Annotated in this window: 51 protein-coding genes, 1 tRNA gene and 1 riboswitch (1 of these 53 only partly in view); of the genes, 37 read left to right on the top strand and 15 right to left on the bottom strand. The window is 44.4% G+C overall.

The window, feature by feature from the left end; genetic code table 11:
• The 3 genes from rsxB to AB4154_RS07995 all read right to left on the bottom strand — a co-directional run.
• Positions 1 to 306 carry the 5' portion of an electron transport complex subunit RsxB gene (gene rsxB / locus AB4154_RS08005; RefSeq protein ID WP_004734040.1) on the bottom strand. It extends 288 nt beyond the left edge of the window, so only the first 306 of its 594 coding nucleotides appear in the window; the start codon lies at positions 304 to 306; its stop codon lies off the left edge, out of view.
• Positions 307 to 308: 2 nt separating this feature from the next.
• Positions 309 to 887, bottom strand: a complete 579-nt coding sequence (rsxA, locus tag AB4154_RS08000; protein WP_004734039.1) for an electron transport complex subunit RsxA — start codon at positions 885 to 887, stop codon at positions 309 to 311.
• Between the two features lie 487 nt (positions 888 to 1,374).
• A tRNA-Asn gene (locus tag AB4154_RS07995) sits at positions 1,375 to 1,450 on the bottom strand.
• 509 nt (positions 1,451 to 1,959) lie between these two features.
• Here AB4154_RS07995 and uvrB point away from each other — a divergent pair.
• The 3 genes from uvrB to luxU all read left to right on the top strand — a co-directional run bounded on the left by uvrB (position 1,960) and on the right by luxU (position 6,050).
• Positions 1,960 to 3,990 (top strand): excinuclease ABC subunit UvrB, encoded by a 2,031-nt coding sequence (uvrB, locus tag AB4154_RS07990; protein ID WP_017066592.1) that lies wholly within the window; start codon positions 1,960 to 1,962, stop codon positions 3,988 to 3,990.
• A 302-nt stretch (positions 3,991 to 4,292) separates the two neighbouring features.
• The gene (gene luxO / locus AB4154_RS07985) at positions 4,293 to 5,681 is read left to right on the top strand and encodes a quorum-sensing sigma-54 dependent transcriptional regulator LuxO (protein ID WP_004734031.1); all 1,389 of its coding nucleotides are present in this window, start codon (positions 4,293 to 4,295) and stop codon (positions 5,679 to 5,681) included.
• A 24-nt stretch (positions 5,682 to 5,705) separates the two neighbouring features.
• A complete protein-coding gene (luxU, locus tag AB4154_RS07980) occupies positions 5,706 to 6,050 on the top strand; it encodes a quorum-sensing phosphorelay protein LuxU (RefSeq protein WP_017062179.1) in 345 nt (114 codons plus the stop codon).
• 74 nt (positions 6,051 to 6,124) lie between these two features.
• On the opposite strand, the gene AB4154_RS07975 is transcribed toward luxU, so the two are convergent.
• Entirely contained in the window at positions 6,125 to 7,012 is an 888-nt protein-coding gene (locus AB4154_RS07975) for a YvcK family protein (RefSeq protein WP_017062178.1), read from the bottom strand.
• Between the two features lie 194 nt (positions 7,013 to 7,206).
• Positions 7,207 to 7,359: riboswitch (molybdenum cofactor riboswitch) on the top strand.
• Between AB4154_RS07975 and moaA the strand changes: the two genes are divergently transcribed.
• From moaA to AB4154_RS07920, 11 genes are all read left to right on the top strand, one after another.
• The gene (gene moaA, locus AB4154_RS07970) at positions 7,348 to 8,337 is read left to right on the top strand and encodes a GTP 3',8-cyclase MoaA (protein WP_009848642.1); all 990 of its coding nucleotides are present in this window, start codon (positions 7,348 to 7,350) and stop codon (positions 8,335 to 8,337) included. It overlaps the preceding riboswitch by 12 nt.
• Before the next feature lie 86 nt (positions 8,338 to 8,423).
• A complete protein-coding gene (gene moaB, locus AB4154_RS07965; protein WP_004734027.1) occupies positions 8,424 to 8,936 on the top strand; it encodes a molybdenum cofactor biosynthesis protein B in 513 nt (170 codons plus the stop codon).
• Between the two features lie 12 nt (positions 8,937 to 8,948).
• Positions 8,949 to 9,428 carry a cyclic pyranopterin monophosphate synthase MoaC gene (gene moaC / locus AB4154_RS07960; protein WP_004734026.1) on the top strand — a complete coding sequence of 160 codons (480 nt, stop codon included), beginning with the start codon at positions 8,949 to 8,951 and terminating at the stop codon, positions 9,426 to 9,428.
• On the top strand, positions 9,425 to 9,670 hold the full coding sequence (moaD, locus tag AB4154_RS07955; RefSeq protein ID WP_017063465.1) for a molybdopterin synthase sulfur carrier subunit: 246 nt from the start codon (positions 9,425 to 9,427) through the stop codon (positions 9,668 to 9,670). Before moaC ends, moaD begins: the two co-directional genes overlap by 4 nt.
• Before the next feature lie 2 nt (positions 9,671 to 9,672).
• Positions 9,673 to 10,128 carry a molybdopterin synthase catalytic subunit MoaE gene (moaE, locus tag AB4154_RS07950; RefSeq protein WP_102332513.1) on the top strand — a complete coding sequence of 152 codons (456 nt, stop codon included), beginning with the start codon at positions 9,673 to 9,675 and terminating at the stop codon, positions 10,126 to 10,128.
• Between the two features lie 632 nt (positions 10,129 to 10,760).
• Entirely contained in the window at positions 10,761 to 12,392 is a 1,632-nt protein-coding gene (locus tag AB4154_RS07945) for an ABC transporter substrate-binding protein (RefSeq protein ID WP_372122665.1), read from the top strand.
• 114 nt (positions 12,393 to 12,506) lie between these two features.
• Positions 12,507 to 13,427: an oligopeptide ABC transporter permease OppB gene (oppB, locus tag AB4154_RS07940; RefSeq protein WP_017062174.1), complete on the top strand. Its 921-nt coding sequence runs from the start codon at positions 12,507 to 12,509 to the stop codon at positions 13,425 to 13,427.
• Between the two features lie 15 nt (positions 13,428 to 13,442).
• The gene (gene oppC / locus AB4154_RS07935; protein WP_017062173.1) at positions 13,443 to 14,345 is read left to right on the top strand and encodes an oligopeptide ABC transporter permease OppC; all 903 of its coding nucleotides are present in this window, start codon (positions 13,443 to 13,445) and stop codon (positions 14,343 to 14,345) included.
• A gap of 42 nt (positions 14,346 to 14,387) precedes the next feature.
• Positions 14,388 to 15,359 (top strand): ABC transporter ATP-binding protein, encoded by a 972-nt coding sequence (locus AB4154_RS07930; protein WP_012603544.1) that lies wholly within the window; start codon positions 14,388 to 14,390, stop codon positions 15,357 to 15,359.
• Complete coding sequence (gene oppF, locus AB4154_RS07925) at positions 15,356 to 16,342, top strand: murein tripeptide/oligopeptide ABC transporter ATP binding protein OppF (protein WP_017062172.1); 987 nt, start codon at positions 15,356 to 15,358, stop codon at positions 16,340 to 16,342. Before AB4154_RS07930 ends, oppF begins: the two co-directional genes overlap by 4 nt.
• 198 nt (positions 16,343 to 16,540) lie before the next feature.
• Positions 16,541 to 17,479: a glutathione S-transferase family protein gene (locus AB4154_RS07920; RefSeq protein WP_372054655.1), complete on the top strand. Its 939-nt coding sequence runs from the start codon at positions 16,541 to 16,543 to the stop codon at positions 17,477 to 17,479.
• 82 nt (positions 17,480 to 17,561) lie between these two features.
• Here AB4154_RS07920 and pta read toward each other — a convergent pair whose 3' ends face one another.
• Positions 17,562 to 19,727 carry a phosphate acetyltransferase gene (gene pta, locus AB4154_RS07915; protein ID WP_017069189.1) on the bottom strand — a complete coding sequence of 722 codons (2,166 nt, stop codon included), beginning with the start codon at positions 19,725 to 19,727 and terminating at the stop codon, positions 17,562 to 17,564.
• A gap of 147 nt (positions 19,728 to 19,874) precedes the next feature.
• Positions 19,875 to 21,071 carry an acetate kinase gene (locus tag AB4154_RS07910; RefSeq protein ID WP_017062169.1) on the bottom strand — a complete coding sequence of 399 codons (1,197 nt, stop codon included), beginning with the start codon at positions 21,069 to 21,071 and terminating at the stop codon, positions 19,875 to 19,877.
• Between the two features lie 341 nt (positions 21,072 to 21,412).
• On the opposite strand from AB4154_RS07910, the gene yfbV reads away from it, so the two are divergent.
• The 3 genes from yfbV to AB4154_RS07895 all read left to right on the top strand — a co-directional run bounded on the left by yfbV (position 21,413) and on the right by AB4154_RS07895 (position 24,851).
• Positions 21,413 to 21,865, top strand: a complete 453-nt coding sequence (gene yfbV, locus AB4154_RS07905) for a terminus macrodomain insulation protein YfbV (protein ID WP_017062168.1) — start codon at positions 21,413 to 21,415, stop codon at positions 21,863 to 21,865.
• A gap of 302 nt (positions 21,866 to 22,167) precedes the next feature.
• Positions 22,168 to 23,133, top strand: coding sequence for an ABC transporter substrate-binding protein (locus AB4154_RS07900; protein WP_017062167.1), 966 nt, complete (start codon positions 22,168 to 22,170; stop codon positions 23,131 to 23,133).
• Between the two features lie 251 nt (positions 23,134 to 23,384).
• Entirely contained in the window at positions 23,385 to 24,851 is a 1,467-nt protein-coding gene (locus AB4154_RS07895) for a sensor domain-containing diguanylate cyclase (protein ID WP_229647109.1), read from the top strand.
• Positions 24,852 to 24,988: 137 nt separating this feature from the next.
• On the opposite strand, the gene dusC is transcribed toward AB4154_RS07895, so the two are convergent.
• The gene (gene dusC, locus AB4154_RS07890) at positions 24,989 to 25,945 is read right to left on the bottom strand and encodes a tRNA dihydrouridine(16) synthase DusC (RefSeq protein WP_017069187.1); all 957 of its coding nucleotides are present in this window, start codon (positions 25,943 to 25,945) and stop codon (positions 24,989 to 24,991) included.
• A 175-nt stretch (positions 25,946 to 26,120) separates the two neighbouring features.
• Between dusC and AB4154_RS07885 the strand changes: the two genes are divergently transcribed.
• Complete coding sequence (locus tag AB4154_RS07885) at positions 26,121 to 26,741, top strand: YecA family protein (protein ID WP_372122663.1); 621 nt, start codon at positions 26,121 to 26,123, stop codon at positions 26,739 to 26,741.
• Positions 26,742 to 26,862: 121 nt separating this feature from the next.
• Here the strand turns inward: AB4154_RS07885 and dsbB are convergent, their stop codons facing one another.
• Together dsbB and nhaB are read right to left on the bottom strand one after the other, a co-directional pair.
• On the bottom strand, positions 26,863 to 27,378 hold the full coding sequence (gene dsbB / locus AB4154_RS07880) for a disulfide bond formation protein DsbB (protein WP_029235613.1): 516 nt from the start codon (positions 27,376 to 27,378) through the stop codon (positions 26,863 to 26,865).
• A gap of 147 nt (positions 27,379 to 27,525) precedes the next feature.
• Entirely contained in the window at positions 27,526 to 29,118 is a 1,593-nt protein-coding gene (nhaB, locus tag AB4154_RS07875; protein ID WP_102332510.1) for a Na(+)/H(+) antiporter NhaB, read from the bottom strand.
• 640 nt (positions 29,119 to 29,758) lie between these two features.
• Between nhaB and fadR the strand changes: the two genes are divergently transcribed.
• Positions 29,759 to 30,598 carry a fatty acid metabolism transcriptional regulator FadR gene (fadR, locus tag AB4154_RS07870; RefSeq protein ID WP_017062161.1) on the top strand — a complete coding sequence of 280 codons (840 nt, stop codon included), beginning with the start codon at positions 29,759 to 29,761 and terminating at the stop codon, positions 30,596 to 30,598.
• A gap of 194 nt (positions 30,599 to 30,792) precedes the next feature.
• Here fadR and AB4154_RS07865 read toward each other — a convergent pair whose 3' ends face one another.
• Both AB4154_RS07865 and metG read right to left on the bottom strand, forming a co-directional pair.
• Positions 30,793 to 31,272: a DUF1456 family protein gene (locus AB4154_RS07865; protein ID WP_016783812.1), complete on the bottom strand. Its 480-nt coding sequence runs from the start codon at positions 31,270 to 31,272 to the stop codon at positions 30,793 to 30,795.
• A 221-nt stretch (positions 31,273 to 31,493) separates the two neighbouring features.
• Positions 31,494 to 33,554: a methionine--tRNA ligase gene (gene metG, locus AB4154_RS07860; protein ID WP_372122661.1), complete on the bottom strand. Its 2,061-nt coding sequence runs from the start codon at positions 33,552 to 33,554 to the stop codon at positions 31,494 to 31,496.
• A 157-nt stretch (positions 33,555 to 33,711) separates the two neighbouring features.
• Here metG and apbC point away from each other — a divergent pair, with 157 nt between their 5' ends.
• The 3 genes from apbC (at position 33,712) to AB4154_RS07845 (ending at position 37,932) form a co-directional block, all read left to right on the top strand.
• Entirely contained in the window at positions 33,712 to 34,788 is a 1,077-nt protein-coding gene (gene apbC / locus AB4154_RS07855) for an iron-sulfur cluster carrier protein ApbC (protein WP_372122659.1), read from the top strand.
• 257 nt (positions 34,789 to 35,045) lie between these two features.
• Complete coding sequence (gene udk, locus AB4154_RS07850; protein WP_004734002.1) at positions 35,046 to 35,687, top strand: uridine kinase; 642 nt, start codon at positions 35,046 to 35,048, stop codon at positions 35,685 to 35,687.
• Between the two features lie 106 nt (positions 35,688 to 35,793).
• Entirely contained in the window at positions 35,794 to 37,932 is a 2,139-nt protein-coding gene (locus tag AB4154_RS07845; RefSeq protein WP_372122657.1) for an AsmA family protein, read from the top strand.
• A 223-nt stretch (positions 37,933 to 38,155) separates the two neighbouring features.
• On the opposite strand, the gene cobO is transcribed toward AB4154_RS07845, so the two are convergent.
• Positions 38,156 to 38,761, bottom strand: coding sequence for a cob(I)yrinic acid a,c-diamide adenosyltransferase (gene cobO, locus AB4154_RS07840; protein ID WP_017062158.1), 606 nt, complete (start codon positions 38,759 to 38,761; stop codon positions 38,156 to 38,158).
• Between the two features lie 84 nt (positions 38,762 to 38,845).
• Here cobO and AB4154_RS07835 point away from each other — a divergent pair, with 84 nt between their 5' ends.
• Positions 38,846 to 39,295 (top strand): low molecular weight protein-tyrosine-phosphatase, encoded by a 450-nt coding sequence (locus AB4154_RS07835; RefSeq protein WP_017067202.1) that lies wholly within the window; start codon positions 38,846 to 38,848, stop codon positions 39,293 to 39,295.
• 114 nt (positions 39,296 to 39,409) lie between these two features.
• Here AB4154_RS07835 and AB4154_RS07830 read toward each other — a convergent pair whose 3' ends face one another.
• Positions 39,410 to 40,957, bottom strand: a complete 1,548-nt coding sequence (locus tag AB4154_RS07830) for a SulP family inorganic anion transporter (protein WP_017062156.1) — start codon at positions 40,955 to 40,957, stop codon at positions 39,410 to 39,412.
• A gap of 258 nt (positions 40,958 to 41,215) precedes the next feature.
• A complete protein-coding gene (gene rne, locus AB4154_RS07825; protein ID WP_372122655.1) occupies positions 41,216 to 44,371 on the bottom strand; it encodes a ribonuclease E in 3,156 nt (1,051 codons plus the stop codon).
• Positions 44,372 to 44,989: 618 nt separating this feature from the next.
• Between rne and rluC the strand changes: the two genes are divergently transcribed.
• A complete protein-coding gene (rluC, locus tag AB4154_RS07820; RefSeq protein ID WP_017054981.1) occupies positions 44,990 to 45,934 on the top strand; it encodes a 23S rRNA pseudouridine(955/2504/2580) synthase RluC in 945 nt (314 codons plus the stop codon).
• 266 nt (positions 45,935 to 46,200) lie between these two features.
• Here rluC and AB4154_RS07815 read toward each other — a convergent pair whose 3' ends face one another.
• Positions 46,201 to 46,782, bottom strand: coding sequence for a nucleoside triphosphate pyrophosphatase (locus AB4154_RS07815; RefSeq protein ID WP_017067204.1), 582 nt, complete (start codon positions 46,780 to 46,782; stop codon positions 46,201 to 46,203).
• Positions 46,783 to 46,931: 149 nt separating this feature from the next.
• Between AB4154_RS07815 and yceD the strand changes: the two genes are divergently transcribed.
• The 13 genes from yceD to AB4154_RS07750 all read left to right on the top strand — a co-directional run bounded on the left by yceD (position 46,932) and on the right by AB4154_RS07750 (position 57,527).
• The gene (gene yceD / locus AB4154_RS07810; protein WP_017062153.1) at positions 46,932 to 47,459 is read left to right on the top strand and encodes a 23S rRNA accumulation protein YceD; all 528 of its coding nucleotides are present in this window, start codon (positions 46,932 to 46,934) and stop codon (positions 47,457 to 47,459) included.
• A 35-nt stretch (positions 47,460 to 47,494) separates the two neighbouring features.
• Positions 47,495 to 47,665, top strand: coding sequence for a 50S ribosomal protein L32 (gene rpmF, locus AB4154_RS07805; RefSeq protein ID WP_004737376.1), 171 nt, complete (start codon positions 47,495 to 47,497; stop codon positions 47,663 to 47,665).
• A 9-nt stretch (positions 47,666 to 47,674) separates the two neighbouring features.
• Positions 47,675 to 48,700 carry a phosphate acyltransferase PlsX gene (plsX, locus tag AB4154_RS07800; RefSeq protein ID WP_017062152.1) on the top strand — a complete coding sequence of 342 codons (1,026 nt, stop codon included), beginning with the start codon at positions 47,675 to 47,677 and terminating at the stop codon, positions 48,698 to 48,700.
• Positions 48,701 to 48,705: 5 nt separating this feature from the next.
• Positions 48,706 to 49,656: a beta-ketoacyl-ACP synthase III gene (locus AB4154_RS07795; protein WP_017054985.1), complete on the top strand. Its 951-nt coding sequence runs from the start codon at positions 48,706 to 48,708 to the stop codon at positions 49,654 to 49,656.
• Between the two features lie 80 nt (positions 49,657 to 49,736).
• Positions 49,737 to 50,660, top strand: coding sequence for an ACP S-malonyltransferase (gene fabD / locus AB4154_RS07790; RefSeq protein WP_017063479.1), 924 nt, complete (start codon positions 49,737 to 49,739; stop codon positions 50,658 to 50,660).
• 25 nt (positions 50,661 to 50,685) lie between these two features.
• Complete coding sequence (fabG, locus tag AB4154_RS07785; protein ID WP_010437280.1) at positions 50,686 to 51,420, top strand: 3-oxoacyl-ACP reductase FabG; 735 nt, start codon at positions 50,686 to 50,688, stop codon at positions 51,418 to 51,420.
• A 166-nt stretch (positions 51,421 to 51,586) separates the two neighbouring features.
• Complete coding sequence (gene acpP, locus AB4154_RS07780; RefSeq protein WP_004737381.1) at positions 51,587 to 51,820, top strand: acyl carrier protein; 234 nt, start codon at positions 51,587 to 51,589, stop codon at positions 51,818 to 51,820.
• Between the two features lie 93 nt (positions 51,821 to 51,913).
• Positions 51,914 to 53,158 (top strand): beta-ketoacyl-ACP synthase II, encoded by a 1,245-nt coding sequence (fabF, locus tag AB4154_RS07775; RefSeq protein ID WP_010437291.1) that lies wholly within the window; start codon positions 51,914 to 51,916, stop codon positions 53,156 to 53,158.
• Positions 53,159 to 53,262: 104 nt separating this feature from the next.
• The gene (gene pabC / locus AB4154_RS07770) at positions 53,263 to 54,141 is read left to right on the top strand and encodes an aminodeoxychorismate lyase (protein ID WP_017070538.1); all 879 of its coding nucleotides are present in this window, start codon (positions 53,263 to 53,265) and stop codon (positions 54,139 to 54,141) included.
• Positions 54,138 to 55,154 (top strand): endolytic transglycosylase MltG, encoded by a 1,017-nt coding sequence (mltG, locus tag AB4154_RS07765; protein WP_372122653.1) that lies wholly within the window; start codon positions 54,138 to 54,140, stop codon positions 55,152 to 55,154. The genes pabC and mltG overlap by 4 nt, the downstream gene beginning before the upstream one ends.
• 10 nt (positions 55,155 to 55,164) lie before the next feature.
• A complete protein-coding gene (gene tmk / locus AB4154_RS07760; RefSeq protein ID WP_372122651.1) occupies positions 55,165 to 55,797 on the top strand; it encodes a dTMP kinase in 633 nt (210 codons plus the stop codon).
• 6 nt (positions 55,798 to 55,803) lie between these two features.
• The gene (locus AB4154_RS07755; protein WP_017062147.1) at positions 55,804 to 56,769 is read left to right on the top strand and encodes a DNA polymerase III subunit delta'; all 966 of its coding nucleotides are present in this window, start codon (positions 55,804 to 55,806) and stop codon (positions 56,767 to 56,769) included.
• A complete protein-coding gene (locus tag AB4154_RS07750; protein ID WP_372122649.1) occupies positions 56,760 to 57,527 on the top strand; it encodes a TatD family hydrolase in 768 nt (255 codons plus the stop codon). The genes AB4154_RS07755 and AB4154_RS07750 overlap by 10 nt, the downstream gene beginning before the upstream one ends.
• Positions 57,528 to 57,671: the final 144 nt, after the last annotated feature.

Below are 57,671 nucleotides of genomic sequence, written 5' to 3'. Positions count from 1 at the left end.
TTTGTTGTCTAAGTCATGAGCGGAGTCTTCAACTTCTACGCCCATTAAATCTGCAAGCTTCTCAATCGTAGCTTGGCCGCCGGGAGGACATTTGTTGATCTTATCTCCGTTAGCGATCGCCTCTGCGTATGGGCGACAACCAGGGTAACCACACTGGCCACATTGAGTTTGCGGTAAAATAGTATCGATTTGATCAACGATCGGATCGGCTTCTACTTTAAAGCGAATAGAAGCAAAGCCTAAGATAGCGCCAAAAACAGCGGCTAAAACGGCGAGTGCAATGATTGCAATTAAGATGGTACTCATTCTTACTTCACCAACCCAGTAAAGCCCATAAATGCCAGAGACATTAGGCCTGCTGTGATCATCGCAATCGATGCGCCTTTGAATGGCATAGGAACATCAGCAACCGCAATACGCTCACGCATCGCAGCAAATAGGATCAATACAAGCGAGAAACCAACCGCAGCGCCGAAACCATAGATGATCGACTGAATGAAGTTGTGGTTTTCATTGATGTTCAAAAGTGCCACACCTAACACCGCGCAGTTGGTGGTGATAAGAGGCAGGAAGATACCCAACAGGCGATATAGAGTTGGGCTGGTTTTGTGAACGACCATTTCCGTAAATTGAACAACCACCGCGATAACCAAGATGAAGCTCATGGTACGCAGGTATTCAATACCCAGAGGGGTAAGGATGTAGGTTTCTACTAGGTATGCAGATACCGACGCTAGCGTCAGAACGAAAGTCGTCGCGAGGCCCATGCCAATCGCAGTCTCCAGTTTCTTGGAGACTCCCATGAAAGGACATAGCCCTAAAAACTTCACTAGTACAAAGTTATTGACCAGCACTGTGCCAACCAACAACAAAAGGTATTCGGTCATAATGGATTAATTCTTGAGATTCCGATCCCGATATTATCCTGCTTTGCTCACCTAATAACAACCAAGGATCACTAGGGATTTAGACACTTGGTGAAAAAAACATCAGGTAATCGATTGATTATTAAAGTTACCGTAAGTATAGACGGCCAATTTTTACTTCGTGAGACAAGTTTGTAGGAGTAGTTGAATTGGATCTTTCATAAGATCATTCTTGAATTGAGCTCGATTTGCTTCCTAAGAATAGGGTCATATTTGTGGATTTTGGTGCTCAGAACTATCAAAAAGAGAAGGAAAGTTGCGAGTCGAATACGTTCCCAAAGCACTAAAACGCAAAAAGCCGCATCGAGTGATGCGGCTTTTTTAAATTTGGCTCCCCTTGTCGAGACTTGAACGCGGGCGGCTAGGTTTGTGACATTAACTTGGAACAAGTTAGTCGCAGTTATATACGAAAAAAGCCCAATCTTTCGATTGAGCTTTTTTCTGAATTTGGCTCCCCTTGCAAGACTTGAACTTGCGACATACGGATTAACAGTCCGCCGTTCTACCAACTGAACTAAAGGGGAATTGCTTGTTAGCGACGCGAATTCTAATAATTGTCCGGATTTCTGTCAATAAAAAATATCAGAAAAAAGTAAGATAAAAAACTTTACTTTCTTGAACGCCTTATAGGATTTAGCTTTGCTTTAGTTATCCACCAAAATTGTGGATAAGTGTGTGTGTGAAACTTTAACAACAATAATCGGGATAAATCGAAAAATGTAAAAACCTTATCTAACGTAATGTATTTAAAAGATTTATAGCAAAATGTCGCAATTGTATAACTTTTGTAGATTATAAAACGAACAGTAAAACAAGCGGTATTTTTAGATTTTTTGGGGAAAAGTAGTGGATGAAAAATTGAGTGATTTAGCTGAAGAGATCTTGCAAGGGCACGGATAATACCAAGTTCTAAAAGTAAAAGCTATCACTGATATCTAATCTTAAGATGCATTTCTCTAGATAATAGTTGCAACTACACTCCTCCTAGAGTGACAATGACCTGATTATAAAAACAGTATGGAAATGGCGACCTATGAGTAAACTCTTTGACTTGGTATCGGACTACAGCCCGTCCGGTGATCAGCCGACAGCGATAACCAAATTACTAGACGGATTAGATTCTGGTTTGGCACATCAAACTCTACTAGGGGTAACGGGCTCAGGTAAAACCTTTACCCTTGCCAACGTCATTTCCCAATCTCAAAGACCTGCGATTCTGTTAGCGCCTAACAAGACATTGGCGGCTCAACTTTACGGTGAGATGAAATCTTTCTTTCCAAACAATGCCGTTGAGTATTTCGTTTCTTACTACGACTACTACCAACCTGAAGCCTACGTTCCAACCACGGACACGTTCATCGAGAAAGATGCGTCTGTGAACGCTCATATCGAACAAATGAGGCTTTCGGCAACCAAAGCCTTATTAGAACGAAAAGACGCCATCATTGTGGCTTCTGTGTCGGCTATCTACGGTCTGGGTGATCCTAAGTCTTATTTGAAGATGATGCTTCATTTGAGTCGTGGCGAGGTGATGGATCAGCGAGACATCCTGCGTCGATTGGCTGAGCTGCAATATTCAAGAAACGATGTCGCCTTTGAACGTGGTCAGTTCCGTGTTCGTGGTGAGGTGATTGATATCTTTCCGGCTGAATCTGACCAAGATGCGGTTCGAATTGAGATGTTCGATGACGAAGTGGACTGCATTAGTATTTTTGATCCTCTGACTGGTGCGGTGAAACAAAGAGACTTGCCGCGCTTTACGGTTTATCCAAAAACTCACTATGTAACGCCAAGAGAAAAAATCCTTGAGGCGATTGAGAACATCAAGGACGAACTGCGCGATCGTGCTCAATACTTAAAAGACAACAATAAGCTTTTGGAAGAGCAGCGTATCTCTCAAAGAACTCAGTTTGATATTGAGATGATGACTGAGCTTGGCTTCTGTTCCGGTATCGAAAACTATTCACGATACTTGAGCGGCCGTGCGGAAGGGGAAGCGCCGCCAACGTTATTTGACTACCTGCCTGATGATGGTTTGCTGATCATCGATGAGTCACACGTGACTGTGCCGCAAATTGGTGCGATGTATAAAGGTGACCGTTCTCGTAAAGAAACCTTGGTCGAGTTTGGTTTTAGACTGCCTTCTGCATTGGATAACCGTCCAATGAAGTTTGAAGAATTTGAGTCTATAGCCCCACAAACGATTTTTGTGTCGGCAACACCAGGTAATTACGAGATTGAAAAATCAGATGGCGAGATTGCTGATCAAGTGGTACGTCCTACTGGTCTGTTAGACCCAATCATCGAAGTAAGACCTGTCGCGACGCAGGTGGATGACTTGCTGTCTGAAATCAGAATCCGTTCAGTGAAAGAAGAGCGTGTTTTGGTTACCACGTTGACCAAGAGAATGGCAGAAGACTTAACCGAATACCTAAGTGAGCACGGCGTTAAAGTGCGTTACTTGCACTCGGATATCGATACCGTTGAGCGTGTAGAGATCATCCGAGACCTACGTTTGGGCAAGTTCGATGTGTTAGTGGGCATTAACTTACTTCGTGAAGGTTTGGATATGCCTGAAGTGTCGCTGGTGGCGATTCTTGATGCAGATAAAGAGGGCTTCTTGCGTTCTGAGCGTTCTCTGATTCAAACCATTGGTCGTGCTGCGCGTAACTTGGAAGGTAGAGCGATCCTTTATGGTGATTCGATTACTAAGTCGATGAGAAAAGCGATTGATGAAACCGATCGTCGTCGCGAGAAACAGCAAGCCTACAACGAAGAGCAAGGTATCACGCCGCAAGCGTTGAAACGCAATATTAAAGACATTATGGAACTGGGTGATCTAACCAAGTCGAAGCAGCAGCGCCAATCGAAGCAAGTTCCTTTATCTAAGGTGGCTGAGCCTTCTGAAAGTTATGCCGTACTTACGCCGCAACAGCTTGATAAAGAGATCAGTAAGCTAGAATCTGCGATGTATCAGCATGCTCAGAATCTGGAATTTGAATTGGCCGCACAGAAGCGTGATGAAATTGATCAGTTAAGAAAGCAGTTTATTACCAACAGCTAATCTCACTTTTCGCTCGAGAATTGATCCCCCTCAACACAAGAATTGAGAGTGTTTCAGACAAAAAAACAGCCAGTAGTAAATGTTCTACTGGCTTACGTTTGTGAACAATCGGTCCACTAACAACGTCAGTTGGCTAGGTGACCCGAAGGTCATTTATACCGTTGCATCGTTCGTGCCAGATAGATAAAACATTGATTGTTTGAAGCAAGTAAAAAAACACACTACAAATACTGTGGCTAATTTGCATAATGCAAAGCGGAATGCGACTATAATAAGAAATGCAAATTATAAATGGCTAGGATATGCAATCAAAAACGCTAGATAACAAATCGAAGTATTTGTTGATGGTAGAGGATACCGCTTCGGTAGCAGCTTTATATCGCTCGTATCTTACACCGCTCGAAATTGATATCAACATTGTCGGCACTGGCCGCGATGCAATCGAGAGTTTGAATCATCGAATCCCAGACCTTATTTTATTAGATCTACGTCTGCCTGATATGACGGGTATGGACGTACTATTTGCTGTAAAACAAAAATACCCTGAAGTTCCAGTTATCTTCATGACGGCTCACGGCTCTATCGATACCGCTGTAGAAGCGATGCGTCATGGCTCTCAAGATTTCCTTATCAAACCGTGTGAAGCCGACCGACTCCGTATTACGGTGAATAATGCGATCCGCAAAGCCACCAAGCTTAAAAATAGCTCGGAACACCCGGGAAACCAGAACTACCAAGGTTTTATCGGCAGCAGCCAAACCATGCAGCAGGTTTACCGAACTATCGATTCTGCTGCATCGAGTAAGGCGAGCATTTTCATTACTGGTGAAAGTGGTACCGGTAAAGAGGTATGTGCAGAAGCCATTCATGCGGCGAGTAAGCGTGGCGATAAGCCGTTCATCGCGATTAACTGTGCCGCTATCCCTAAAGACCTGATTGAAAGTGAGCTGTTTGGCCACGTTAAAGGTGCCTTTACCGGTGCTGCGACCGATCGCCAAGGTGCTGCTGAGCTTGCTGATGGTGGAACACTGTTCCTTGATGAACTGTGCGAAATGGACTTAGAGCTGCAAACCAAGCTGCTGCGCTTTATCCAAACCGGTACTTTCCAAAAAGTCGGCTCTTCGAAGATGAAGAGTGTCGACGTTCGTTTTGTGTGTGCGACCAACCGTGACCCTTGGAAAGAAGTACAAGAAGGTCGCTTTAGAGAAGATTTATACTATCGTTTATACGTGATTCCATTGCACTTGCCGCCATTGCGTGAGCGTGGTGAAGATGTCATCGAGATCGCGTATTCTCTGCTAGGCTATATGTCGGTCGAGGAGGGGAAGGCGTTTGTACGTTTTGCTCAGGAAGTACTTGATCGCTTTAATCAATATGAGTGGCCGGGTAACGTTCGTCAGCTACAAAACGTGTTGCGGAACGTGGTGGTTTTGAATAACGGCAAAGAGATTACTCTCAACATGCTCCCACCACCGTTGAACCAACCGATTGAAAACAGTCTGCGATTGAAAGAGAAGCAGAATGAAGACATCACGGTAAAAGATATTTTCCCATTGTGGATCACTGAGAAAACGGCTATCGAGCAGGCCATTAAAGCGTGTGATGGCAACATCCCTCGTGCGGCAGGTTTCTTAGATGTCAGTCCATCGACGATATACCGTAAGTTGCAAACGTGGAATGCGAAGCAGTAATCAACAAACAATAAGAAAATAATAATGACGAAAGTATTAAATCAGCAAAAAGTTGATGAGCTTGCCGGCGAAATAGGCCAAGAGAATGTCCCGGTTTTACTGGAAATCTTTTTAGGTGAGTTGAAAGGCTACTACGAACACCTAGAGATAAATAAAGAGTCGGATACCTCTAAGTACTTGGCTGATATCAGTCATGCGCTTAAGAGCAGCGCAGCAAGCTTTGGTGCGGATTCTTTGTGTAGTTTTGCGATTAGCTTAGACGCAAAAGTGAAGCAAGCGTTGCCTGTAACCGAGATTGATTTTCAAGATATGCAAGACCTCCTGTTATCGACGTACACTGAATATCAGCAGTTGATGACGGACCTTTAAAACAGCGAGTTATTACTGAGATTAAAAAAGGAGCAGCATGCTCCTTTTTTGTTGTTTGTCGCTTGAACCTATGGCTACGCCAACTGGGCTTCAATGGCTTGTTGAAGCTTCACACGGTCGTGTCGCCAATCTCGGTTTGCCGATGCAAGATCTGTGGTCACACAATTCCATTGCACTTCTAGTTCCGGGTGAGGTTCATTGCCTAACACGATGTCTATTTTCCTTGCCTTACAGGTACGTTCACACCACTCCAATTGCTCTTGAAGCGTCATTTTCCCTGCGGGACCGTGCTCTGGTGAAAGGTTTTCAACGAAGATAACTTTTGCCTTGGTGTTCTCAGAGATTGCTTTGCCAATCTCTGGAAGGAGAAGAGGGGGCATCACACTGGTTAAAAAGCTTCCAGGGCCAAGGACAATGCAGTCTGCTTGCTCAACGGCAGCAACGGCTTCTTTGGTTGCTGGCACTTCTGGAGACAAGTCCATCATGCGCAGCTTTTCCGTCATGTCATCAACGTTGGTTTCGCCGGTAACCCAGCGGCCGTCCATTGATAGAGCCGTGAGGTCTGAAGGATGCTCAGTCATCGGCACGATATTGACATCGACCTTGAGCATATTTCGAATCAGGTTAATTGCTTCCAATGGGCGAACGGAAAGGTTGTCTAACGCCGTCAGCATTAGGTTACCCAAGTTATGACCGTCTAGCTCACCTTGACCACGAAAGCGGTATTCGAACATCATCGAACTGATTGAAGGCTCTGTGATTAATTGGTTGATACAGTTGCGTGTATCTCCCCATGCGATGCCACCTTGGCAATCTCTAATACGTCCGGTGGAACCGCCGTTATCTGTCGTTGCAACAATGCCAGTTGCGTTGTTACCAAAGTCTTTTAATGCAGCTAACATGCGACCTAAGCCATGGCCACCGCCGATTGCTACGACTTTCTTTGAAGAGTAAATATTCATTTATTGTTCTTGTTAGGTTATTACCAACTATAATTTAGGTTAAATGCTTCTCGCTATATACTCAACAAGAGTTATTTTGAGCGTTTGATACGTTTTTTTTGCCGATGTGACCCGTTTTTTACCATCAGAGCTAGATTCACGTACAAATATTAAGTATTTTATTACTCAGCTACTGCGCGTGTGAATATAACGCTCAGTTGCCATAACTCCGAGCTCTCGCATGCTAAGTCGCACAGTGGTATTTGCTGTACCGATACGCATCAAGAGCCAGTGACATGTTGTCACAAGGGCTTAATTGGAAATGATTATGCCTCCCGTGTTTGGAAAGGTGTTCCGTGGCGCAACAATTCGAAGATAGATTCCATCGCAAGTTTTATTACTTGCGCTTGTCGGTTACAGACGTCTGTAACTTTAAATGTACTTACTGCTTGCCAGATGGTTACAAACCGTCAGGGCAAAAAAACTCGTCTTTTTTAAGTGTTCCCGAGATCAAACGCGTTGTTAAAGCGTTTGCAGATTGTGGTACCTCAAAGATCCGCATTACAGGCGGAGAGCCGAGTCTGCGTAAAGACTTTCCTGAAATCATACATACCGTTGCTTCTACTCCAGGCATCGAAAAAGTAGCCACCACAACGAATGGCTACCGCATGGAGAAACAAGTAGGGCAATGGCGTGATGCTGGTTTAACCCATATAAACGTGAGCGTGGATAGTTTAGATTCGCGCATGTTCCATCAGATCACTGGTGAGAATAAGTTTACTGAGGTTATGCGAGGCATTGATAAAGCGTTTGAGGTTGGCTTTGAACAAGTCAAAGTCAACGTCGTATTAATGAAAGACCTCAATAGTCAGGAATTACCAGCCTTCCTTAATTGGATCAAAGACAAACCTATTCAATTACGTTTTATCGAGCTGATGAAAACCGGCGAGATGGACGAGTTGTTCGATAAACATCATGTGTCTGGCGTTGCGATTCGCAACCAGCTTATTGCTAATGGTTGGCTGTTAAAAGTCAAAGCCGTTAACGATGGCCCGGCGCAAGTGTTTGTCCACCCAGACTACAAGGGTGAAATCGGTTTGATCATGCCTTACGAGAAAGACTTTTGTGAGAGTTGTAACCGACTGCGCGTTTCTGCGACCGGTAAACTTCACTTATGTCTGTTTGGCGACCATGGTGTTGAACTGAGAGATCTGATTCAAGAAGATCAACAAGAGCAAGAACTCATTGATCGAATTCAGGCTCAGCTTCAAACCAAGTCCGTTAGCCACTTCTTACACGATGGCAACAGCGGCATGACTCCAAACTTGGCGTCAATCGGCGGTTAACCCGCTACACACTCTAAAGCATTTTATCGCTCAGCTTCTTCAGGCTGGGCGAATCAGTCTAATGAAAAATTTATATAGGTGAACAAATGGGTCACGCAGAAAGCAAATTCCAAGCAGCAAACATCGCAGTACTAACGGTTTCAGATACTCGTACAGAAGAAAACGACACTTCAGGCGGTTACCTAGCAGAGCATGCTAAAGAAGCGGGTCACAACGTGGTTGATAAGCAAATCGTTATTGATGACATGTACAAGATCCGTGCGATCGTATCTAAATGGATCGCTGATGAAAGCGTACAAGCTATCATGATCACGGGTGGTACTGGTTTCACTTCTCGTGACAGCACGCCTGAAGCGCTTAAGCCACTGTTCGACAAAGAAGTAGAAGGCTTTGGTGAGCTATTCCGTCAAGTATCTTACGAAGAGATCGGTACTTCGACAATTCAATCTCGTGCGATTGCGGGTTTTGCTAACCACACGGTTATCTTTGCGATGCCAGGTTCTACAGGCGCTTGCCGCACCGGTTGGACTAAGATCATCAAGCAACAGATGGATGCTAGCCACCGTCCTTGTAACTTCATGCCACACCTTTCTGTATAAGGCGGTTTGAGTATGAGCCAATTTACACACATTAACGCGTCTGGCGAAGCAAACATGGTCGATGTATCGGCTAAAGCGGAAACAGTACGTGAAGCGAGAGCGGAAGCCTTCGTTCAAATGTCGGCAGAAACGCTAGAGCTGATTGTCTCTGGTAGCCACCATAAAGGTGATGTTTTCGCAACGGCACGTATTGCGGGTATTCAAGCGGCGAAGAAGACGTGGGATCTGATTCCCCTGTGTCACCCTCTGCTATTAACTAAAGTAGAAGTGCAGCTTGAAGCTATCGAGTCTGAAAACAAGGTTCGCATCGAATCTGTTTGTAAGCTTGCGGGTAAGACGGGCGTAGAGATGGAAGCGCTAACGGCTGCTTCTGTGGCTGCGTTAACGATTTACGATATGTGTAAAGCTGTTCAGAAAGACATTGTTATCGAAAACGTGCGCCTGCTAGAGAAGACAGGTGGTAAATCTGGTCACTTTAAGGTGGAGTCATGATTACAGTACTTTTCTTTGCTCAAACTCGTGAACTTGTTGGTGTGGACAGCGTTGAAGTTGATGCACAATTTAAGACGATTGAAGCGATTCGTAGTCATCTTGTGACACAAGAAGGCAAATGGGATATCGCATTGGAAGAGGGGAAGCTTCTGGCTGCACTTAACCAATCAATCGTACCTCTGACAGCTGAAGTGAAAGACGGCGACGAAGTGGCTTTCTTCCCACCAGTGACTGGAGGCTAAGCATGGATCCAAGAGTATTAGTGACAGCTGAGGACTTCTCGGTAGGCGACGAATACGACTACTTGGCTCAAGGTACAGCTGCCGGAGCGATTGTGACGTTCGTTGGTAAAGTTCGCGACATGAACCTTGGCGACAATGTGATTGGTTTGTCTCTGGAGCACTATCCGGGTATGACAGAAAAATCACTGAGCGAGATCTGTGATCAAGCTGAGGCACGCTGGCCAATCCAAAAGATGCGAGTTATCCATCGTGTTGGTGACCTAGATATCGGTGACCAGATTGTTTACGTTGGTGTATCCAGTGCACACCGCGGTGCGGCCTTTGAAGCCTGTGAGTTTGTGATGGATTTCCTAAAAACCAAAGCGCCGTTTTGGAAGAAGGAACGCACCACTGAAGCAACTCGTTGGGTTGACTCTCGAGACTCAGACGCGAAAGCTGCAGAGCGTTGGGAAAAATAATCACCCAAGGTTACTCACCTTCAGAACGAATATTAAAAGCCGACTATTAAAGTCGGTTTTTTTGTACGTGCTACAAAGCTATTTATAAATAAGTGGTGTATTAATAAATGGTTAATCATTCAAGTTGCATATAAATTCGGTACGTGATTTTGCCTGTCTTGGTGCATTTCTAAATCTGTTTTGGTGCAGTGCATTATGCTGTTTTGTATAAAGTGATAATCCTCACAAATAGTGGAGTCTATTTAGGGGATATGTGATGTGCAATTAGATTTCATGTGGCATTAATGTTAATTTGCTGACCGTGTTCTAGCATAAGATGCTAAAAAAAAGTATCAATACAGATACATCAACACTAAAGGCTGTTTTTTAATTAATCCCTATGTGTAACTCACTATTCATTAGGTTTTTATTAGAGATTTACACTGTTACCTTGAGTAATTCGGAGAATTATCCGATTTTTTGCGACTTGTTTATGGCAAATTACTTCAATGGTTGATAGTGTGTGCCTCAATCTTTGTAAGGTTTTAGATTTTTATGCTTAAAATTTGAGCTAAATAAATCTAAATCACTGCCGTTCAGTGAACCAAGCAAAGAAGTCATGGATGCAATACGGAAAACTTGGAGTTTATTAAATGTACAAGAATAAAATCACTCAGGCCCTTCTTCTAGGTGCTGGTTTGGCAGTGGCTGCCACTTCTACTCTTTCTATCGCTGCTGAAGTTCCAGCAGGCACAGAACTGGCAAAAGTTCAGGAACTTGTTCGCGGTAACGGTACTGAAGTTGCAACTATCGACCCACACAAATCTCAAGGTGTACCAGAATCTCACGTAATTCGTGATCTTCTAGAAGGTCTAGTGAACCAAGACGGCGACGGCAACACTATCCCTGGTGTTGCGGAAAGCTGGGAAACGACAGACAACAAAACATTCACTTTCCACCTACGCAAAGACGCAAAATGGTCTAACGGCGATCCTGTAACAGCTCAAGATTTTGTATACAGCTGGCAACGTGCAGTTGATCCTGCAACGGCTTCTCCATACGCTTGGTACATGGAATACACCAAGATGGCGAATGCGAAAGATATCGTAGCGGGTAAGAAAGACAAGAGTGAACTAGGCGTTAAAGCAGTGGATGCAAACACTCTAGTTGTTGAATTAGAAACAGCGGTACCATACTTCGTAATGATGATGGGCCACACAACAATGAAGCCAGTACACCAGGCAACTGTTGAAAAATACGGTGACCAGTGGACTAAGCCAGAGCACTTTGTTGGCAACGGTGCATTCTCTGTTGATAAATGGGTTGTTAACGAGCGTCTAGTACTCAAGCGTAACGAACAGTACTGGGACAACGATAAAACAGTTCTTAACAAAGTAACGTTCCTACCAATCGAAAACCAAGTAGCGGAAATGAACCGTTTCCTATCTGGTGAAATCGATTTCACAAACGAACTTCCAACTGAGCACTTCAAGCGTCTTCAAAAAGAGTACGCAGAAGATGTATCTGTAGCGGGTAACCTATGTACTTACTACTACATCTTCAATACGAAGAAAGCACCATTTGATGATGTTCGTGTTCGTCAAGCAATCTCTTACGCGATCGACCGTGATATCGTAACAGGTGCTATCCTAGCGCAAGGTCAAAAACCTGCGTATTTCCTAACGCCTGAAATCACAGCTGGCTTCGATCCTGAGCTACCTGCTTACGGCAAGATGTCTCAGAAAGAGCGTAACGCAGAAGCGGAACGTCTTCTTGAAGAAGCGGGTTACGGTAAAGACAACCCACTTAAATTCAACCTGCTTTACAACACTTCAGAGAACCACAAGAAGATTGCTGTAGCGCTAGGTTCTATGTGGAAGAAAACACTGGGTCTTTCTGTAACACTTGAGAACCAAGAGTGGAAAACGTACCTATCTTCTAAAGATTCTGGTGACTTCGAAGTAGCACGTGCTGGTTGGTGTGGTGACTACAATGAAGCGTCTTCGTTCCTAACGCTAATGAAGAGTAACAACACTACCGGTGGTGTTCACTACGACAGCGCGGCTTACGACCAGATCATCGATAAAGCACTTAACTCAACTTCAGAAGAAGAGCGTAAAGCACTTTACCTAGAAGCTGAGGCGCTAATGGCAAACGACATGCCAATCGCTCCTATCTACCAATACGTTAAATCTCGTCTACTTAACCCGCATGTTGGTGGTTTCCCAATCAACAACGCGGAAGACAAGATCTTCTCGAAAGACCTATACATCAAAGCTCAATAATAAGCTTCGATTCTAAAAAGTTAATATAACTATAACGATACAGGCACTACATGCGCAGGGCGCGCATGTAGCGTCTTTCTAATTTTAATTGTCACAGACTGAAAGAGTGAGTTTATGCTTAAATTCATTATGAAACGGATATTTGAAGCGATTCCAACCATGTTGGTGTTGATCACTATATCTTTCTTTCTCATGCGTTTCGCACCGGGTAACCCGTTTTCAAGCGAACGTCCATTACCGCCAGAAGTTATGGCTAACATCGAAGCTAAATACGGCTTAGATAAACCAGTATTTGAACAATACACCACGTATTTGACAAATATCTTACAAGGTGACTTCGGCCCCTCGTTTAAGTACCAAGATTACACAGTAAATGAGCTGATCGCGGTTGCACTTCCAGTATCTGCGAAGGTAGGTTTCGTTGCCTTTATCTTCACACTATTGATGGGGGTCACTGTCGGGACGATTGCTGCCTTGAAGCACAACACCTGGGTCGACTACACCATAATGTCGACCGCCATGCTCGGGGTGGTAATGCCATCTTTCGTGTTGGCACCGGCGCTTATTTACCTTTTCTCCCTGCACTGGAACATATTCCCAGCAGGTGGTTGGCATGGCGGTACATTCATGTACATCGTGCTGCCTGTTATCGCGATGTCTCTTCTTTACGTAGCAACCTTTGCTCGTATTACTCGCGGTAGCATGATTGAAACGCTAAACAGTAACTTTATCCGAACTGCGCGTGCAAAAGGTCTAAGCTACCGTTATATCATTCTAAAACATGCACTTAAGCCAGCAATGCTACCTGTTGTTTCTTACATGGGACCTGCGTTCGTAGGTATCATCACAGGTTCAGTTGTTGTTGAAACCATCTTCGGCCTACCAGGTATCGGTAAGCTGTTTGTTAACGCCGCGTTTAACCGTGACTACTCGCTAGTAATGGGTGTAACCATCTTGATTGGTTTCCTATTCATCTTGTTCAACGCAATCGTTGATATTTTGCTAGCGCTTATTGACCCGAAAATTCGCTACTAACAGGGACGCATGGTTATGTTGAAGAAAAAAGAAAATTTAGAAGCGATCGAAAAGTTCTCTGAGAGCTTAGAGATTGAAGGTCGTAGTTTGTGGCAGGACGCGCGCATTCGTTTCATGCGAAACAAAGCTGCGATGGTGAGTCTGTTCATTCTTACGCTTATGGTACTGGCAGTTATCTTCTTACCAATGCTGGCTCAGTACACTTATGATGATACTGACTGGTACGCAATGCACGTTGGTCCGAATGCGGATCACTGGTTTGGTACCGATAGCTTAGGTCGTGATTTGTACGTTCGTACTCTTGTCGGTGGCCGCATCTCATTGATGGTTGGTGTGATGGGTGCCTTCGTAGCGGTACTGATTGGTACGCTTTACGGTGCAGCTTCAGGCTTCATCGGCGGTCGTACTGACCGAGTGATGATGCGTATCCTAGAGATCTTGTACGCAGTGCCATTCATGTTCCTAGTAATCGTACTGGTAACGTTCTTTGGTCGTAACATCGTCCTAATCTTCGTTGCTATTGGTGCGATTGCTTGGCTAGATATGGCGCGTATTGTACGTGGTCAAACGTTGAGCCTACGTAGTAAAGAGTTCATTGAAGCTGCACACGTATGTGGTGTAAGCAAATGGAAGATCATTACACGTCACATCGTACCGAACGTACTGGGTATCGTAGCGGTTTACTCTACGTTGCTTATTCCAAGCATGATCCTTACAGAATCATTCTTATCTTTCCTTGGTCTTGGTGTTCAAGAGCCTATGACAAGCTGGGGCGCATTGCTTCAAGAAGGTTCGCAAACAATGGAAGTTGCAATCTGGCAATTGACATTCCCTGCGGCATTCATGGTAGTTACGCTGTTCTGCTTTAACTACGTAGGTGATGGTCTGCGCGACGCGCTTGATCCAAAAGACAGATAACGAAATAGCAATTAAAAGCTATAAAAGATTAAGGAAGCAATAATGAGCTTATTAGATGTCAAAGATCTGCGCGTCGAATTTACCACACAAGATGGTATCGTAACCGCAGTAAACGACTTGAACTTCTCACTTAACCAAGGCGAAACGCTGGGTATTGTTGGTGAGTCGGGTTCAGGTAAATCACAAACGGTATTTGCACTGATGGGGCTGCTGGCTAAGAACGGCATCATCTCAGGCAGTGCAAAGTTTGAAGGCAATGAAATCCTCAACCTGCCTGAAAAAGCACTGAACAAGGTTCGTGCTGAACAAATCGCGATGATCTTCCAAGATCCAATGACCTCACTGAACCCTTACATGAAAGTAAGTGATCAGCTGATGGAAGTACTTATGCTGCATAAAGGCATGGGTAAAGCAGAAGCGTTTGAAGAATCAGTACGCATGCTTGAAGCGGTGAAAATTCCTGAAGCTCGTAAACGTATTACCATGTATCCGCACGAATTTTCGGGCGGTATGCGTCAGCGTGTGATGATCGCAATGGCACTGCTGTGTCGTCCTAAATTGCTTATCGCTGATGAACCAACAACGGCACTGGATGTAACCATTCAAGCGCAAATCATGGAATTGCTGAACGAACTTAAAGATGAGTTCAATACGGCAATCATCATGATCACCCATGACTTGGGTGTTGTTGCTGGCTCATGTGACAAAGTACTTGTGATGTACGCGGGTCGTACAATGGAATACGGCACGGTTGATGAAATCTTCTACGAGCCAAGCCACCCATATGCGGAAGGCCTGCTTAAAGCGATTCCTCGTTTGGATACCGAAGGTGAAATTCTACCGACGATTCCAGGTAACCCACCTAACTTACTTCGCCTACCAACAGGTTGTCCTTACCAAGACCGTTGTCACCGTGTAATGGACCGTTGTAAGCAAGAAGCACCGATTTTGCAGCCATTTGCTAAAGACCGTCAGCGTGCTTGTTTTTCAGATTGGGAGACTTGGACAAAATGAGTAAAGAATTACTATTAGATATTAAAGACCTGAAAGTTCACTTTAGCATTGCAGCTAAGTCTGCTTGGCCTTGGGCAAAACCATCAAACCTTAAAGCGGTTGATGGGGTTGATGTTCACCTTTACGAAGGCGAAACGCTTGGTGTAGTAGGTGAGTCTGGTTGTGGTAAGTCGACTTTTGCCCGTGCGATTATCGGCTTGGTTGAAGCGACTGAAGGGCAAGTGATGTGGTTAGGTCAAGACCTAACTAAGATGCAGGAAGTGAAGCGTCGTGAGACTCGTAAAGAGATTCAGATGATCTTCCAAGACCCGCTAGCGTCGCTTAACCCACGTATGTCAGTAGGCGATATCATTGCTGAGCCTCTAGAGACTTTCTTTCCTGAACTTTCTAAACAAGAAGTGAAGGACAGAGTTAAAGAGATGATGGCAAAGGTTGGTCTACTACCAAACGTAATCAACCGTTACCCACATGAATTCTCTGGTGGTCAGTGTCAGCGTATTGGTATTGCACGTGCGCTTATCTTGAAGCCTAAGATGATCATCTGTGATGAACCGGTTTCTGCACTCGATGTATCTATCCAAGCTCAAGTAGTTAACCTTCTGAAAGAGCTACAAAAAGAGCTAGGTTTGTCTTTGGTATTCATCGCGCACGATTTGTCGGTTGTTAAACACATCTCTGATCGCGTATTGGTGATGTACCTAGGTAATGCGGTAGAACTTGGCGAATCAGATGCATTGTTCTCTGATCCTAAGCACCCATACACCAAAGCGTTGATGTCTGCAGTTCCAATTCCAGACCCACGCTTAGAGCGCAGCAAAACCATTCAGATGTTGGAAGGTGATCTCCCATCGCCAATCAATCCGCCATCAGGTTGTGTGTTCCGTACTCGTTGCCCACAAGCAACAGAGGCGTGTGCGCAAACTAAGCCAACGATTCAAGGCGATGACGTTCACGCAGTATCTTGCTTGCACGTACAAGTCTAGAGCCTATTTAAAACGGTTCAGCCTGTGACAGGCTTAAGCGCGACTAGTTATTAGAGTCGCGCTTTTTTTGTCTTAGGCTTATTGGTTCGCTCAACAAGCTTCATCAAAATATTCGAACAACTAAGCCAACTTCTTCTAGTTTTGAAAAAGTTGGCTTTTTTTATACTAGAGAAAAGCTTGGATGACAGAGGTTTGGATATGGGTAAGTTAGTTGAAGGTGTTTGGCACGATGTGTGGTACGACACCAAAGAAAGCGGTGGTAAGTTCGTTCGTGAAGATGCGGGCTTTCGTCACTGGGTAGAGAATAAACCGGGCGCGCAGTTTGAGCCGGAAAGCGGCCGTTACCATCTATACGTATCGTTAGCTTGCCCTTGGGCGCACAGAACCCTTATCTTCCGCGAGCTGAAAGACCTAACCGATCACATTGACGTGACAGTCGTTTGCCCAGACATGATGAGTGAAGGTTGGCAAATGGGGTTACCTGAACCTCTGTTTGGTCATACCCGAATGCACCAAATCTACACTCAAGCCAAACCGGACTATTCAGGTCGAGTAACGGTGCCTGTGTTGTGGGATAAGAAAACCAACACCATTGTGAGTAACGAGTCGTCTGAAATCATTCGCATGTTTAACTCAGAGTTTAATGAGCTAACGGGTAACACCGATGATTACTACCCGTGGGAGTTGTCCAAGAAGATTGATGAGTGGAATGATTATATCTACCCAAACATCAACAACGGCGTTTATCGTACTGGCTTTGCGACAACACAAGAAGCCTACGAAGAAGCTTATGACGCCTTGTTTGAAGCCCTAGACAAAGTAGACGCTCACCTTAGCGAACATCGCTATTTAGCGGGTAACGAGATTACAGAAGCGGATTGGCGCTTGTTCACTACTCTGGTTCGATTTGACGCGGTTTATGTTGGGCACTTTAAGTGTAATAAGCAGCGAATTGCTGACTACCCACATATTCAAGGTTACTTAAAAGAGTTGTACCAAATAAAGGGTATTAAAGAGACGACCGATTTCTATCATATCAAGCGTCACTACTACTACAGCCACACTGGTATCAATCCGACTCAAGTTGTACCCAAAGGACCAGAGCTAGACTTAGAATCACCACATGGTCGAGGCTAGGCTTACCAAGTAGTTCCTTTACTCCAGACATAAAAAAACCCTAGATAAACATCTAGGGTTTTTGCTTTTTACAAAAGAAAAATTAGTTAATTACTTTTTCTTCAGCTTGTGCAGCTTGGTCTGCTTGGATAGCCGTTAGAGCTACTGTGTAAACGATATCGTCTACTAGAGCGCCACGAGACAAGTCATTTACTGGCTTGCGCATACCTTGAAGCATTGGACCGATAGATACTAGATCTGCTGAACGCTGTACAGCTTTGTAAGTCGTGTTACCCGTGTTTAAGTCTGGGAATACGAATACTGTCGCTTTACCTGCAACTGGAGAGTTAGGCGCTTTAGAAGCGGCTACGTTTTCCATGATTGCTGCATCGTACTGTAGAGGACCGTCGATCACTAGATCAGGACGCTTCTCTTGAGCAAGTTTCGTTGCTTCACGTACTTTATCTACGTCTGCACCCTTACCAGATTCACCAGTAGAGTAAGAGATCATAGCAACGCGTGGGTCGATACCGAATGCCGCAGCAGAATCTGCAGATTGGATAGCGATTTCAGCAAGCTGTTCAGCTGTTGGATCTGGGTTGATCGCACAGTCACCGTATACAAGAACTTGATCAGGCAGAAGCATGAAGAAGATCGAAGATACGATAGAAGCATCAGGAGCAGTCTTGATGATCTGGAACGGAGGAACGATAGTGTTCGCCGTTGTGTGAACAGCACCAGAAACTAGGCCGTCAACTTCGCCAGCTTCAAGCATCATAGTACCTAGGAATACTGAATCTTCTAGCTTCTCACGAGCAACAACTTCAGTCATACCTTTAGCGCCACGAAGTTCTACTAGACGAGCTACGTAGTTTTCGCGAACTGATGCAGAATCGATGATCTCAACGCCAGCGCCAAGCTCAACACCTTGCTGCGCTGCAACGCGACGGATTTCTTCAGGGTTACCTAGAAGTACACACGTTGCGATACCGCGCTCAGCACAGATAGCCGCAGCTTTAACTGTACGTGGCTCATCACCTTCAGGAAGAACGATGCGCTTAGCCGCTTTACGAGCAAATTCAGTTAGCTGGTAACGGAATGCTGGTGGGCTTAGACGACGGATGCCTTGAGTACCTTCAGATAGAGAATCAATCCAAGGGCCATCAATGTGGCTTGCAACGTGATCGTTAACGAACTCGATACGCTCTTTATCGTCTGCAGGAACTTCTAGGTTGAAGCTCTGTAGGTTTAGAGATGTCTGCCAAGTGTTACCTTGAGCCTTGAAGATCGGTAGACCTGAAGCGAATGCTGGTGCACAAAGGTTAGCAATGCTTTCTGGAATGTCGTAACCGCCAGTAAGCAGGATTGCGCCAATCTCAACACCGTTTTTCGCAGCAAGAGCCGCAGCAACGATAACGTCAGGACGGTCTGCAGAAGTTACTAGCAGTGAGCCTGGTTTGAAGTGCTCAATCATGTGCGGTAGAGAACGTGCACAGAAAGTGATGCTCTTAATACGACGAGTTGAGATTTCACCTTCGTTAACGATTTCAGCGTTAAGGTGCTTAGCCATATCAACCGCACGAGTTGCGATTAGATCGATGCTCCATGGCACGCAGCCAAGAACACGGATAGGGCTAGAGTTGAAGATTTGCATTACTTCAAGGTTCGCTTGCTGAGCGCTGTCTGCATCATCAAAGATTTCAGATAGGTCAGGGCGAGTACGGCCAGCCTCATCAACAGGAGCGTTAAGCTTGTTGATGATTACGCCTTTGATGTTTTTGTTCTTAGTACCGCCGAAGTTAGAACATGCTACTTCTATACGCTCTTTAAGCTGCGTAGGGTTGTCAGTACCAGGAGTCGCAACGAATACGATCTCCGCGCCAAGTGTTTTTGCGATTTCCGCGTTCACTTGGTTAGCAAATGGGTGCTTACGAGTAGGTACTAGACCTTCGATTAGCGTAACTTCTGCGTCTTTGTTGATCTTGTTGTATTGCTCAACAACAGACTCAAGAAGCTCGTCCATTTTTTCGCTACCGATCAAAGCTTCAGCTTTAGTCATTGCGATTGGCTCACCAATCTTAATGTCGCTGTTTGCGCTGATGATAGTAGACGTTAGATCTGGTTGGTTACCACCGCTGCGAGGCTGAGCGATTGGCTTGTAGAAAGAAACACTTACGCCCTTACGCTCCATAGCGCGAAGAACACCCATGCTAACACTAGTAAGACCAACACCAGCGCTTGTAGGGATAAGCATAATAGTACGTGACATTGACGAACACCTTTGACTATTGGAAATAAAAAAAGCTCAACTGCTATTCCCACCGATATTTAAATTGGGGTAGGAATAGAAGTTGAGCCCCATTTTCTTGATATGAAAAACTGACTAGCTTCGAATGAAGCTAGTCAGGAAAATCAATTAAAGACCTGCTAGTTTCGCAGTGTCTTCAGCAATTACTAGCTCTTCGTTAGTAGAGATAACCATTGCAGGGATACGGCTGTTAGCTGTAGTGATAGTACCTTCGCCGCCGAAACGAGCTTTAAGGTTAGCTTCACCGTCAACTTCGATACCGAAGATGCCTAGGCGGTTAAGAACCATTTCACGGATTGGGCCTGAGTTCTCGCCGATGCCGCCAGTGAAAGTGATTGCGTCTAGACGACCTTCTAGAGTTGCAGTGTAACCAGCTACGTACTTAGCTAGACGGTGACAGAACACGTCCATTGCACGAGTTGCTTCTTCTTTCTCACCGTAGTTGTCTTCAACGAAACGACAGTCAGAAGTCACTTCAGTTAGACCAGCAAGACCAGACTCTTTAGTTAGCATGTTGTTGATTTCTTCAACAGAGTAACCAAGTGCGTCGTGTAGGTGGAAGATGATTGCAGGGTCTAGGTCACCACAACGAGTACCCATTACAAGACCTTCAAGAGGAGTAAGACCCATAGAAGTGTCTACAGATTTACCGTTCTTGATTGCACATACAGAAGCGCCGTTACCTAGGTGACAGTTGATGATGTTAACTTCTTCAACTGGCTTGTTTAGTAGGCCTGCAACTTCACGAGTGATGAATAGGTGAGAAGTACCGTGCATGCCGTAACGACGGATGCCGTGCTCTTTGTACAGGTTGTACGGTAGAGCGTATAGGTAAGACTCAGAAGGCATTGTTTGGTGGAACGCAGTGTCAAAAACAGCAACGTTTTGTAGACCAGGGAAGTTCTGTTGAGCCGCTTCGATACCGATAAGGTGAGCAGGGTTGTGAAGAGGTGCGAAAGTCGCAGCGTCTTGAATACCCTTAAGAACTTCATCAGTGATAAGTGCAGAAGAAGTGAACTGCTCGCCACCGTGTACGATACGGTGACCGATAGCGCCAAGGTTAGCTTTAAGCTCAGGCTTAGAAGCAAGAATAGTTTCTACCATGAAAGATAGTGCTTCTACGTGAGCTGCGCCCGCGCCTAGTTGTGCTTCATGCTTGCCATCAAGTTTCCACTTCATACGAGCTTCTGGAAGACCTAGACACTCAGCAAGACCAGTTAGGTGCTCTGCACCTGTTTCTGCATCAACAACAGCGAATTTAAGAGAAGAACTACCACAGTTTAAAACTAAAACTAGCTTAGACATTAATGACTACCTGTTTATTTTTCTGATCGAAATCAGTTAAGGATGAAAATTAATCTCAAGAATAGTCGAAGCACATAGGCTTGCGTACTAACCTTGGTCAAAAAAACGTTAATTTCCGTATAAAGTGAAAGCGCTCTTTATCAAAAAGAGGCTTGTGCATTCCTTGCAGAAGTCTTCTCAAAGTTGCTTAAATTGTAAATAAGGGCAACAATGAGATTGAGGTCTGCAAATAATAGCGATATTGTGCAAATATAACAAAAAAATTTGAAAGAATATTATTTTTCGTCAAATTTTTGTGTTTTTAGTTGATGATTTCAACTTTTTTTTAATGGGAGACTCATATGAGCAATAGAGTTGGTTTAGCTAGTAGTTTAAAAGATGGCCAAAAGTACATGGATCTCTGGCCCGTCCGAAAAGAGTTAAACGCGATCTTCCCAGAACAACGCATTATTAAAGCGACCCGTTTTGGCGTGAAAGTGATGCCTGCGATTGCCGCTATCAGTGTTCTTACACAAATGGTCTTTAATAATTACCAAGCGATGCCACAGGCTGTGGTTATGGCTTTGTTTGCGATCAGCTTGCCGCTACAAGGTATGTGGTGGTTGGGCAATCGCTCAAATACACAACTTCCGCCGGCGCTAGTATCGTGGTACCGCGAACTGCATGAAAAGATCACTGAAACGGGTTTTGCGTTAGAGCCTATGAAGCCGCGCCCTCGCTATAAAGAATTGGCAATCATTTTAAATCGTGCCTTTCGTCAGTTAGATAAATCCTCAATGGAGCGTTGGTTCTAAAGAATCCCAGCTCTCCCTCTTGTCTGAGAACAACTATTCATCTTCTATAGCTTGTTCTCAGATTTGCTCCTCTTTTTGTTACCTCGCTTACTTTCCGTTTAGCTTACCTGTCCTTATTCACTTGGTTTCTTACCTTCCTCCGAAGTCAATATAACCTTTCTCACATAACTCGAGCCTTGTTGTATTTTTGTTAAATATCACTTCAAGTTATCAATGGTTACTGGTAATAATGTCAATAGTGATTTTGATGTTGTTCTCTTTGAGCGAGTAATGACGGGTAGAGCTTGATTCAGGGAGCGATAATGAGTTCTGTAAGAAAGGTATTGGCAGCGGTTTTAAGTTGCTTGATGTTGCTATGGACTGGCAATGCAATGGCAAACGTTGCCAAAGTGTCGGTTTCACAAGTTGTTGACCATCCAGATCTGAATGCGACACGTTTAGGGCTTCTTGAAGGATTGAGAGCCAATGGTTATGAACCCGGTAAGAACTTAGAATTCTCCTATGAAATGGCGAATGGTAACCCGGCTCAGGCAGCCAAGATTGCCAGAGAGCTCGTCAGTGAAAATCCACATGTACTTGTTGGTATCGCGACACCGACTTCACAAGCCTTAGTGTCGGCGACTCGCTCGATTCCTATCGTGTTTACCGCGGTTACGGATCCTATCGGCGCTAGGCTCGTTAAACAATTAGAAAAGCCGGGGCGTAATGTCACGGGGCTTTCTGACTTATCTCCGATCACTCAGCATGTGTCATTAATCAAAGAACTGCTCCCTGAAGCTAATTCAATCGGTGTAGTTTACAACCCAGCAGAAGCAAATGCCGTTGCGTTAGTTGGGTTATTGAGAAAGGCAACTCGAGATTTCGGTTATACACTTCACACCGAAAAAGCGCTGACTGTTGACGATGTCGAAGCAAAAGCAGAATCCATTGCTAAGAAGTCCGATGTTATCTATGCCTTGACCGATAATACGGTTGCAAGCGGCATGGAGGGTCTTATCAAAGCGGCTAACCATGCAGATACGCCAGTCGTCGCAGGCGCCACATCTTATGTCGGAAAGGGAGCGATTGCTGGTTTAGGTCTAGATTATTATGATGTTGGGGTTCAGACCGCGGATTATGTCGCAGCCATTCTGGAAGGACAGAAGCCCGGGAAGTTGAGTGTCAAAACTGCGCAGAGCTCTCAGCTGGTGGTCAACCTAGATGCTGCTCGTGAGCTTGGCGTGACAGTGCCTCAATCTGTGATTGAGCGTGCGGTCATTAGCCGGTGAATTGAGTTTGGTGTTAGGTGAGCTAATAGGCCATAAGTCATATTATTAACAGCATTGAAATGGGCTCAGATAACAAACTCACCTGCTCTATATGTTGGCGCTTCTCTATTTTATTCATTTGTAAGCGGTTATTTGACCGTTAGGTGTGTCGTTAATATCAATTTACATTATTTTACGTCGAGCGAATTGCCGATTAATGTAATAATATTAATGGGGAAAATGAAAATAGCTGAACGCTAAGAGCACATTATATGAAAGTAAATAGGCACTTTAGCCTAACCTTTGTTTTCGGGTTTCCCGCTGTGATCGCCGCGATGTTACTTGGCCTAATAGGAAAGAATCATTTTGACGCGGTAGAAAAAGATATCAGTAGTGAGTTTCATCGTATTGAAGATGTGTTCAAAAGAACCACAAAAGTGGCGACAGCCCTAGACTACAGCTTCTCCAACTATTATAAATCAGGAAACCCTCTCTTTCTTGATCACAACAAACATGTTGTGGATGGTCTTTGCCAAATCTGGCCTATTGATGTATTGCTACTTGCCGACGGTAAAACCTCAGACATTCCCTCTGTCGATATCGACTATATGCTAATTGGTCAAGAGTCTCTTTGTTCTGAAAGCAGTGATAGTTATAAGAGCGCGTCAGAAAAAATAGCGTTAGCTCCTATTCTTTCATTTTTATCCCAGCTTGATGAATACCATGCCGGCGTGCACTTTATTGATACGAGCGGCTATGTGATCTCTTCACCTGAAGGTTTTGCCAAAGGGCTGAGCAAAGAGTTACTCTCGACCATAAAGAGTCGTCCTTATTGGCAGAAAACAGCCAACAACCCTGACCAACTTACCCTTTCAGGCCCTGGTTATCGTTTTGATTCCCTTGACCGTATAATCAGTATGACGATCCCTGTATTCCATAAAGGCGTTCACCAAGGGATGCTGTCGGTGGATATTAATGCTGACAAGCTGCTCGCAAACTCGAATGAGCATCTTGCAGGTCGGATCGATATCATTGATACCACTTTAGCGACTCCGGTAGATTCTGCGGCTTTTTATCACGAGATCAAACTGGATGGTGTCTCGTCTCACCATGCGATGTATTACAAATTAGACATCGCGAAAGAGGTTGAGCACTTTTTCGTCTACGAGAAAGACAGCCTTATTGTTGCCATCATTGTGTATCTGTTCTCAGTAACCATCTTCTTCTACGTCAATTCCAATATTGAACGTGGTTACTTCAAAGATCTCGCAGCCAAAGACCCTATGACAGGGTTATTGAATCGTCGTGGCTTAGAAGCGTTCTGGCGCAGTGTAGAGCACGATCAACTGTTTGCATTAACCGTCTTCGATATTGATGATTTTAAGTCAATTAACGACACCTACGGCCACGATAAGGGGGATGATGTGATTCGTTATATGTCGCGTCAGATCAGCAACAGTATTCGAAGCAGTGACGTTGCAGCACGGTTTGGCGGTGAAGAGTTTGTCGTTTATATGAAAGGCGAAGATCGTGAAACTTTGATGAGAACATTAGAGCGAGTGAAGAATGCGATTTGTTCCACTTCAGCCGACATTATTCCAAATGGATTTACGGTGTCTGGCGGTGTCTGCATTGTTGAAACTGAGCAAAGTAAACTTAACTTCGATGAGATATTTAAGTACGCCGATGAAAAGCTGTACGTGGCTAAGACGACGGGTAAAGACCGTCTTGAATTTTAACCACGTTATTGAATCGATGCTTTGTATGAAAATGAAAATGAAAATGAAAGAGGGAAGAGCTTGGTGTCTACCAAGCAAAGCTTATTTGCACCGGTAAACACGTTTGTAGCGTTGGGTATTTAACCCTAAACATAATCTTAAACAGGTTGGCGGCGTTCTTCTTGATAACGCTGAAGGCGTTCTACAATCGGTGGCGCCTTTTTGAAAGTACGAATTTCTTTAAACAGTTCGTTCGCTTCAGGGTAGCCTTTACTTAGATAAACAAACCACTGCTTCACTCTATTGGGGTAGTACATGCCTTTGTCCCCTTTAATTTGAAACTCTGAATAGCGCAGCAAAAGTTCAATGACTTTATCCCACGGCATTTTCTGGTGGTTGTGCTTAACGACGTTACCAAGGTTTGGAATATTGAAAGCACCACGGCAGACCATTAATGAATCGACGCCTGTTGCTTCTATGCAATCTTGACCATCTTGATAGTTCCAGATCTCCCCATTAGCAATCAACGGCAGAGATGTTTTTTCTCTTATTTGATTGATGAAGTCCCATTTGATTTCGCTGGCTTTATAGCCGCCAACTTTGGTTCTTGCATGCACGGTGAGTTCGTCAGCTTTGGCTTGTTCGATGGCATCGACGATTTCAAAGCACTCTTCCGGATGCTCCCAACCTAATCGAATCTTTGCGGACACAGGAATGTGTGCCGGTACAGCTTCTCGACAGGCGTTCACCACTTGATAGATGAGCTCTGGCTCTTTTAGCAATGAAGCGCCACCATTACTTTTGTTGACCGCTTTTGCTGGGCAACCAAAATTAAGATCGATCCCTTTCGCGCCTAAGCTAGCAGCTTGAAAAGCATTCTCGGCCATCCAATTTGGGTGTTGCCCTAGAAGTTGGAGATGGATTGGCACACCAGCCATGGTCTGAGAGCCTTGATGTAGCTCAGGGCAAATACGGTGGAACACATGCGGGGGAAGAAGTTGATCTACGACGCGCACAAACTCTGTCACACAGAGATCGTAATCATTAATCTCTGTGAGAATTTCACGCATTAGGTGGTCTAGAACGCCCTCCATAGGGCCAAGTATTACGCGCATGTTGCTTTACCAAAACTGAATGAACCGAAAAATTCTAGGCGTGATTGTACGGTGTGCTTACAGAATTGTCACTATGAGTGTGGTGCATGTCTTAATGATGGTTTCGTCTCTTAATAGCGACATCTTTGGGAGGATGGCGTTATAATATCGAAAATGCCCAATATCCAGAGCTTTCATGACATATCAATTATTAAGCCTACCAGAATCAATCACTGACATTACTCCGCAGTTTATGGAAGGTGCAATCCTTGCCTCTAACTTAGCGACCAAACCACTCGATCCAGAAGAGTGGCTGGTTATCGTTGCGCCTGAAGCGGGTAAAGAGCTGGTAACAACGGTGACAGAACAGATTAATCGCCAGCACAACCTGATTCAGCGTAATGAATACCTATTAACAGAAGTACTGGCTGAAGGTGACTTTAACGAACAGTTCGCTGATTTTTCTGAAGGCTTCATGATGGTTTGGCCAACAGTGGAAGAGCAGTGGCAGAGCGTGACAGTCGCGGATGGTACTCTGCGCATGTTGCAAGCGCTCTTAACCACCTTGATGCTTGCGATTGATGAAGAGCAAACTCAACAACAAATGATCGCTGCAGGGCTTACTAACCCACCATCGCTTGCCGATTTAGTGGGTCAAGTCGATCTGATGATCTCAGAAGTGGCAATGGCAGCGGATGAAGCTATGTTGGGCAATAAGTCCCAGAGCGTGAACCCGTTTAAAGACATTGGTCGAAACGACCTTTGCCCTTGTGAAAGCGGCAAGAAGTTTAAACAATGCTGCGGTAAAAGCAGCTAATCACGGCTTGTTGAGCAACTTAGTTTGTGTGAATAACAGACTCTCTTAATATGTTCAAAAGCTTAAGTAATAAAAAAGTCGACCTCGTGGTCGACTTTTTTGTTGTCCAAGTGTCAACGGCTTACTGCAAGTCCTTTTTCGACTTCACAAATTGAGAAATAACCACAATACCGAAAGCAACCAAGTTACCTGCAAAGATAATTACTAGCCACTGAGGCATAGAAAGATCGAAGAACTGCCACACAACCTTGCTGCAATCGCCGTAAGCCTCAAACATCCACGGAGCCCATTGGTTTAAAGGCGCCCAGCTAGGGAAGGTTACGAATAAGTCGCAGGTTGCGAAAGGGGACGGATTGAACTGGTAATCGACGTGCTCTAAAGCAAGCATCAAACCTTTGTATGCGCCAAATCCCCAGCTAGCAAGGCCTAACCAGCGTGATATTGGGTTATTCGGGGCAATCGCACCAATCATGGCGGCAACACCGATAGCGAGCATAGCAACGCGCTCATAGATACACATCACGCAAGGACCAAGCATCATCACGTGTTGGAAGAAGAGAGCGCACGCTTCAAAAAAGACAATAAAAGCCAGCAGTAAAAGCCAAGATAAACGTCCCTTAGAGAAGTCTTTGATCATTGCTAAAAAGTTCACGAATTGAATCCTGTCTATAAAATAAAAAAGCCCTGATTACTCAGAGCTTTTTATCTTGGATAAGTTTCCTAATCAACTAATATTTTTGATTAGTTAGTTATAGTTATTGTGGTTTGCGACACAGTGTTTAGCTTAGTGACCACCAGAGATAACTGGAGCGACGACTTCACCAGTGCGTTGAATGATCCAACCAGCATCGTAGAACCATGCTGTCATTGGCTCTACGATGAACACAATGCCTGCTAGGCCAACCAGTGCCAATACGATGGTGTATGGCAGCGCCATGATAACCATGCGACCGTAAGACAATCGAATTAACGGAGCAAGTGCTGATGTTAATAGGAATAGGAATGCAGCTTGGCCATTTGGTGTAGCAACAGAAGGTAGGTTAGTACCAGTGTTGATAGCAACAGCAAGTAGGTCAAACTGGTCACGAGTGATAATGCCTTCAACCAGTGCAGTTTTCACTTCGTTGATGTAAACCGTACCTACGAATACGTTATCTGAAACCATCGACAAGATACCGTTGGCAACATAGAAGAGTGCGAGCTGTGCGCCTTTATCTTCAACGTGAAGTACAGCATCGATTACTGGCTTAAATAGAGCTTGGTCGATGATTACAGCAACAACCGCGAAAAAGACGGCAAGAAGTGCAGTAAATGGCAGCGCTTCTTCAAAGGCTTTACCCATAGAGTGTTCTTCAATAACACCCGTAAATGCTGTAGCTAAGATGATCACAGACAGGCCAATCAAACCTACTTCAGCAACGTGAAGTGCAAGGCCGACGATAAGCCAAACTGCGATTGCACTTTGAACCCATAGTTTTGCTACGTCTTGCTTTGTGCGGTTTGCACGTTCTTTGTTGTCAAACTCAACTAAGATTTGGCGAACATTCATTGGTAGTTGAGCACCGTAACCAAACACTTTGAATTTCTCGACAAGTGCACAAGTTAAAATACCGCAGAAGAAAACAGGTAGTGTTACTGGCAGCATACGGATGATAAATTCACCGAACTCCCAACCTGCTTGCTTAGCAATTACCAAGTTTTGTGGTTCACCTACCATGGTCATTACACCACCCAGTGCTGTACCCACACCAGCGTGCATTAGCAGTGAACGTAGGAAAGCACGGTAGTTTTCTAGGTCATCACGAGTTAGCTCTGAGATCTCTTCATCATGAGTATGATCGTGCGAAGACGTTGTGCCCTTGCCTGATGCAACCTTGTGGTAGATAGAGTAGAAGCCGACCGCAACGCTAATAACTACGGCGATTACTGTTAGTGCATCTAGGAATGCTGATAAGAAAGCGGCAGCAACACAGAAGGCAACGGAGAGTAAAATTTTAGATTGGATGCCAAGCAAGATCTTCGTGAAAATGAACAAAAGCAGTTCTTTCATGAAGTAAATGCCAGCAACCATGAATACGAGCAAGAGTAATACAGGAAGGTTTGCTTGCAGCTCGTGATAAACCATTTCTGGTTTGGTCATGCCAATGGCGACTGCTTGAATAGCTAATAGACCACCCGGTTGAAGTGGGTAGCATTTGAGAGCCATAGCTAGAGTGAAAATAAACTCAACCACCAATAGCCAGCCCGCAACAAATGGGTCAACTAGGAAGAAAACAAACGGGTTGATGATTAAAAAGGAAATGATGGCAAGTTTATACCAATCAGGAGCTTTACCAAGGAAGTTCTTGATAAAAGCGTTTCCGAGAGACATCGGCATGTTAATACTCTTTTATGTTGATTATGAATAGACAAGCAATACAACATTTTGAGAATCGAGCTATAGAAATTGTTAAAAACTATGACTAACAGTGACTTAGAAAAACTACATTCCATGTAATGTTCTGTGGTCTTGCCAAGTCACTCCCTTAGAAACTCAAGCACTGCTTATTTTTGAGCGCAACTTTACTCTTAGATAACATTTAGTCAACAGGAAAAGCCCTGTAGCCCTAAAAATACCTCTTTTTTGTTGAGAAACGCGATCAAAGTAGCGCAAGCATACCACTTAAAATGTGATAAAAACCGACTAGAATCAATATTTCAGCGAAATGATTGAAAATTACAGAATAACGACGGCTTATATATGATTATTACAACTTAATATTGCAAATTAATAGCTTTAAAAATATGACCAATCCCATTGATTTTAAAGAAAAATTGTTGTGTTAACGGTTTGTTTAAATGGTGGTTTAGAGTCGCTTGCTTTACAAACCTGAGGTGCAAACGTGTGCTGAACTTTAGAGTTATAACTCTAACGGTGTTTAGGGTGAGTAAAATTTTTGAGGGTGTTTCCGCTAGGTGTGAACTAGTGGTATGATGAGTAAATTAGAACAGAATAATTAAATTGGATTGAAGTGTAGATGGTCATTAAGGCGAAGAGCCCGGCAGGATTTGCAGAGAAGTATATCATTGAAAGTATTTGGAATGGCCGTTTCCCTCCAGGTTCTATCTTGCCCGCAGAGCGTGAGCTTTCTGAGCTGATTGGTGTTACACGTACTACGCTTCGTGAAGTACTACAACGTCTTGCTCGTGATGGTTGGTTGACAATCCAACATGGCAAACCAACTAAAGTTAACCAGTTTATGGAAACCTCAGGTCTTCATATCCTTGATACGCTAATGACGTTGGACGTTGATAACGCAAGCAAAATGGTAGAAGACCTGCTTGCTGCTCGTACTAATATCAGCCCGATCTTTATGCGTTATGCATTCAAAGCAAACAAAGAAGCTTCAGAGCGTACTATCAGTAACGTGATTGAATCTTGTGAAGCGCTACTTGCGGCACCAACTTGGGATGAGTTCCTAGAATCGTCGCCATACGCTGACAAGATCAAACAAGCGGTAAAAGAAGATTCAGAAAAAGATGAAGCGAAACGTCAGACGATCTTAATCGCGAAGACTTTCAACTTCTATGATTACATGCTTTTCCAACGTTTGGCATTCCACTCAGGCAACCAGATTTACGGCCTGATCTTTAACGGTGTGCGTAAACTTTATGACCGTATCGGTAGCTACTACTTCTCTAACCCAGAAGCACGACGTTTAGCGATGGACTTTTATAAAGAGTTGTTCATTATCTGTGAAAGTGGCGAGCGCGAAACTTTGCCATTAGTGATTCGTAACTACGGTATCGCAAGTGCACAAGTTTGGAATGAAATGAAAACGACATTGCCGACGAACTTCACTGAAGACGACAGCTAAGCCATAGGTTTACTATTGTTGTTCCTGTTTAGTCAGTGACGTAAAGAAAACGAAAAAGCGGCGAGATAATTCAATTATCTCGCCGCTTTTTATTTATCTGTCGTTACTAGAAAATTATCAGTGGGTCAGTTACTTACCTATGACGAGTAATTTATCTATGTGTAGCAACTTAAAATTTATCTAGGAGTAGTAACTTAACCCGTAAACTCTTCTGAGTCTGGACGGTTGGTAAATTGCACACCGTTTAGAAAATCGCAAAGTAGTTGGTCTTCACACACTTTGTAGTTTTTGTTTTCTGGCTTGCGGAAGTAAGCGCCGATTTCGTACTTGCTCAAGCTAATGCCAACCACTTCTAGTACGTCCAAAACATCTTCTGCTTTCATGTTCAATGCGATACGAAGCTTCATGAAGATCATGTTGTTCGTCAGTGCAACTTCAGGTTTAGGTTGCTCGCCTTCTTTTTTGCCACGCTTAAGGTTGATGAAACCATTTAGGAATACCGCTAACTCTTTATCTTTCATCTTAGAGCATGACTTGTCGTTGTCATCTTTTAGCCAGTTAATCACTTGGTCATGAGCAACAGTCACATCAGCTTGTTCGATAGCTTTGATGATTTGTGCATTTTTAAGGTTTAGTGCGTGTTGAATACGACGCAAGATTTCGTTGTTAGTCACTGGGGATTCCTAAAAAGGGTTTTAGAGTAAAGAGGTGTTGGTTTAGCCTATTTTTGTCGACGAACCAATTTCTACTCTACATAGCATAGTTGACGGCGACTCTAACAGAGAACGCTAATTTTCGGTAGATATAAAAAATCCCCAATGCTGATTAACTCTTTCAAGTCAAAAATGCATTAGGGATTTAGTGATGGGTGCTTGTTATCTGACTGGAGTCAGAATTACATTACACGCATACCAGGTTGAGCACCTTCGTGTGGCTCAAGGATCCATAGGTCGCTGCCGCCAGGGCCCGCTGCTAGGATCATGCCTTCAGACATACCAAACTTCATCTTACGAGGTTTTAGGTTTGCTACCATTACAGTTAGCTTGCCTTCTAGCTCTTCAGGTTTGTATGCTGATTTGATACCAGAGAATACTTGGCGAGTCTCACCACCGATGTCTAGTTGGAACTTCAGTAGTTTGTTCGCTTTTGGTACTTCTTCACAAGAGATGATACGAGCGATACGCATGTCTACTGCTGCAAAGGCATCGAACTCAATCTCGTCTGCGATTGGCTCTTTGTCTAGCTCAGTTTGGCTTGCTTGCTCTTTTTCAGCTTCTGCTTTTTCTTTCGCTGCTGCTTCAGCGGCTGTATCTTCTTTAGAAGACTCAACCATTGCTTCCACTTTCTTAGGGTCAATGCGGTTGAATAGCGCTTTGAACTTAGTGATCTCGTGATCAGTTAGCGGAGTAGCAATCGCTTCCCACGTTAGCTCTTCGTTTAGGAAAGCTTCAGTGCGAGCTGCAAGCTCTGGCATCACTGGTTTCAGGTAAGCCATCAGTACGCGGAATAGGTTAATACCTACAGAAGAAACTTGTTGAAGCTCAGCTTCTTTGCCTTCTTCTTTTGCAAGAACCCAAGGTGCTTTTTCGTCGATGTACTGGTTAGCTTTATCCGCTAGTGCAGTGATTTCACGGATAGCACGGCTGAATTCACGAGTTTCGTATAGCTCACCGATACGCTCAGCAGCAGCAACGAATTCGTTGTATAGCTCAGGCTCTGCAAATTCAACAGCTAGCTTGCCTTCAAAACGCTTAGTAATGAAGCCAGCGTTACGAGAAGCTAGGTTAACAATCTTGTTTACTACGTCAGCGTTTACACGTTGAGTGAAGTCTTCAAGGTTAAGATCTAAGTCATCGATGCGGCTGTTTAGTTTCGCAGCGTAGTAGTAACGTAGACACTCAGGGTCTAGGTGGTTTAGGTACGTGCTTGCTTTGATGAATGTGCCTTTCGACTTAGACATCTTCGCACCGTTCACTGTTACGTAGCCGTGTACGAATACGTTGTTTGGCTTACGGAAACCTGCGCCGTCTAGCATTGCTGGCCAGAATAGGCTGTGGAAGTAAACAATGTCTTTACCGATGAAGTGGTAAAGCTCAGTTGTGCTGTCTTTCTTCCAGTATTCATCGAAGTTTAGATCGTCACGTTTGTCACATAGGTTCTTGAAAGAAGCCATGTAGCCAACAGGTGCGTCTAGCCATACGTAGAAGAACTTGTCTTTTTCGCCTGGGATTTCAAAGCCGAAGTAAGGTGCATCACGTGAGATATCCCACTGTTGCAGACCAGACTCAAACCATTCCTGCATTTTGTTTGCAGTTTCATTCTGTAGAGAGCCAGAACGAGTCCACTCTTTAAGCATGCTTTCGAACTGAGGTAGGTCGAAGAAGAAGTGCTCAGAGTCTTTCATTACTGGAGTTGCGCCAGAAACCGCTGATTTAGGGTTAATTAGCTCAGTTGGGCTGTATGTCTCACCACAGTTATCACAGTTATCACCATACTGGTCTTCTGACTTACACTTAGGGCAAGTACCTTTTACGAAGCGGTCTGGTAGGAACATCTCTTTCTCAGGATCGAAAAGCTGAGAAATAGTGCGGCTAGAAATGAAGCCGTTCTTTTTAAGTTCTAAGTAGATGTGAGAAGCCAGTTCACGGTTCTCTTCGCTGTGTGTGCTGTGGTAGTTATCAAAGCTGATATCAAAGCCAGCGAAGTCTTTTTGGTGCTCTTCACTAACAGCAGCGATCATCTCTTCTGGCGTGATACCCATCTGTTGAGCTTTAAGCATAATTGGCGTGCCGTGAGCATCGTCAGCACAGATGAAGTTTACAGTGTTGCCACGTAGACGCTGGTATCGAACCCAGATATCAGCTTGGATATGCTCAAGCATATGGCCAAGGTGAATAGAGCCGTTAGCGTACGGAAGCGCACAAGTTACCAAAAGTTGTCTTGGATCAGTTGCCATACTTAATAATTCGCTTTTTTGATAGGTATAAATTTGAGAGGTAATACTACTTTATAACGTGTGATACGCCAAGGTATCAGACTAAGGATTCCCCTAGTTTTTTAGGGGTTCAGTCTTCATCTCGTGGGTGATAGCATAAATAAAAAAAGGAGTCCCAATGCGTAACTTTACTTCTAAGCAAGATTTCTGTTCATGGTTGAATGAGTTCGAGTCACCAATCCTCATCCCAGAGTGGGCGCTACACCAAACTATTGTATCGGTTGATCCGCGTGGATCATTTGTTATCACCTTACCTTTTGCCGCTAATCAGCTTGCGGTTGAATTGGAACAGTGGATTCACTCTCAGATTGAACAACAGCTTGTTAGCGCTTTTCAGTTTGAAGTGAAGGTGAAGCCGTCTGCGTTAGAAACCACGGTTGCGACACCATTGAAGGGGGTGAAGAACATCATCGCCGTGACATCTGCAAAGGGTGGGGTGGGTAAATCGACCACTTCAGTCAACCTTGCTTTGGCTTTATCTAAGTCTGGTTCAAAAGTGGGTTTGTTGGATGCGGATATCTATGGTCCTTCTGTACCTATGATGCTTGGCCAATTAGATGCGAAACCAGAAGTCCAGAATAACAAGTGGATGATGCCAATCGAAGCGCACGGTATTTTCACTCACTCTATCGGTTATCTTGTGTCGAAAGATGACGCTGCGATTTGGCGCGGTCCAATGGCGGCCAAGGCTTTAGGTCAGCTTGTTAACGAAACCGTATGGCCAGAGTTGGATTATCTAGTTATTGATATGCCACCGGGCACGGGCGATATTCAGCTGACGTTATCGCAACAGATCCCAGTGACCGGGGCTGTAGTGGTGACCACTCCTCAAGATTTGGCGCTAGCGGATGCACGTAAAGGCGTAGCGATGTTTGATAAGGTGAGTGTGCCAGTCGCAGGCTTAGTTGAAAACATGAGCTATCATATTTGTAGTCACTGTGGTGAGAAAGAGCATATCTTTGGTGCTGGTGGTGCCGAAGCTATGTCAGAAGAGTTTTACCTCGATATTTTGGCACAGATCCCTCTTCATATTGATGTGCGAGAAGATATCGATGCAGGTTGCCCGACGGTGATTCGTCGTCCAGATAGTGAACATACACGTCACTACTTAGAGCTTGCAGAGAATGTGGCTGCGAAGATGTTCTGGACCGGCAAGGCGAGACCAGAAGCGATTAACTTTTCTTTGGTTGAATAGCGAAAGATAATCAAAAAGTTGTGTTAATCATGTTGGATTAGATAAATAGCGGTTGGATTTAGGCTGATAGCCATTGGGGTTGTGCAAATAGTTGTAGGCAAGTTATTTGAAAGCAAACGATTGCATTCATTAAATGCATTGATATCATCAATTTGACTGCAATTAGCTAAAATGGCGACTAGAATCTATGTGCTTTAGCCCCTATAATCAGGCGGTTTATCTCTTCCCACCACCAAACCATATCGGGTGCAAAATTAATGTCTGATAATAATCAATGTGTCATCGTAGGTATCGCTGGCGCTTCAGCTTCAGGAAAAAGTCTGATTGCTAGTACAATTTATAATGAATTGCGCGAAAAAGTAGGCGACCATCAAATTGGTGTTATCACGGAAGATTGCTATTACAGCGACCAAAGCCACTTGAGTATGGAAGAGCGTGTTAAAACTAACTACGATCACCCAAATGCACTAGATCATGATCTTTTATGTGAACATCTACAGCAGCTAATGAGTGGCAACGCCGTAGAAGTTCCTGAATACAGCTACACAGAGCACACACGTACTTCTGAAACGACTACACTTACTCCAAAGAAAGTGATCATTTTAGAGGGTATTCTGCTTCTAACAGACCCGCGTCTTCGTAAACTAATGCACGCAAGTGTGTTTATGGATACACCATTAGACATCTGTCTATTACGCCGTGTTAAGCGTGATGTAGAAGAGCGTGGTCGTACAATGGACACTGTACTTAAGCAATACCAAGAAACAGTACGTCCAATGTTCATGCAGTTTATCGAGCCTTCAAAACAACATGCAGACATCATCGTTCCTCGTGGTGGTAAAAACCGTATTGCGATTGATGTGCTAAAAGCGCACATTGCGAAGTTGTTGAAGTCTTAATCGAATAAAATTTTGCCTAAGTGACTCACTTAGCTTTATTTTTTACCGAATCAGTGGCACTTTTATAGTGCCACTTTCTTTTGGAATCTAAGCAAGGAATATGCGGATGAAGAAACTACTCATTTTCATAGCTGTACCAGTGTTTGTTGTCGTTGCAGCAATTCTGGCACTAGTGCTGTTAGTGAATCCCAACCAATTTAAGCCATTAATTGTCGAACAAGCCCAAAAACACACAGGCCTAGAGCTAGTGATCGAGGGTGATATCAGCTGGCAATTCTTCCCATCCATTGGCTTTGAACTTGGTCAAACTGAATTACGCAACCCTGAAGGTTTTACGCAACCTAACCTATTTAAGGTTGATACCGTTGGCGTTGACGTTTCGGTTACTCCGCTATTTAGCAACCAACTAGAGATCGGCAACATTACTCTAGATGGTGCAGAATTCTATTTAGAAACGCTTAAAGATGGTCGCAAGAACATTGATGCACTAACGCAAGCGTCAGCGCCTCAAGAATCTGAGCCTGCAGCAGGCTCAAGTTCTGAATCAGCGCCTGCCCCTCAAGAGCAAACTACCACAGACGCATCGGGTTGGACGATCAACCTTGCAGGCGTAACTGTATCAAACGCATTGTTTGAAATGGACGACAAGCAAGCGGGTTCATTCACTAAGCTATACGATGTGTCTTTGAATCTTTCTGAGTTTGCCGTTGATACATGGACAACCGCGACATTTGCGGCTTCTGGTGAGAACAATCAACAGAAGTTCTCTGCACAAGGCAGTGCAGAATTCAAATTAGCTGAAGGCTTTGCAAGTTACGCACTTCGTAATATCGACTTAAACGCTAAGTTCAATGATCCAGCGACGTCGATTGAGTCAGCAAAAATTGGCTTGAATACGTTTGAGTTCGATAAGGTAAACCAACTGACTTACGCTGTAATCGGTAATGCAGCTGGCCTTGACCTTGATCTTAAAGGTGGCGGTGAACTTACTGTTGATAGCGCGATTTCAAAAGTAACGCTGAACAAGTTAACGTTAGACTCAACATTCAAAGGCGACACGCTTCCTCAGTCTCCAATGAAAGTCGACATGCTGTCTGACTTAAGCTTCGATCTTAACAAGAGCCACCTGAGCTTTGTGTTAGAGAAGCTACAAGCTAACGCTATTGCATTAGACGGTAAAGCAGACGTAATCCTATCTGAAATACCAAAGGTTCGTTTCTCTCTTCATAGCCCGAATATTGATTTAGATGAATTCTTAGGCTTAGGCAATACAACAGAAACAGCGAGCACAGCGCCTTCTGGTTCTGCTGGTGGTTCAACGTCAAGTTCTGGTAGTTCAGATCCAGCTAAAGAAGTGGAACCTGATCTGTCGGCTCTGAAAACGTTAGACGTGAAAGGTGACATCACGATTGATAAGTTCAAGGCGAACAACGCGAAGATGCAGAATGTTAAAACCGCATTTTCGGTTAACCGTGGTATAGCAGAGCTAACCTCATTCACCTCGAATCTTTACCAAGGTTCTATTTCTGCTACTGCAAAGTTAGACGCTCGTAAAACACCAGCGACTTACACGGCTAAGAAGAAAATCAAAGGCGTGAAAGTACAACCGTTACTGGTTGATGTTGCAGATAACGATATGCTGGAAGGTACCGGTAATATTGATGTCAACGTGAAAGGTAAGAGTCTAACTCCGACGGGTATCAAGAAAAACCTAGTCGGTACTATCGCGATTAACTTTGAAGATGGTGCAGTTAACGGCATCAACGTAGCTCAACTGATTCGAGAAAACTACGCTAAGATCAAGGGCGAGAAAGTTGAAAGCACAAATGAAGCTCAAAAAACGGACTTCAGTGCAATGAAAGCGACGCTGAAAGTGGATAAAGGTTGGGTTTCAACTAACGACTTATCAGCACAGTCGCCACTGTTACGTGTGACAGGTCAAGGTAAAGCAAACTTCATCAATGAAACGGTCGATTTCCTTGTGCGTACATCAATTGTGGGTTCACTTGAAGGTCAGGGCGGTAAGAGCATCGACGACCTGAAAGATGTGACTATCCCAATTAAGGTAACAGGTCAGTGGGCAGCCCCGAAATTTGCACTTGTTTTTGATGATGTATTGAAACAGAAAGCACAGAAAGAAATTGATCGTGGTTTAGAAAAGTTAGACGAAAAGTACGGTGACAAGATCAAAGATGAGAAAACAAGAGACGCAGTAAACGGTCTACTAAAAGGTTTGTTTAACTAGTCTTCATCTCATTTAAAAATGAACAAAGCGCCACTCCTGTTGTAGGAATGGCGCTTTTTATTTTTGGCTCGATAATACTCAAGAGAGATTCCCTATGACACTCGTCCCTCGCTCTAGGGAATGACGATAGGCCGTCGTCCTTTGTTCAAGAGCGTAACGGCCTAGTGGTCGTCATCCTCGAGAGGGAAGAATGACCGAGTCGGGGATCTCTGGTTGAAGGTGATTACCAGTCAACGCCTTGTAGCGCTTTAACACCAGATTCAAAAGCGTGTTTCACATTGCGAACTTCAGATACTGTATCTGCTATCTCAGTAAGAGTACGGTGCGCGCCACGACCTGTAATGATGACAGACTGCATCTTCGGGCGGTTATTCAACGCCTCAACCACTTCATCGAGTTCGATGTAACCGTAGCTAACCATGTAAGTCAGTTCATCAAACAGAATCACATCGATCGACTCATCAGCCAGCATGCGTTGGCACTCTTTCCATACACGCTGCGCAGCTTCAATATCTTGCGCTTTGTTCTGAGTTTCCCAAGTAAAGCCTGTGCCCATGACTTGGAACTCGACATCAAGCTTTTGCAGAACGTTTTTTTCGCCGTTATCCCAGGTACCTTTAACAAACTGAGCAACGGCGCATTTCTTACCATGACCAACTGCACGTGTAATCGTACCAAAACCGGATGTTGATTTACCTTTACCGTTACCCGTGATGACCAGCAATAGGCCTTTTACTTCTTGTGCTGCAGCGACACGTGCATCGACTTGTTCTTTTACTTTCTGTTGTCTTGCTTTGTGGCGTTGTTCTTTGTTGTCTTCAGTCGACATAACAAATCCTTTTAAGTTGTGATTGCGTCTATCATAGCCTAACTTAACGATAGCAAAAACCATCGGAAGAACAGGTGATTAGGGATGAAAAAGATACTCGTAGTTTGTATGGGGAATATTTGCCGCTCGCCAACAGGTGAAGCGGTGCTAAGGAAGAAAGCGCAACAGCTGGATATTGATGTTGTGGTCGACTCTGCGGGGACGATTGGTTTTCATCAAGGCAACCCGCCAGACTCGCGATCCAAATCTGCAGGAGAGAAGCGAGGCTACAGCTTTAAGGGGATTACTTCTCGTAAAGTGGTAGATAATGACTTCGAAGAATTTGACCTGATACTCGCGGCCGATAGGGCGAATTTAGACGACTTAATGAGCCAATGCCCAGTTCACCTCCAATACAAGCTCGCATTATTTTTGAGCTTTGGAGAGTCACAATATCAAGAGATCCCCGATCCGTATTATGGTGAGGGAAATGGTTTTGAATTGGTGTTGGATTTAATCGAAGAGTCTAGCGAAGCGATACTGCGTTCGATGTAGTGTAGGAACAATGTACGTCGTTTTGTTATCAGCGTAAGGGCTGACCGATAGGTATAAAAAAGGCCGACATTGAATGTCGGCCTCTCTAAATCTAACTTAAAGCTACAGCTAAGATTACTTAGACATTACTTTGTAGATTGGGTCTTCTGCAACGTTCGCTTCAACTAAGCTACCTGCTTTGTGCAGCATAGCAACACAGTCTTGGCTTAGGTGGCGAAGGTGAAGTGTTTTACCTAGCGCCGCGTAACGGTCAGCAATCGTGTCGATCGCTTCAATTGCAGAGTGGTCAGTCACGCGTGAGTTTGCGAAATCAACGATTACATCTTGTGGATCGTTGTATGCGTCAAACAACTCTAGGAAGTTAGCCGTTGAACCAAAGAAGATTGGGCCGTTAACTTTGTACTCTTTTGAGCCTTCAGCGTTTACTGATGTATCTGCGTAGATGTGTTTAGCATGTTGCCAAGCAAACATTAGCGCAGAAGCGACAACACCAACACCTACTGCCACAGCAAGATCAGTCAGTACTGTTACTACGGTAACAAGAACGATAACGAAGAAGTCTTGTTTAGGAACGCGACGCGCAAGCTTGAAGGTTGCCCATTCAAATGTGCCGATAACAACCATGAACATTACGCCCACAAGTGCTGCTAGAGGAATCATTTCAATCAGTGCAGAACCGAACAGGATGAACATCAGTAGTGCAACTGCGGCGACGATACCTGAAAGACGACCACGACCACCTGAGTTTACGTTGATCATCGATTGACCGATCATCGCACAACCACCCATCGCACCGAATACAGAACACGTTACGTTAGCCATACCTTGACCAACACATTCACGGTTAGATTGACCACGAGTGTTTGTCATTTCGTCTAGTACTGTCAGTGTCAGCAGAGATTCAATCAGGCCGATAGCCGCAAGGATAATTGCGTAAGGCAGGATGATCTGTAGTGTATCTAAAGAAAACGGAACAGCAGGAATTGAGAATGTTGGAAGAGAGCCCGCTAGCGTAGCAGCTTCGTCACCAGACATTGTACGTAGGAAGTCGACAACAGTGCGAGTTTCAAGGTCAAGACCCACAACCAAAGCCGTTACTGTAACAATAGCAACTAATGAAGATGGTACTGCTGTTGTTAGCTTAGGTAGGAAGTGGATGATAGCCATTGTAAGGGCTACTAGACCTAGCATTAGTGTCATTTGACCGCTTGGTAACCAAGTCAACGCACCTGTTACGTCTGGCGCTTTAAATTGACCAAGTTGAGCTAGGAAGATAACAATGGCCAAACCGTTCACGAAACCAATCATTACTGGGTGTGGAACGATACGGATAAATTTACCTAGTTTAAATACACCTGCTGCAATTTGCAGAAGGCCAGCCAGCATAACGGCTGCGAATAGGTATTGAACACCATGGGTTGCCACTAGGCTCACCATTACAACGGCCATTGCGCCGGTTGCGCCAGAAATCATACCTGGACGGCCGCCAAAGACAGAAGTGATTAAACCTACGATGAATGCTGCATAAAGACCAACCATTGGGTCAACGCCAGCAACAAAGGCGAATGCTACAGCTTCAGGTACCAGAGCCAGGGCTACTGTAAGACCTGAAAGCACGTCATTCTTTACAGAGTGCTTTGAAAATTGTGGGAATTCGAACATGTTTGCTCAGCTATGCTTAAGATGGATTTACCGACACGGGTGTATTGCGTAGCCAAACAGTGATGGAAAAGAGCGGCAATAGCGAAGTGTCGAAAAGATAAGTGCGCGAATGCTACCCAAAAATGTGATTAAGTTCAAGGTTGAACCTAACTTTGAGTAATATATCTGTTAATTTTTATTCGATTAGTAGATATGAAAAAGGCTGCTTTAATAAGCAGCCTTTGATTCTATTTACTCACGATTACCTATCAGTAATCACTAGTAGTTTGGCTTAGTCATCGCCGCGCCAGCTTTGTTCGACGCTGCCTGACTGCCTGCACCTTTCGATACAAAACGTTCAGTGCGGAACGGAGCTGCAATCACTTCAATCTCTTTGATCTCTTGAGGACCAGGAGCTTTAGTCATTGGTGAACCGGCTTGCTTCTTAGCAACAGCTGCCTTTGGTGCCGCTTTAGGAGCTTCTGCTTTAACAACAGGTGCTTCTTCAACTTTTGCACTTTCAGCTTTAGGCGCTTCAGCTTCAACAACTGGTGTTGCTTCTGCTTGCACAGCTTCTGCTACAACAGGCGCTTCAACTTTCGTCGCTTCTGCAATCACTGGAGCTTCAACTTTCGCGGTTTCAACAACCACTGGTGCTTCTTCAACGACTGCAGGAGCTTCAACTACAGCAGGAGTCTCAGCTACTTGAGCTTCAACAGCAGCATCTTCACGACGGATGATAACTTTACCCATTGCAAGCTCTGGACATGCGAAGCCGCCAGTCATTGCTACGTTGCTTTGTGGTGCCGTCTCTAGAGCAACATTCTGCTCTTGAACAGATGTTTGAGCTTCAGCTGCTACTTGAACTTCAGCCACTTCAGGCTTTGCCTGCTTGTGGTGAGGTTTTGGAATGAAGCGAGGCATCACTTTACCCATAGCCATCTCTGGAGAAGCTACACCACCTTTACGTAGGCGGAATGGGTTAGGGCGACGATCACGACCGCGACGACGACGTTGACCACTTGCACGTAGGTGACGTGGAGAACGACGGTTACGACGTTGTTTCGGCTCTTCCTGTTCAGTTTGCTCTGCATTCGCTTGAGTTGCTTCTACTTGTTCCGCAACTTTTTGCTCTTGAGCTACTGACTGTTCTTTTGAAACAGATAGTTCTTTAGCAGCAACCTGCTCTTTTGAAGCGTTATCTTCAGCTTGAGCTTGTTGGTCTTTAACACGAACTTGCTTGTTCAGTTTACGACGCTGACGACGCTCTTTAATCTTAGCTGCTTTCGCTTCAGGTTTAGCCTTAGGCGCTTCCGGTTTACCAGCTTGTGCTTCTGCTGCTAGCTGTAGACCTTCTTCTGCTAATTTAGATGGTGCTTGCTCTTCGCGTTGCTTCTGCTCATCACGTGGCTTGTTGCGACGGTCTTGCTTAGGCTTGCGAGGCTGACGAGCTGCTTCTTTTTGCTCTTCAGGCTTCTCATCACGAGCTGGCTTACGGCGGCGTTTGTTGTCACGGTTTTCGTTACGATTGTCACCACGTTCACCACGGTCGTTACGCTGTTCGCCACGCTCACCACGTTGGTTACGACGACGGTTATCGTTACGATCACGCCGTTGACGGTTGCCGTTGTTACGATTGTTTTTAGGTTTTTCTTCTTCTTTCTTCTCTTCTTCTTTTTTCTCTTCTTGAGTTGAAGAGCCAAATAAGAAGCTACCGATAGCTTTGAAGAAACGACCAATTAGGCCTGGTTCTTGAGTCGCTGCTGGTTCAGCTTTCTTCTCTTCTACAGCTTTAGGTGCTGGAGCAGGAGTTGGTGCTGATTGAGCAGGAGCTGCGAAGCCTTTCAGAGCAGGTTCTTCGATCTTCTTAGGACGAATAGTCTGTTCAGCAGGCTCTTTGCTTTCCGCTTCTTTTAGAGCTTCTAGCTTGTTAGGCAGCAAGTAAGATAGTAGATCGAACTCTTCACCTTCACGAACACGGATAACCTCAAAATGCGGCGTTTCCATGTCTGAGTTAGGAACAACAGTGATCTTAACTTCTTGGTTCTTCTCGATGTGGTTTACTGAGCGACGTTTTTCGTTCAGAAGGTAAGAAGCGATTGGAACAGGCACAACAGCAAGTACTTGTGCTGTGTTGTCTTTTAGAGCTTCTTCTTCAATCAAACGTAGAACAGAAAGTGCTAGAGATTCGTTATCACGAACAACACCAGTACCTGTACAACGAGGACAAATGTGGTGGCTTGCTTCTGCTAGTGATGGGCTCAAACGTTGACGAGACATCTCTAGAAGACCAAAGCGAGAAATACGACCAATCTGAACACGTGCGCGATCTAAACGAACGGCATCACGTAGACGGCTTTCTACTTCGCGTTGGTGGCGAACCGGGGTCATATCGATAAAGTCGATTACAACAAGACCACCTAGGTCACGTAGACGTAATTGACGTGCAATTTCATCGGCAGCTTCTAGGTTAGTGTTAAGTGCTGTTTCTTCAATATCGCCGCCCTTTGTTGCACGAGCAGAGTTGATATCGATAGAAGTCAGTGCTTCTGTTGGGTCGATTACGATAGAACCACCAGATGGAAGACGAACTTCACGTTGGAAAGCAGATTCGATCTGGCTTTCAATCTGGTAATGGCTGAATAGTGGCACTTCACCATCGTATTTCTTAACGCGATTCATGAAATCTGGGCGTATTAATTGAATGTGCGCTTGTGCACGTTCAAAAATAGTATTGCTGTCGATTAGAATCTCGCCAATATCACGACGTAGGTAGTCACGAATTGCGCGAACAATAACGTTACTCTCTTGGTGAATTAGGAAAGGAGCTGCATTTGAATCAGAAGCTTGCTTGATAGCGCCCCAATGGTTCAATAGAACATTCAGGTCCCACTCTAGCTCTTCTGCGCTTTTGCCAACACCCGCTGTACGCACGATTAAGCCCATACCTTGAGGAAGCTCAAGAGTGCTTAATGCTGCTTTCAGTTGAGTGCGTTCATCACCTTCGATACGACGAGAAATACCGCCAGCACGAGGGTTATTAGGCATAAGAACTAAGTAACTACCAGCCAAAGAGATGAAAGTTGTCAGTGCAGCACCTTTGCTACCACGTTCTTCTTTCTCTACTTGTACGATTACTTCTTGGCCTTCTTTTAGCACTTCTTTAATGCTAGGACGGCCTTGGTATGTATAACCTTCAGGGAAGTATTCGCGGGCAATTTCTTTAAGAGGGAGGAAACCGTGACGTTCTGCGCCGTAATCAACGAATGCCGCTTCTAGGCTTGGTTCAATACGGGTAATACGTCCTTTGTAGATATTCGCTTTCTTTGACTCGTGACCTGGACTTTCGATATCTAGATCGAACAGTCGTTGGCCATCAACCAAAGCGACACGCAACTCTTCTTTTTGAGTTGCGTTAATTAACATTCTTTTCATTTAGAAATTCTCATTGTCTTTTCTTATTTTCATCATTGTTCTTATCGCTTTATTTCGTTTCTCATGGTGCCAGATCCCATGGCTTTATCGGTGCAGCCTCCCGGCTGGAGAGGGATGCTCTGGGGCACGTCAGTCATCATAGGGAGTTAGCCTATGATCCGCGATGTGGCGGTGAATACTCAACATGAGTGTACGTGAGTAGAGCGATAAGGAACTCAGTTGACCGTGTCTTACGCCGATTGCAGCACTGTCTAATCTGAGTTATCTACTCATTTACTTGCTTATGAATGGTTAACTGTTTAAATAATAGTCAAACCACTGATAGCAGCTGTGAACTATAGCAGCGGTCGGTAAACACAGCAATCTGCTTTGTCGGAATGCTGTAAAAAAAACAGTTTTTGTTTGGGTTTTGATAGCTCTAACTCACTGTCTATAAATAATTTATCAATTGATATTTTAATTTGCAGGAATCTTGATGCTTTTTTGTTCGAAGAATCAAAGAAATATAGAACTTCAATGACCATTTTGGGATAGATCGGTAAGGATTAGGGATAAATAAGTTCGGAATAGGGCTAAGAAAATATCAATTATCAAAAGTGACAGTGATACAATAGCGCAATGAGCGAAATTAGAACCCAAGTCCAATTCGTCGACATTGACGAAGATATGGCTGGTCAGCGTATTGATAACTTCTTACGCAACCAATTAAAAAACATCCCGAAAAGCATGATTTACCGAATCGTGCGTAAAGGCGAAGTCCGCGTAAATAAAAAACGCATTAAGGCTGAGTACAAACTAAAAGCTGGCGATTTAGTTCGTATCCCTCCGGTTACTATTGAAGAGAAAACAGAAGAGAACGTGCCGAGCACGAAACTCAACAAGGTTTCAGAATTAGAACAGTGCATCATTTATGAAGATGATCACATGCTAATTCTTAACAAACCGTCTGGCACTGCTGTTCATGGTGGTAGCGGATTAAAATTTGGCGCGATTGAAGCATTACGTGCTCTTCGCCCTGATGCTCGTTTTCTTGAATTAGTGCACCGTATCGATAGAGATACGTCTGGCATTTTGCTTGTTGCTAAGAAGCGCTCGGCGCTAAGACACCTTCAAGCACAGTTCCGTGAAAAAACGGTTCAAAAATACTACTTCGCTTTAGTTATGGGCGAATGGAAGAACAGCTGCAAAGTCGTCAACGCACCTTTGTTGAAAAATGAAGTGAACAGCATTGTTCGAGTTAACCCGAATGGTAAAGCTTCTGAAACCCGTTTTAAGGTTTTAGAAAAATTCCAAGAGGCGACGTTGATTCAAGCAAGCCCAATTACAGGCCGAACACACCAAATTCGTGTGCACGCTCAGTATACTGGTCACCCAATTGCTTGGGATGATCGCTACGGTGATCGTCGTTTTGACGCTTACACGGGTAAGGTTGGTCTTGATCGTCTGTTCCTACATGCAGCAAACATCAAGTTCACACACCCAGGTAGTGAAGAGAAGATGGATATCTCGGCGCCAATGGAAAGAAGGCTAGAGAAAGCCCTAACTGGTTTACGTAAGCTTTAAGAAGATACGAGATACGAAGGTATAGAGTGCCTCTAAATTTGTTCTTCAGTATCCATAAATGAGAAAGGTTGACGAATATCGTCAACCTTTTTTGTTTTCATCTGTTGTAGAAGATCCCCAAGTCGCTCGTTCCTCGCTCTTGAGGATGACGACTTTTTAAAATCACGCTCTATATCATTAGTTGGTTAGATAAAATTGCGTGTTCCGCCATTCCCTAGACTGACGAAGGAAGGAGTAGGGAATCTCTAACAAAGAGAGCGTATCCGTTATAGTACACCCATTCCTTGCGCTTCTAACATATCGACTAGATCGATCAGCGGTAAGCCGATCAAAGTATTTGGGTCTTTCCCTTCCATCTGTTTAAACAACGCGATGCCTAACCCTTCACACATAAAGCTACCTGCGCAGTAATAAGGCTGCTCTTTTTCAACATAACTAATGATCTGTTGCTTAGTTAAATCGCGGAAATGCACTACAAAGGTGTCGAGACGTGTGTCAGCTTCATTGGTTTCGTTGTTCCAAACCGAAAGCCCAGTATAAAAAGTAATGCTCTTGCCGCTTTGACGAGATAACTGCTCGATCGCTTTTTCTCGAGTGTGAGGCTTACCAATGATCTCTCCATCAATTACGCAAACCTGATCAGAACCAATGACTAAGCTAGGTTGCTCCACAACACAAGACTTAGCTTTGGTCTCAGCAAGGCGCATCACCAGCTGTTGAGGCGTCTCTTCAGGAAGCGGCGTTTCATCGCAGTCTGGCTTGGCTGTAATGAAGCTTAACTGTAGTTTTTTGAGGATCTCTTGCCTAAATGGTGATGTAGAGGCTAAAACTAGTTGGTAATTTCTCATTTTAATTTACAATTCAAGGAAGCATTTATCTCAGGATAACGTAACTTGTCCTGCTATTCATAATGCTCTGAATAGGAAAGGCAGGAAAGTACATTTTTTTTGCCATTTCCTTTGACTAAACACGATTTGGAAGATAAGATTCGCGCCCTATGCAAAAGGAAAAAATACCGCGTACAGTTGATCCGGCAAGAACGGCTCAAAAACGACTCGATATGGATGGTATCATCCAGGTCAGTCTTTTGAAGCGTCTAACTGAAGCAACTGAAGGCGTAAAACGTGACGCGCAAGTCTCAATGTCATTTGGGCTTGATGAACAACGATTAGTCGTTATCTCTGGTAAAGCTAACGTCGAAGTCGATTTAGAGTGTCAACGTTGTAATGAGGTTTTCGCACATGAGTGCGATGTCCAATTTACTTATACTCCTGTTTACAGTGAGAAAAGTGAAGAGGAAGCACCGGAAGAGTACGATTTGGTAGATCTGAACGAGTACGGTGAGTTAGACCTGATTCAATTAGTTGAAGACGAGTTCATCCTTGGATTGCCACAAATAGCAATGCACGACGATGCGAAATGTAGCGTTAACTCAAATAACTTGGTGTTTGGTGAACTTCCTGAAGAAATTGAGGAAGACAAAAAGCCGAATCCATTTGATGTTTTAAAAAGCTTAAAGAAGTAATTGCTTCTTTAAGAATTTACATAGGAGTAGGGTCAATGGCCGTACAAAAGAGCAAGAAATCACGTTCAATGCGTGGCATGCGTCGTTCACACGATGCGCTAACTACAGCTGCACTTTCTGTAGACGCAACTTCAGGTGAAACTCACCTACGTCACAACGTGACTGCCGAAGGTTTCTACCGCGGCAAAAAGGTTATCAACAAGTAAGGTTGACCTTTGCAAAATCTAACCGTTGCGCTTGATGCAATGGGCGGGGACTTCGGTCCTCGTGTAACAGTGCCTGCCGCCGTGCAGGCACTGTCGTATTTCCCAGAGCTAAAAGTCATTCTAATAGGTGATCGAAACGCGATCACATCTCAATTATCTTCATTAGGTCGAATGCCTGATTCTCGTTTGAGTATCCAGCATTGTGATCGAGTCATTTCCAATTCTGAAAAACCTTCACTAGCCTTACGTAATAGTCAGGGTAGCTCTATGCGTGCCGCTATCGATCTGGTTGCCGAATCACAGGCTGATGCTTGTGTGAGTGGTGGTAACACTGGCGCACTGATGGCTTTATCCCGTTTCAGACTCAAGCTTCTTCCCGGTATTGATAGGCCTGCATTGGTTTCAGCTTTGCCTACTGCATCCGGAAATCGCACATGGATGCTTGATTTAGGGGCGAACGTTTCTAGTGACGCAGATTCACTGTTTCAGTTTGCTGTCATGGGCAGTGCATTAGCAGAACAACATTTAGGTCGCGCACCACGTGTCGCTATCTTGAATATCGGTGCAGAAGAAATTAAAGGCAATGACCTTGTAAAACGATGCGCTGAAATGTTGTCTAATACTCAGTCTGTGAACTTCATAGGCTATATTGAAGGTAATCAATTACTTCAAGATGCTGCTGATGTCGTCGTATGTGATGGTTTTGTGGGCAATGTCTGCTTAAAAACGTGCGAAGGTACGGCTCAGCTCTTTATTGATAAGCTAAAAACGCGCATGATGGCTTCAACAATAAAGGGTTGGATAGCCAGAATGCTGTTTTCTGAGCTATTTACTGAATTAAAAACCTTGAACCCCGACCAGTATAACGGCGCAAGTTTGTTAGGATTGCGCGGCATTGTCATTAAAAGTCATGGAAGTGCTGATGTGTCTGCAGTCGTCAACGCGATTGGTGAAGCAGTACACGAGGTCAAACGACAAGTCCCCAGCCGCATTAGCGATCGTTTGGAAGCGGTTTTACTCGAGAGGCATTATTAGTCTTCATGTATAGCAAAATTTTAGGTACTGGCAGCTACTTGCCATCTCAGGTGCGTACTAACGCAGACTTAGAGAAAATGGTAGAGACTAGCGATGAGTGGATCGTTGCTAGAACGGGTATTAAAGAGCGTCGTATTTCAGCGGAAAACGAAACCGTTGCTGATATGGCGTTTTACGCTGCTGAAAATGCCATTGAAATGGCAGGTATCGACAAAGAAGAGATTGATTTAATCATCGTTGCGACAACCAGCAGTAGCCACACATTCCCGTCTTCGGCATGTCAGGTACAAGGCAAGCTTGGTATCAAAGGCTGCCCTGCGTTTGATTTGGCTGCAGCGTGTTCTGGTTTTGTCTACGCACTGTCTGTTGCTGATCAACACATCAAGACTGGCATGTGTAAGAACGTTTTGGTAATTGGTGCTGATGCACTGTCAAAAACCTGTGATCCGACTGACCGCTCTACTATCATCCTATTTGGTGATGCAGCAGGCGCGGTGGTTGTAGGCGCAAGCGAAGAGCCAGGTATTTTGTCTACTCATATTTACTCTGATGGTAAATACGGTGAGCTTCTAAGCCTAGAAGTACCAGAGCGCGGCGGTGATGCAGACAAATGGCTGCACATGGCGGGCAACGAAGTATTTAAAGTGGCGGTAACTCAGCTTTCTAAGCTAGTTAAAGACACCTTAGCGGCGAACAATATGGATAAGTCAGAGCTTGATTGGTTAGTTCCACACCAAGCGAACTACCGTATTATCTCGGCAACCGCTAAAAAGCTGACGATGTCGCTTGATCAAGTAGTGATTACTCTTGATAAGCACGGCAACACGTCAGCAGCTACCGTGCCAACGGCCCTAGATGAGGCTGTTCGCGACGGGCGAATTAAACGTGGTCAAACGCTTCTACTTGAAGCATTTGGCGGCGGCTTCACTTGGGGTTCTGCGTTAGTTAAATTCTAACCCTAAGCGATAATCAACAAACAAGGCACATAACTTATGTGCCTTATTCAATTTTTTGCTTTGCTTAAAGGAAAATTACAATGAGCAAATTTGCTATCGTATTCCCAGGCCAAGGCTCTCAAGCTATCGGTATGCTTGCTGACCTAGGCGAACAGTATGATGTTGTTAAAAAGACATTTGCTGAAGCTTCAGAAGCACTTGGTTACGATCTATGGGCATTGGTTCAAGATGGTCCTGTAGAAAATCTAAATGAAACTTTTCGCACTCAACCGGCTCTATTAACAGCGTCTGTTGCAATTTGGCGTGTATGGCAAGAGCTTGGCCTAGAGCAACCTGTAAATCTAGCAGGTCACAGCCTAGGTGAATATTCTGCTCTTGTATGTGCCGGCGTTATCGACTTTAAAGAAGCGATCAAGCTGGTTGAACTACGTGGTCAACTGATGCAAGAAGCGGTTCCTGCAGGTGTTGGTGCAATGTACGCAATCATCGGTCTAGACGATGAAGCGATTGCTAAAGCGTGTGAAGAAGCTGCGCAAGACGAAGTTGTGTCTCCAGTTAACTTTAACTCTCCTGGCCAAGTTGTTATCGCGGGTAACAAAGCTGCAGTAGAGCGTGCTGGTGCACTTTGTAAAGAAGCGGGCGCTAAGCGTGCACTTCCGTTACCTGTTTCTGTGCCGTCTCACTGTGCACTGATGAAGCCAGCAGCAGATAAGCTAGCAGTGGCTCTAGAAGCTCTAGAGTTCAACACGCCAGCATTGCCTGTTATCAATAACGTTGATGTTATTGCTGAAACAGACCCTGCAAAAATTAAAGACGCACTTGTTCGTCAGCTATACAGCCCAGTTCGTTGGACTGAAGGTGTACAAGCGATGAATGAGCAAGGCGTTGAGAAGCTACTTGAATTAGGCCCTGGTAAAGTTCTTACTGGCCTAACAAAACGAATCGTAAAAACTATGACAGCTGCTGCAGTTAACGACACTGCATCACTAGAAGCTGCTAAGTAAATAACCACTTAATAGAGAAGTTATGATGAATTTAGAAGGCAAAGTTGCACTAGTTACAGGCGCAAGCCGTGGTATCGGTCGTGCAATCGCTGAACTTTTAGTTGAGCGTGGTGCTAAAGTTATCGGTACAGCTACTTCTGAAGGCGGCGCAGCTGCAATCAGTGAGTATCTGGGTGAGAATGGTAAAGGTCTTGCTCTTAATGTCACTGATGTTGACTCAATTGCTGCTACACTGAAAACCATCAACGATGAATTTGGTGCGATTGACATTCTAGTTAACAACGCTGGTATCACTCGTGATAACCTACTTATGCGTATGAAAGACGATGAGTGGAACGACATCATTGATACTAACCTAACGCCTATTTTCCGCATGTCTAAAGCTGTATTGCGTGGCATGATGAAGAAGCGTCAAGGCCGTATTGTTAACGTTGGTTCTGTAGTTGGTACTATGGGTAACGCTGGTCAAGCTAACTACGCAGCTGCAAAAGCTGGTGTAATTGGCTTTACTAAATCAATGGCTCGTGAAGTTGCGTCTCGTGGCATTACAGTAAACACTGTAGCGCCTGGTTTTATCGAAACAGACATGACTAAAGCGCTAAATGATGACCAACGTGCAGCAACTTTGGCGAATGTACCAGCAGGTCGACTAGGTGACCCTCGCGAAATCGCTGAAGCTGTGGTATTTTTGGCGTCACCTGCGGCAGCTTATATCACAGGTGAAACACTTCACGTCAATGGCGGTATGTACATGGTGTAAATTATGTGCAACATTTGTGCATGATTTAAGTCAAGATCATACGTAATTTCGGTTAAAATCGTGAAAATTGTGGTTTGACCAGAAAAGTTGACCTTGCAACTTTCAATAGATTGAATAAACTACGGAAAACATCGCATAAAGCGAACTCTGTAAAGGAAAAGAAAAAATGAGCAACCTCGAAGAACGCGTAAAGAAAATCATTGTTGAACAGCTAGGTGTAGACGAAGCTGAAGTTAAAAACGAAGCTTCTTTCGTTGATGACCTAGGTGCAGATTCTCTAGACACAGTAGAGCTAGTAATGGCTCTAGAAGAAGAATTTGACACTGAAATCCCAGATGAAGAAGCTGAGAAAATTACTACTGTTCAAGCAGCTATCGATTACGTAACTAGCGCTCAGTAATAATCTCTCCCAGGCGGTCACCTCGACCGCCTGTGTTTTATCTAACTCATCTATCCTCATCTTAAATCACCTCAATCCCCGGAGTGTAAAATCGTGTCCAAGCGTCGTGTAGTTGTCACTGGCATGGGTATGTTGTCACCGGTAGGCAACACTGTAGAATCTTCTTGGAAAGCCCTGCTAGCTGGTCAAAGTGGTATCGTTAATATCGATCATTTTGATGCAACCAATTTCTCAACTCGTTTTGCAGGTCTAGTTAAAGACTTTAACTGCGAAGAGTATATGACTAAAAAAGATGCTCGTAAGATGGACTTGTTCATCCAGTACGGCGTCGCAGCAGGTATTCAAGCTTTAGATGATTCAGCCCTAACTATTACTGAAGAAAACGCTCCACGTGTGGGTGTTGCTATCGGTTCTGGTATTGGTGGTCTTGGTTTGATCGAAGCCGGTCACCAAGCTCTAACTGAAAAAGGCCCTCGTAAGATCAGCCCGTTCTTCGTACCGTCGACGATCGTGAATATGATTGCTGGTCACATGTCTATCATGCGTGGCCTACGCGGTCCAAACATCGCGATTTCTACTGCATGTACGACTGGCCTACATAACATTGGTCACGCGGCTCGTATGATTGCATACGGCGATGCAGACGCAATGCTAGCGGGTGGTGCTGAAAAAGCATCAACTCCACTAGGTATGGGCGGTTTTGGTGCGGCTAAAGCACTTTCTACTCGTAACGATGAGCCTCAAAAAGCTTCTCGTCCATGGGACAAAGGCCGTGATGGCTTCGTTCTTGGCGACGGTGCAGGCATGATGGTTCTTGAAGAGTACGAACATGCGAAAGCTCGTGGCGCTAAGATTTACTGTGAGCTAGTTGGCTTCGGTATGTCGGGTGACGCTTACCACATGACATCTCCAAGTGAAGATGGCTCAGGTGGCGCACTAGCAATGGAAGCGGCTATGCGTGATGCTGGCATTACTGGTGAACAAATCGGTTATGTAAACGCACACGGTACTTCGACTCCTGCAGGTGACGTAGCGGAAGTTAAGGGCATCAAGCGTGCTCTTGGCGAAGCAGGCAGCAAGCAAGTATTGGTTTCTTCTACGAAATCAATGACAGGCCACCTTCTAGGTGCTGCTGGTTCTGCTGAAGCTATCATCACGGCTATGTCTCTGGTTGACCAAATTGTTCCACCAACAATCAACCTAGATGATCCTGAAGAAGGCTTAGATATTGACTTAGTACCTCACACTGCGCGTGAAGTTAGCAACATGGAATATGCTGCATGTAACTCATTCGGTTTCGGTGGTACAAACGGCTGTTTGATCTTCAAAAAGATTTAATCATCTTATTAAAGACGTAAACACTCGTAGATAGTCACAATTAGACTTGTTTTTAAACGGCTTGATGCTTTAGCATTGAGCCGTTTCTTTTTATGGGGAAAAACATGTTTTGGGTTGATGGAGAAAGCCAGCAAACTATCGATATTTTGGATCGCTCGTTTCAGTACGGAGACGGCTGTTTTACGACAATGCTCGTGAGTGATGGTGAGATACAACATCTTCACGATCATCAGCACCGTGTCGACGAGTGCCTTAAAGCACTACGCATTTCTGCTCTTGATTGGGATGTTGTTAGTCTTTGGCTCGATACTGCGCTTCAACACATCCAACATAACGCTCTTCATGGCACAAAGAGCCTTGATGGTTCAAAGAAGCTCCATAACGCCAACAAGCCTCATAATCAAAAAGCAGGGATCAAGCTGCACGTTAGTCGTGGAGCGGGTGGGCGTGGCTACAGTACCAAGAATATCGCCAAGCCGACAATCACCATCAGTACCTTTGATTACCCAAGCCATTATTCAGCGTGGCAAGACTCCGGTGTTGAACTCGGTATCTGCCATCAAGCGCTAGGTTTGAGCCCACTACTGGCTGGCCATAAGCACAATAATCGCCTTGAGCAGATTTTGATGAAAGATGAAATGGATCAAGCTAATGAAGTGGATGGTGTGGTTCTTGATATATCGGGCAATGTGATTGAAACCACCATGGCCAATCTGTTCTGGCGCAAAGGTCAGTCGATATACACACCTCAACTCACTCAAAGTGGTGTCGCGGGGGTTATGCGTAAGCAATTGTTAACCGCGCTGAATCAGGCTGAACTTTCCGTTACAATTAGTGACTACTGCTTATCTCAACTCATGCAAGCTGATGAGGTTTTCATGACAAACTCCATTTTAGGGGTTGCCCCAGTTACCCGTATTAGTGATACCCAATTTAACATTGGAACCGTTACTCGTAGCCTTCAAGGACAACTAAACTCGTGATCAAAAAGTTATTTATTTTTATTATCTTGTGCTTAATTGCAGCCGGTGCTGCTGGTTTTTATGTTTACAACCAAGCGCAAGATAACCTGAAACAAGTTATTCAATTAGAAAAACCACAAGTCGTGACTGTTGCTTCAGGTAGCAGCTTTAACCGCGTTCTAGCCCAGTTGATTAACGAGGGGCTGTTTGAGGCTTCTCCTTACGAGAAATTAATCCGTAAGTTACATCCTGAGCTTGTAGACGTAAAAGCGGGTACTTTCCTGCTTGAACCGGGTTTAACCTTAGAGCAAGCGCTACAGGTGCTTGTAGAAGGGAAAGAACACCAGTTTACTATTACCTTTGTTGAAGGCAGTCGTTTTGACAAATGGCTTGTTCAGCTAAAAGACAACGAATTCATTCAACAGACATTGGATGGCGTTTCTGAAAAAGAGATCGCTGAAAAGTTGGGTATTGAAAACGAAAAGCTAGAAGGTCTCTTCTTAGCAGAAACGTATCACTACACCTACGGCACCACTGATTTAGATTTGTTGAAGCGCGCGCATCGAGACCTAATGAGCGTGGTGAATGAAGAGTGGGAAAATCGAGCGGATAAGCTGCCTCTTAAATCGCCATACGAAGCGTTAATTCTTGCATCTATCATTGAGAAAGAGACCGCTGTTGCGTCAGAACGTGAGCGTGTTTCTTCTGTGTTTGTTAACCGTCTAAACAAGCGTATGCGTTTGCAAACTGACCCAACGGTTATCTATGGCATGGGTGACAGCTACGATGGCAACATCCGTAAGAAAGACTTACGCACGCCAACGCCTTACAACACCTATACAATGAGTGGCTTGCCACCGACACCTATCGCTATGGCAGGCAAAGCGTCTATCAACGCGGCGTTGAATCCAGAGAAGAGCAACTACTTGTATTTCGTTGCGAGTGGAACAGGTGGTCACGTATTTTCAAAGAGTTTGACTGAGCATAACCGTGCAGTGCGAGCTTACTTAAAGCAATTAAGAAAAAACAGATAAAGAAATAATTATGAATCAGTCGAAATTTATCGTGGTTGAAGGCCTTGAAGGCGCTGGCAAAAGCACAGCAATCAATGCCATCGTTGAGACATTAAAAGCATCGGATGTTGAAGATATTGTTAATACTCGCGAGCCGGGTGGTACTGTCTTAGCTGAAAAGATGCGTTCATTGGTTAAAGAAGAGCACGAAGGCGAGAAGCTTCAAGACATGACTGAATTGCTGTTGATGTATGCAGCACGTGTTCAATTAGTCGAGAACGTCATCAAGCCGGCACTCGCCAATGGTCAATGGGTATTGGGTGATCGTCATGATATGTCTTCACAGGCATACCAAGGTGGTGGTCGCCAGATCGCGCGCACGACTATGGAATCACTGAAAGCAACCACGCTAGGCGGCTTTAAACCCGATCTAACGCTATATTTGGACCTAGACCCTAGAGTAGGGCTAGAGCGTGCTAGAGGCCGTGGTGAGCTTGATAGAATTGAAAAGATGGACATCTCATTTTTCGACCGCACGCGTGAGCGCTATCTAGAAATTGCAGAACAAGATGATTCTGTACTTGTGATTAACGCGCAGCAAGAAATTGAGCAAGTAGCCGCTGATATTAAAGTCGCGCTAACTGCTTGGCTCGACAAACAGTAGGTAGTCATGGCTGAAGTGTATTCTTGGCTCACACCGGTATGGAGTGAGTGGAAAAAAAGTCTCGATGCGGAGCGTTTTCCTAACTCTGTGATTGTTAATGCACCGGAAGGGCTCGGCGTTGATGCTTTGATTAGCCAACTTACCGACGCATTGATGTGCACGAACTATGAAAGCGAGTCGTGCGGGTTTTGCCACAGCTGTGAGTTAATGAAGTCGGGCAGTCATCCTGATTTTCATGTGATCTCACCCGAGAAAGAAGGTAAGTCGATCACGGTTGATCAAGTGCGTGCCAGTAACCGCTGGGCTCAAGAGTCTTCTCAGTTAGGTGGTTTGCGCGTTATTTTGCTTAACCCTGCTGAAGCAATGAACGAATCGGCTTCCAACGCACTATTGAAAACTCTGGAAGAGCCATCAAGCAAGTGCATCTTCATTCTGTCTACTCGTAACAGTAATCGCTTAATGCCGACTATTATTAGCCGTTGTCAGCAATTCAATGTGGTTAGTCCGCAGTTAGAGACAGCATCAGCGTGGTTAGATGGTGAAGTGGGCAAAGCGGTACCGCAGTATATTTTAGCACTCAATGACAACGCGCCTTTAAAAGCAAAAGCGATGTTTGAGCAAGGTGGCGTTGAAGCTTCAACAAAAGCGCTCGATGGCTTTGTGAATGTGATAAAAGGCACTCAACCTGACATGCTAAAGTTCTCTACAGAGCTTAGCAAAGACCCTTTGATTCAACTTGGCTGGCTTTGGCATCTATTGTCAGATGTACAGAAGCTGCATTTTGGTTTGGCGAATCAGGCTTTCACTCCGAGTGCGAAAGCACTGTGTGAGGCGATGTCTTATCAAAGTGCTTATGCAGCATCGAATAAACTGCTGACATTGATTGAGCAGTTAAAGCAACACCCTGGGCTCAATACGGAGCTACTCATAATGAATTGGCTGATAGCCACTTGCGAGGAAACATGTTCGTAGATTCCCACTGTCATTTAGACAAACTGGATTACCAAAATTTACACACCAGCGTAGAAGATGTGGTTAACAAGGCGAAGGCTGCTAACGTAGACCAATTGCTTTCTGTCGGTGTGACACTCGATTCGTTTGAAAATATGCTCGAGATGATCTCGCCGTTTGATAACGTTAAAGCCTCTTGTGGCGTTCACCCTCTCGATGTTGAAAGTGATTTCAGCCTAGAGACAATGCGTGAATACGCGAGCAACCCTAAGGTTGTGGCGATTGGAGAGACAGGTTTAGATTATCACTACCAACCAGAGACGGCGGAGCTGCAACAGCTACGATTTAAGCAGCATGTTGAGTTAGCCGTTGAGCTGAATAAACCTTTGATCATTCACACTCGTAACGCACGTGAAGACACATTAGCTATTTTACGTGATGGCGGAGCTGAGAAGTGTGGCGGTGTGATTCACTGCTTTACCGAAGATCAAGCATTCGCAGAAGCAGCAATGGAACTAGGTTTCTATATCTCAATTTCAGGCATTGTGACCTTTAAGCAGGCTACAGAACTTAAAGAAGTTGTTAAAAACCTACCGCTAAACAGGTTGCTGATCGAGACGGATTCTCCATACTTGGCGCCCATTCCATATCGTGGAAAGCAGAATCAGCCTGCATATGTCGTCGAAGTGGCGGCCTACATTGCGCAATTAAAAGGTGTGTCGATGAAAGAGGTTGCCGAACAAACGACCAAAAATTACCAAAAACTTTTTTTGCGATAAAAATCTAAGTAAACAAATAAAAGGGAGCAAAAGCTCCCTTTTTGTGTTTTTGATCACCAAAAATACGTTTTTTTTTAATGTTTACGAATTATGTTGAACTTGAGAGCGCTAATTATAACATTTGTAATTTTGTTACTAAAAATA

It is taken from the genome of Vibrio sp. 10N.286.51.B11 (assembly GCF_041469245.1).
Taxonomy (GTDB): Bacteria; Pseudomonadota; Gammaproteobacteria; order Enterobacterales; family Vibrionaceae; genus Vibrio; species Vibrio crassostreae_C.
This window is presented reverse-complemented; position numbering and strand designations above follow the sequence as displayed.

Bases quoted from the DNA above. Each gene is read 5' to 3' on its own strand.
- moaB (WP_004734027.1), top strand. From the start codon at position 8,424: ATGGGTCACGCAGAAAGCAAATTCCAAGCAGCAAACATCGCAGTACTA.
- acpP (WP_004737381.1), top strand. From the start codon at position 51,587: ATGAGCAACCTCGAAGAACGCGTAAAGAAAATCATTGTTGAACAGCTA.
- rluC (WP_017054981.1), top strand. From the start codon at position 44,990: ATGAGCGAAATTAGAACCCAAGTCCAATTCGTCGACATTGACGAAGAT.
- apbC (WP_372122659.1), top strand. From the start codon at position 33,712: ATGCGTAACTTTACTTCTAAGCAAGATTTCTGTTCATGGTTGAATGAG.
- AB4154_RS07920 (WP_372054655.1), top strand. From the start codon at position 16,541: ATGGGTAAGTTAGTTGAAGGTGTTTGGCACGATGTGTGGTACGACACC.
- AB4154_RS07895 (WP_229647109.1), top strand. From the start codon at position 23,385: ATGAAAGTAAATAGGCACTTTAGCCTAACCTTTGTTTTCGGGTTTCCC.
- AB4154_RS07885 (WP_372122663.1), top strand. From the start codon at position 26,121: ATGACATATCAATTATTAAGCCTACCAGAATCAATCACTGACATTACT.
- yceD (WP_017062153.1), top strand. From the start codon at position 46,932: ATGCAAAAGGAAAAAATACCGCGTACAGTTGATCCGGCAAGAACGGCT.
- luxO (WP_004734031.1), top strand. From the start codon at position 4,293: ATGCAATCAAAAACGCTAGATAACAAATCGAAGTATTTGTTGATGGTA.
- fabD (WP_017063479.1), top strand. From the start codon at position 49,737: ATGAGCAAATTTGCTATCGTATTCCCAGGCCAAGGCTCTCAAGCTATC.
- AB4154_RS07910 (WP_017062169.1), bottom strand. From the start codon at position 21,071: ATGTCTAAGCTAGTTTTAGTTTTAAACTGTGGTAGTTCTTCTCTTAAA.
- moaE (WP_102332513.1), top strand. From the start codon at position 9,673: ATGGATCCAAGAGTATTAGTGACAGCTGAGGACTTCTCGGTAGGCGAC.
- fabG (WP_010437280.1), top strand. From the start codon at position 50,686: ATGAATTTAGAAGGCAAAGTTGCACTAGTTACAGGCGCAAGCCGTGGT.
- dsbB (WP_029235613.1), bottom strand. From the start codon at position 27,378: ATGATCAAAGACTTCTCTAAGGGACGTTTATCTTGGCTTTTACTGCTG.
- moaC (WP_004734026.1), top strand. From the start codon at position 8,949: ATGAGCCAATTTACACACATTAACGCGTCTGGCGAAGCAAACATGGTC.
- pta (WP_017069189.1), bottom strand. From the start codon at position 19,727: ATGTCACGTACTATTATGCTTATCCCTACAAGCGCTGGTGTTGGTCTT.
- pabC (WP_017070538.1), top strand. From the start codon at position 53,263: ATGTTTTGGGTTGATGGAGAAAGCCAGCAAACTATCGATATTTTGGAT.
- yfbV (WP_017062168.1), top strand. From the start codon at position 21,413: ATGAGCAATAGAGTTGGTTTAGCTAGTAGTTTAAAAGATGGCCAAAAG.
- AB4154_RS07930 (WP_012603544.1), top strand. From the start codon at position 14,388: ATGAGCTTATTAGATGTCAAAGATCTGCGCGTCGAATTTACCACACAA.
- rpmF (WP_004737376.1), top strand. From the start codon at position 47,495: ATGGCCGTACAAAAGAGCAAGAAATCACGTTCAATGCGTGGCATGCGT.
- tmk (WP_372122651.1), top strand. From the start codon at position 55,165: ATGAATCAGTCGAAATTTATCGTGGTTGAAGGCCTTGAAGGCGCTGGC.
- metG (WP_372122661.1), bottom strand. From the start codon at position 33,554: ATGGCAACTGATCCAAGACAACTTTTGGTAACTTGTGCGCTTCCGTAC.
- udk (WP_004734002.1), top strand. From the start codon at position 35,046: ATGTCTGATAATAATCAATGTGTCATCGTAGGTATCGCTGGCGCTTCA.
- rsxA (WP_004734039.1), bottom strand. From the start codon at position 887: ATGACCGAATACCTTTTGTTGTTGGTTGGCACAGTGCTGGTCAATAAC.
- AB4154_RS07750 (WP_372122649.1), top strand. From the start codon at position 56,760: ATGTTCGTAGATTCCCACTGTCATTTAGACAAACTGGATTACCAAAAT.
- cobO (WP_017062158.1), bottom strand. From the start codon at position 38,761: ATGTCGACTGAAGACAACAAAGAACAACGCCACAAAGCAAGACAACAG.
- moaD (WP_017063465.1), top strand. From the start codon at position 9,425: ATGATTACAGTACTTTTCTTTGCTCAAACTCGTGAACTTGTTGGTGTG.
- AB4154_RS07900 (WP_017062167.1), top strand. From the start codon at position 22,168: ATGAGTTCTGTAAGAAAGGTATTGGCAGCGGTTTTAAGTTGCTTGATG.
- oppF (WP_017062172.1), top strand. From the start codon at position 15,356: ATGAGTAAAGAATTACTATTAGATATTAAAGACCTGAAAGTTCACTTT.
- AB4154_RS07975 (WP_017062178.1), bottom strand. From the start codon at position 7,012: ATGAATATTTACTCTTCAAAGAAAGTCGTAGCAATCGGCGGTGGCCAT.
- fadR (WP_017062161.1), top strand. From the start codon at position 29,759: ATGGTCATTAAGGCGAAGAGCCCGGCAGGATTTGCAGAGAAGTATATC.
- luxU (WP_017062179.1), top strand. From the start codon at position 5,706: ATGACGAAAGTATTAAATCAGCAAAAAGTTGATGAGCTTGCCGGCGAA.
- nhaB (WP_102332510.1), bottom strand. From the start codon at position 29,118: ATGCCGATGTCTCTCGGAAACGCTTTTATCAAGAACTTCCTTGGTAAA.
- oppC (WP_017062173.1), top strand. From the start codon at position 13,443: ATGTTGAAGAAAAAAGAAAATTTAGAAGCGATCGAAAAGTTCTCTGAG.
- AB4154_RS07830 (WP_017062156.1), bottom strand. From the start codon at position 40,957: ATGTTCGAATTCCCACAATTTTCAAAGCACTCTGTAAAGAATGACGTG.
- AB4154_RS07845 (WP_372122657.1), top strand. From the start codon at position 35,794: ATGAAGAAACTACTCATTTTCATAGCTGTACCAGTGTTTGTTGTCGTT.
- oppB (WP_017062174.1), top strand. From the start codon at position 12,507: ATGCTTAAATTCATTATGAAACGGATATTTGAAGCGATTCCAACCATG.
- AB4154_RS07945 (WP_372122665.1), top strand. From the start codon at position 10,761: ATGTACAAGAATAAAATCACTCAGGCCCTTCTTCTAGGTGCTGGTTTG.
- AB4154_RS07815 (WP_017067204.1), bottom strand. From the start codon at position 46,782: ATGAGAAATTACCAACTAGTTTTAGCCTCTACATCACCATTTAGGCAA.
- uvrB (WP_017066592.1), top strand. From the start codon at position 1,960: ATGAGTAAACTCTTTGACTTGGTATCGGACTACAGCCCGTCCGGTGAT.
- AB4154_RS07755 (WP_017062147.1), top strand. From the start codon at position 55,804: ATGGCTGAAGTGTATTCTTGGCTCACACCGGTATGGAGTGAGTGGAAA.
- AB4154_RS07795 (WP_017054985.1), top strand. From the start codon at position 48,706: ATGTATAGCAAAATTTTAGGTACTGGCAGCTACTTGCCATCTCAGGTG.
- rne (WP_372122655.1), bottom strand. From the start codon at position 44,371: ATGAAAAGAATGTTAATTAACGCAACTCAAAAAGAAGAGTTGCGTGTC.
- AB4154_RS07835 (WP_017067202.1), top strand. From the start codon at position 38,846: ATGAAAAAGATACTCGTAGTTTGTATGGGGAATATTTGCCGCTCGCCA.
- dusC (WP_017069187.1), bottom strand. From the start codon at position 25,945: ATGCGCGTAATACTTGGCCCTATGGAGGGCGTTCTAGACCACCTAATG.